We start from the raw sequence: 40,803 nt of genomic DNA, 5'->3' as shown, positions 1-40,803 counted from the left end.
CGTTCCAGAAGCCTATGTGCAAGCTGTTTTTGCAGAACTAAATCGCCGTCCCCGAAAATGTTTAGGATACAAAACGCCATACGAAGTACATTACTCTAAAAAGTTGCACTTAGCTTGACAATTCGCCATGCAAAATGTACCTGGAATGTACCTTATGATAAATTTATAGATATAGTATTAGGTTTCTGAAACAGGTGTGATGTCCATCCCTTTCGGGAAGTACTCCTGCAGCATTTCTTTGTATTTTCATTGCTGCCCCGGCGTACATAATCTGATACATTAGGATTGCGATATTCCAAGCGCAAACAGCCAGCAATTTCTGTCGGAAACCCATACTGGGGGAAGAAGGAAAGCCTTTACGGCCTCGTATCATGCTGTATCTTCTAACCGCTTCTACGGCCTGCAGGAGATACGGCGGCGCGTAGAGCGGTTACCAGCAGTTACATGCCCTGTACCGTATTTCTGCGTAATTTCCGGAGTAATGGGCGAAGGAGGCCGGCCAAGTTTGGCAGCAATTTGAGCCCTAGAATAGGATTTTGCCCGAAAAAAGAGTATCTTTTCCCGTTCATATAGTACAAGATGAGGATAGCAGCACACAGGGTTCCTCCGATATACAAGTTGTTTGGTAACCGCTAGTATACCAAAAACCGTTGTGTCATTTTTTCTTGTAAGCATTGCACCTAGATGATAACTTCATCATTCGGTTTATCCGGATATGGCGCAGTCATATCAAAGCGCTGCATGTGACTGGGAGAATTTGCAACCTACATATCTTTACATTGGATCCTGTCAAATACAAGCTGCTGTCGATGCATTACTTTCATATCAGAATTAAAATATTAATAGGGCTGCCGCACTGTTAACGTGCGGCAGCCCTCATGTTGCTGCGATTTATATTGATTTTAAATACAATGCATACGCTGCTGCGCGGGATTTAACAGGAATAGCGCATTAACGCAGTTCATTCATTACTGCACGGGCAAACCTCTTTTTTGATGAAAATCCGGTTCATATTATCAGAACTCTTGCTCCGCAGGGCGGTTCAGAGGCATCTTGAGCCACCACCACTTGAAGATGCGGTTGACAAGGATACAAGCCGCAAAAATCACAATATAGAGGATAATAAATTGCCAGTGCTGGCCGCAGAGAAGCATACTGGGGGCCATGGACCAAGCAAACATTTCAAAGGGAGTGGTCAGCGGCCCGGCCAAGGCAGTATCGTTTAGGGTCTTGGACTTGTTTTCCGGGTCCACGATGCGCAGTAGGATAAAGCCGATGGCAAACACACCAGTGGAATAGCCCCACACGAAGAGAGAGCGCTCAAACCAGCTGCCTTTATTCATGGCAGCGCCAAAGTACATCAGGGTGAGCACCACCAGCACCATGCCGAACAGCAGCAGCAACAGCAGCGGTATAGCGTACGCCACAATAACAGAGATCTTGATAGAGGCGATACCGAAAAACACCAAATAGTCAGTGGCAGTGCCGGAGATGCGGCTGATCACCGTATTATCCATATAATGCCCCACTCCAGTTTTTTGGAAGCACAGGAACATGGCCATGCCAATGAGGAAAGCCAGCAGGTAGCTGGGCAGGTCCAATCCTATGGCGTCCTTGATCCACCCGTTGGCCAAAAATCCTGCGCCGGAAGCTATCAAAAGCAGGGCCAAATGCCAGGCCAAGGGATCCAGCACCACGGAGGCGACCGTCTCCTTACCCATGGAGCCCCGATTCTTCTCATCCTTGATCAGGCCGGTCTTCAAATCTCCGGAGATGTACTGGAAGCTCTCAATATACTTGGTCCAGCCTCGCTTGGTTCCAATCTTGATAAAGAACAGCCCGCCGAAGATGCCGGACAGGATGCCCACCGTGGCGCAGGTCATCCCAATGTCGGTGGCATCAGTAAAGCCCAGCTCCGCCATAGCAGAGCCCACCGCAGCGGCGGTACCGTGACCGCCGGAGAATCCGGAGGCCAGCAAAAACCCAAAGCCGTAGTTAATCTCCGGGAACAGCTCGGAAATCACCAGCACCCCAAACAAAGGCGCAAAGGCGAACTGGATGGCCTGAGCCAGCACTTTGTAGGAGAAATAGGAGCCAACCCGCTCCACCTCGGACTTAAATTTGGTCTTGGAGAAGGAGAAGCCCCCCATGCCCACGGCCGCAAAAATCAGGATGATCAGCACGCCGGGATAACTGCCAATGGAGTTGGAGAAGGGCAGCACGTTCAACCCCTGATTCCCCAGGACCAAAGCGATAAAACCGGCAATCATGCTGGCCGGCACAAAAAATTTCTGAACCAGAGGCACCTTGGCCCGGATTAACTGTCCAATCACAATAAACAGCGAGGCAAAGGCAAAGTCCAGTAAAAAGTCGTTGACGCTCATAAAATTCCTCCCATGAAATAAAATAAAGGGAAAGTCCCGCCGGGGTGGTTCTCCTCAGCAGGACTTTCCCAAACTCGCCAAGCTCTCCACACAGAGGGCTGCGAGTATGCTTAGAGCTGAATGAAGTTTTCCGAACGGGTATTCGTAGTGCGGGGAGCGGGATCCAGATCCCGATCCGCTATCCCCAGAATATCTTCAGGGCGAATCCAGGGCCGGTTTTGGATAGCGCTGGTTTCCTCATGGGTGAGGTATCCCTGATAGGTAGTCAAGCTGCGCCGAAGGAATCCGTCCCGGGCGCAGGCCTCTGCTACCCCGTTGTTCAAAATGGAACGGAAGTGGGGAAGCACTGAGGCAGCATAGGCAATGGAGGTCGACTGGGCAATGGCGCCGGGGATGTTGCTGACGCAATAGTGAACCACGCCCTCCTCGATATAGCGGGGATCGTCGTGAGTGGTTTCGTGGAACGTCTCAATAGCGCCTACGTCGTTGCTGATATCTACGATGACGGAGCCCTTCTCCATGGAGCGGACCATTTCCCGGTCGATCATGTACTCCGTGGCGTTCTTGGGCCAGCGCACGCAGTTATATACTACGTCGATTTCCGGCAGAAGCTTTTTCAGGTTGTACCGGTTGGAAATCTGGGTATTGATTTCCTCGTTGAACTGCTGGGAAATATCCCGCAAAGTGCCGATATTTATGTCCATCACGGTCACCCAGGCCCCCAAGGCGTGGAGGACAGATACACAAGCCCGGCCCACGGTACCGCCGCCCAGTACCAGAGCTTTGACGCCAGGCGCGCCGCCCAGGCCATTGACAAATTTTCCCTTGCCCCCGTGGATAGACAACAGGGAATCAAGACCCATCAAGGCCCCCATTTTGCCAGCTGCCTCACAGTTAGGGGAGCCATACCGATGGCTGTCCTCAGCGCTGAAAGAGATGCACTTGCTGTCCAGAAGAGCCTGCACCTCTTGGGGATGAGCGGCAGGATGAATGCAGGTCAGGATGATCTGATTCTCCCGCAGCAGGGGAAACTCACAGGGCTCCAGTTCCTTGACCTTGGTAACAAAGTCACATGTCCCATAGATTTCCTCCATGGTGTCCACCAGTTTAGCGCCCTCTTTCTCATACTGCTCGTCCGAAAAGCCCGCGCCGATACCGGCGCCGCGCTGGACGTAGACCTCGTGGCCGTCGCCCACAATGGCGTCGACTTCCGCAGGTGTAACAATGGTGCGGTATTCGCCGGTTTTGATATCCTTTAACAGTCCGAATTTCATCTTAAAATCCCTCCGTTTTGTATGGCATGGATCAAACTCCAGCCGTTGATTTTGCAATTTTATAAATAAATTTATCTCGATTTCTTCAAAAATCGAGATGGTTTCAAGGTCTGTATGCACAAAAACGCCAATAAAAAAAGACCAATAATTGTATTATAATACAGTTTTCAGACATGTCAAGCAGAACTCTCTCGGCTAATAGTGTAAAGTAGTTGTAGGTATTTTTTGAAAGGACATTTTCAATAGTTCCTTTAACTAGTTGATATGGCTGCTATCGTTGCGTTATAAACGCCATGCAGCCATATGCCGGTACGGGTATTGCCGTTACATTATACGTCATTTACTCTTATATAATAAATTTTCCCACAATTAGTTTGCGCTGTCATATGTACTAAAATTCACGAATATCTTGACAAGAAGCATCTATTCGCTATAATAATATATAGAGTGTGACTGACAAAGCCGCACGAAGGGGTACACCACCGCGGGTGTAATTCTCTTCGTGCGGCTTATTTTTTATGAAAGGAGAACGCCGATGGTACGAATTAATGGAAAAGAAGTCCAGGCTGCGGGCATGAATTTGCAGGCCTATTTGGACCAGGAAGAGCTGCGGCCGGAACGCATCGCCGTCGAGCTGAACGGCGCTATCGTAAAGCGCGGAACCTATCGCACCGTCACCTTATGCGACGGCGACACGATGGAAATCGTCCAGTTCGTCGGAGGAGGCTGATAGGCATTCCCCGCACAGAAGTACCATTATCTCATACAGCAGCAAATACAAAGGAGTTGTTTCTCATGGAACAAAAAGACACGTTGATTCTCGGCGGTCATGAATTTACATCCCGCTTCATTCTCGGTTCGGGCAAGTATTCCGTCAACCTGATTCAGGCTGCCGTCGAACAGGCCGGCGCGCAGATCGTCACGATGGCCCTGCGCCGCGTCGAAGCCGGGCAGAAAGATAATATCCTCGACTTCATTCCCAAGGGCGTAACCCTTCTTCCCAACACGTCGGGCGCCCGCAACGCCGACGAAGCCGTCCGCATCGCCCGTCTGTCCCGCGAAATCGGCTGCGGCGACTTTATCAAAATCGAAATCATGCGCGATTCTAAATACTTGCTTCCCGACAATGTAGAAACGGTAAAGGCGACGGAAATCCTGGCCAAGGAAGGCTTCGTCGTATTGCCCTACATGTACCCCGACCTGTACACGGCCCGCGACCTCGTATCGGCCGGCGCAGCCGCCGTCATGCCCTTAGCGTCGCCGATCGGCTCCAACAAGGGCCTGTCCACGAAGGATTTCATCCAAATCCTCATCGACGAAATCGACTTGCCCATCATCGTAGACGCCGGCATCGGCCGCCCGTCCCAGGCCTGCGAAGCCATGGAAATGGGCGCCGCCGCTATCATGGCCAACACGGGCCTGGCGACGGCAGGAGACCTGCCCCTCATGGCCAGCGCCTTCCGCAAGGCGATTGAAGCAGGCCGTCAGGCCTATCTGGCCGGCATGGGCCGCGTCAGCGAAACGGCATCGGCGTCAGACCCGCTGACAGGATTCTTGGGCGACTAAGGAGGTACGACGATGACAGAACAACGCATTGACCACATGACCTATCTTCCGGGCATGGAAGTCCTTGATTCGAACATGCTCGACGAAGTGACGAAATACCACGACGCCTTCCATGACGAAGACTATACGTCCCAAGACGTCGAACGGGCCCTGAATAAGCAGCACCTGGAACCGCGGGACTTCATGGCCCTCTTGTCGACGGCTGCCGCTCCGTATTTGGAACAAATGGCCCAGAAGGCCCACATCGTGACGCGCCGCCATTTCGGTTCCAACATTTCCATCCTCACGCCGATTTATTTTGCCAACTACTGCGACAACTACTGCATCTACTGCGGCTTCAACTCCCACAATAAAATCAAGCGGGCCCGCCTGAACGACGAAGAGCTCCACCGCGAATGCCAGAACATCGCCAACGCCGGCATCGAAGAAGTCCTCATGCTGACCGGCGAAAGCCCGAAGATGTCGGACATTCAGTACATCGGAAACGCCGTCAAGATCGCCCGCCAGTATTTCCGGGTCATCGGCATGGAAATCTACCCGGTCAACTCCGACGATTACAAATACCTCCACGAATGCGGCGCCGACTACGTTACGGTATTCCAGGAAACGTACAACTCGACGAAATACGAAACGCTGCACCTGGCTGGAAATAAGCGCATCTTCCCCTACCGCTTCTATTCTCAGGAACGGGCAATTTTAGGCGGCATGCGCGGCGTCGGCTTCGCTGCCCTTCTCGGCCTCGACGACTATCAGAAAGACGCCGTCGCCACGGGCATGCACGCCTACCTCATGCAGCGCAAATATCCTCACGCTGAAATTTCCTTGTCCTGTCCGCGGCTGTGCCCGATTATCAACAACGATAAAATCAATCCGAAAGACGTAGACGAACGGAAGCTCACGCAGATCATCTGCGCCTACCGCCTGTTTCTCCCCTATGCGGGCATCGTCGTATCGAGCCGAGAAAGCGCCCGGTACCGCAACGCCATCATGAAAATCGCCGCTACGAAGGTATCGGCCAGCGTCTGCGTCGGCATCGGCGGCCACTTGGAAGACGACGGCTCCGAAATGGGCGACGAACAGTTTGAAATCACCGACAGCCGCTCTTTCGACGAAATGTACGCCGCCATCAAGCACATGGGCCTGCAGCCTGTGACCAGCGACTACATCTATGTATAAGCTATCTCCTTTTTATAACCTAACTATAGAAACGGCAAAAACAGCTTGCAGACTAATCCACTGCCAAGCTGTTTTTGTTATCTCCCCCTGCTGTCTTTGCTATGATTATTTATCATTATTTCTATATCTTCGCGGCATTTATTTTGTTAGATAAATCTCCAGAAAATACTTATTTTTGTAAAAATTTATACAGTGTATGCCCTTACATCATTTATTTTTAGAATGACCTATATTCCTACCGTATAAACATTGACGGAGCTATGAGATTAATATATAGTAATAGTATATATACATTATAATTTTATGTCATTATACTATACAACGATCGGGTGATATTATTGTGTTAAAAGTAGTTGCAATAACAAATCGCGAACTTGCCACGACGAATTATTGGGACCAGCTTGAACAAATCGCCGCGTCCGACGTCGATACCATTGTTCTTCGCGAAAAAACGCTGTCAGAAGATGAATACGTCGAATACGCAAAAAAAGCGCTGCGCCTGTGCAACATGCACGACAAGACGTGCATTCTCCACCACTTCGGCAAAGCGGCCATCCGCCTGCACGTTCCCCGTTTCCAGTGTTCGCTGGAGTATTTGGAAACCCATTCGTCCCTTCTCTATTATATGACGACCCTGGGCGTTTCCGTCCATACGCCGGAGGAAGCAGCGCGCGCCGAAAAGCTGGGCGCAACGTACATCATGGCCAGCCACGTATTTCCGACAGACTGCAAAAAAACGATGCCGCCAATCGGCACGCAGACCGTCCAGGCCATCTGCGACGCCGTGTCGATTCCCGTCTACGCCTTAGGGGGCATCAATCTTCAAACGGTCAAAGAGCTCGGCACTACGCCCGTTGCCGGCGTCGCCCTCATGTCAGGGCTCATGGTCTGCCATGACGTGCCGGCCTATGTCCGCGAACTCAAGCAGCAGCATTAAGGAAGAAGGGATACTGTATGAATCAGGCTTACGTCATCATCGACATGCAGAACGACTTCATCGACGGCGCCCTGGGGACCAAGGAAGCCCAGGCCGTCGTACCGCGCATCGAAGCTAAAATCGTCGCCAGCAAAAAGGACACGTCCGTCAGCACCGACTTGATCTTCACGCAGGATACGCACGGAGAAAATTACTTAGACACGCAGGAAGGGCAGAAACTTCCGGTCCCGCACTGTATCAAGGATACAAAGGGCGGGAATATATGCCGTCAGCTCCTGCCGTATACCTTATTTGCCACCATCTTGGAAAAGCCTACCTTCGGCAGCACCGATTTGATTGCTGAAACGGCGGAGTACGACCGCATCGTCCTCATGGGCGTATGTACGGATATCTGCGTCATTTCCAACGCCATGCTGCTGAAAGCCTTCTATCCGGAAAAAGAAATTTGCGTCGACGCCTCATGCTGCGCCGGCGTCACGCCGGAAAGCCACGCGCGGGCCCTGGAAGCCATGAAAATGTGCCAAATCGATATCCTTTAAGGCCATTTTCACCTTGTAAATTCCGCAAGAAATGATATACTAACTATGAAGAATGAATGAAACAAGGAGCATTGTAGATGCACCGAACGAACCCCCTCACAGCGGCCATTGCGAGGGGGTTCTAACGCTATGTATACCGGCGCTTCGGCAAGGCTGGTTGCTCACATCTTCCTATTCAGCTGACACCCCTTCCTCGTTGCGGTTTGGGTAAGCAAAGCGCTTAATCATACGCAAAAAACCTTTGCCTTAGGACTTCCTTGCAAATTTCGCATGGAGGATTCATCAGTCATACAGCCAGTCCCTTTCAAGAGCCTTAATCTTAAACATAGCCTAAACACCCCATAAAAAAGATGTCGCCGAAGAAACCGATCTTTCTTCAAGCGACATCTTTTTCATTATATTATGTTTTGTCAGCTGCCGGCGGTATGACAGCATATCCCGCAGCCCCTTCTACTTCAAGCCAAGAGCTTATCCAGATGGAGCGGAGTGCTATGCGTATAGAAGAAAAGCCTTCCTTGATCCTGAGACGACTGTGATACCATATGGTTATGCCGTCGCATTCTTCACGCAGAAAACCGCCTTGAATTGGTTTACCTAAACCAATTTCCGGAACATAACTGCCCCAGATGCGATCACCTTTTCAAGTCCCGCCCAAGGACGGCTCAAACGTCAAGGATATGATAACGTGTCCGCCATGCTTTTGAATATACCCTTTCGCCGCCAGCGTTACGGTAAACATAGCCTTAGGCTCGGCCGGCCGCGTCGGCTGCCATAATTGCAGCGTATACTTCGTCAGCCGTAATATCGGCACGGACGTTTTTCGTAAACTGCGTCGGAACTGTCGCTGCGGCGGCAACCTGGCGAAGTTCTTCTTCTTTTACGTCCGTAATGCCCATATCGGCTAAGCACGACGGCAAGCCAACGGACTTGATATACTGCAGAACCGTATCCCATTCTTCCTGCGGAGCCTGTTCCAGCTGCAGCTGTACCAACAAACCGAAGGCTACCTTTTCGCCGTGAGACATGCCGTGGGCCTGCGGCACATAGGCAAATCCGTCGTTGACGGCATGCGCCGCAGCCAGGCCGCCGTCTTCAAAACCGACGCCGCTCAAATATACGCAGGCTTCGACGACGGCTTCCAGTTCCGGCGTGACGACGTGCTGTTCTACAGCTTCCAAGGCTTTCAGAGAATCCTTGAGGAGCGTCTTATAGCACAATTCGGACAAAGCCATCGCCGTCATAGAGCACTTGCCGCGGGACATGGTCTTTGCGCCGCTGCGGTAGCAGGCACGGGCTTCAAAATACGTCGACAAGGCGTCGCCCATGCCGGAAACGAGGTAATGCTTCGGAGCCTGGGCAATAATTCCCGTATCGACGAGAACGACGTCGGGATTGCGGTGCATCATGAGAGCCTTAATGACCACGCCTTCGTCATTATAAATAACGGCTACGCTGCTGCATGGCGCGTCATTAGACGCAATCGTCGGAATAATGACAGACGGCAATCCGCCTAAATTCGTAGCGACGGCCTTCGACGTATCGAGAGCCGTGCCGCCGCCGACGCCGACGATGACGTCGCAGCCACTTTCTTTGGCTACAGTCATTGCATCTTCAATGGCCTGCTTCGTGCACTTGCCGCCAAATTCACAGAATACGACCTTTTTATCGGCGCTTTCCAGTGAGGCCGCAATGCGGTCGCCAATGCGCTTCTTATTGTTGGGAGACAGCAACACCAAAAACGTCGTCCCTAATTTTTTTACATACTTGCCTAACTTATCCAATTCGCCTTCGCCCTGGATATAGTATCCGGGAGCTTTCAATCCAATAGCCATGTATATTCCGCCTTTCTTATCCGTTATACTCTCATGATGCAAAATCTCCCTGTCAGGTAAACGTGCCGGCGCACGCCGCCTGCAGGGAGATCTTGCCTTGCAACTGCATACCGCCGGAGGCAAGGAGTCAGGCCTCAGGGCGGATATGCCTTATACATCATTCATAAGCAGTGAAGTGATACCAAAATTAGTCTTCAATATGCGCGATAGCTTTAGCCAGCTGTTTCTTCATGCGCAGGTTGCCCTGACGGGAAATCATGATGCGCTGCGCCTGCGGCGAGCCTGCGCCGTGCATGGATTCCGTGCGGTAGCCGACGGCAGCCGTGCCAAGGCTGAGGTTTTCGATGAGACGCAGTACTTTCAAGCGGTTTTCCGTCGATACGGAGCTTACGCCGCGGAGATATTTTTCAACGTACGGCCCGATCTTCGGATCGCGAAGGTCTTTTTCAGACGGAGCCGTTACCATGAGGCCGCCGGCAATATCTTCGGCAAGGCGGACGATTTCATAGGGAAAACGGGTGACGTTCTGCTTGCATACGTTCGCCAGCAGGAGGTCGATGAGATAGTTGCCCGAAGCGGTCTTCGTACCCAATGCGGAGCAGGCGATACCGCAGGCATACAGCGTTTCGTTGAGGTGCTGCATTTCGATGAGCTTATCTTTAATGTGCGATGCCTTCGGGCAGCCGTTGTAATCGGCAGCCAACGCAGCGGCGCCGATGAGGACGTCGCCTACACCAACCTTGCAGCCGCCGTAAGACTGACGGTGGTAGCCGGCGAAGCGTTCGACGAGAACGCCGGCAAATTCATATTCGCCGTTGAGGTAGATGTTTTCGTTCGGAATGAATACGTTGTCGAAGATAACGAGAGCTTCCGTGCCGCCGAATTCGGGGTTGCCCGTATCCATTTCGGCGCCTTCGAGCTTACGTGTATCGCAGGACTGACGGCCGACGATCATGAAAATGCCTTCGGCGTCGGTCGGGCAGGAGAAGGAAATAGCGTAGTCCTTGTCGTCTTCGCCCATAGCAATCGTCGGCATGACGATAACTTCATGGGAGTTGATGAAGCCCGTCTGATGAGCTTTTGCGCCGCGGACGACGACGCCGTCGGGGCGGCGTTCTACGACGTGGAGGTACAAATCAGGATCTTCCTGTGCGTGGGGAGCCAGGCCGCGGTCGCCCTTCGGGTCGGTCATGGCGCCGTCAACTGTAAGGTCCTGCGTCTGCACCCGTTTCATGAAGGTCATGAAGTTGTCATGATAGTGAGTGCCGTATTTCTGGTCGATATCATACGTCGTGGAGAATACGGCGTTGAAAGCGTCCATGCCTACGCAGCGCTGGAAGCAGGAAGCCGTTTTCTGGCCGAGGAGACGCTGCATTTTTACTTTGTTCATCAAGTCAGTCGTGCTCTGATGAATGTGCGTAAAGCGGTTTACCCGTTCGCCTGTATACGGAGAAATAACGGTCATCAAATCCTGGTATTCCGGCATCTGAGCCAAGTCATAAGTCATGCGGACGGAATTCAGAGACGGACGGAGAATCGGGTCGTCTACAGGACATTCTACTTTTTTGCCAAACATGTATACCTGCAAGTTCAGTTTTCTCATGCTTTCAATATACTGTTCGCCAGTCATTAACGTCATAAATAAATCATCCTTTCCGGGAAAATACATCGAGAGATAGTAAAGACTGCACGGACACACAAAGGTCTCGTTTCATTGCAGTGTCTTGCTTATATAATTAGCAACAATCGTGCCAAGTTGACACAATTAGGCTGAAATTCAGAAAAATTTTTCTGCAAACAGGAAATGAATCCATGATTGTGGGGAAAAATAAAAATCTTCATGCCTCTTTTTGCTTCATTTTTGGTTCTTGCCATAGGCAAATATTGTCTTTTGTGCTAAAATTGCAACAAGAGAAACCGCATTGTTGTTTCAATAATGGTTCAATAATTCTGAATACGTCATTTTTGGCACAATAATAGATATCAAAACCAATTTTGTTTCAAAACAAGAGATACGGCAGGAGAAATTGCCGGCAGTTTGACAAAAAACGGTGCATCACGCCGCTTCATCGCCTTGTATTTTTCATTTTCACTTGGATTTTTTGCCATTTTCAGCCCTGATAATCCTGCGCGCAGGCCGGCAAGCAGCTGTCCCCACAGCATTTGGCATAGTTATTGCTTATGTATTACCATATAATAGTTAAGGAAAAGGAGTGACCCCCATGTCTACAGCTACTCGCGCCGAAATCGAAGGCGTATTGGACACCTACGTCCGCCCGTCGTTGGCTTCACATCAAGGAAACGTCGTCGTCGTCGATTATACCGACAATGTACTTCGCATCCGCCTGACGGGAAAATGCAGCGGCTGCCCCTCTGCCCAATTAACAACAGAAGAGCTAATCTCTGCAACGGTCAAAGAACACATCCCTGAAATCGAAGATGTCATCTTAGTCAGCGGCGTCAGCGACGAATTAATTGCCCAGGCCAAGGCCATCTTACAGAACGGGCACTTGTAGGAGTTCCGCATGAAGATAGGGATAAAATACTGCGGCGGCTGCAACAGCCGGTATGACCGCACCAAAGAAGTGGAAAAGCTGAAGAAACAATTTCCCCAGCATGAATTTACCTACCAGGTAGATACGGCCATCTGCGATATCTGCCTTCTCGTCTGCGGCTGCATGACGGCCTGCGTGTCGCCAGAGGGACTGGCGGCGAAACGCTTCGAGCAGCTTTGCACGCCGGCCCAGTTTACCCAGCTGGCGGCGGCGCTGAAAGCAGAGTCCGACGACCAACGGCCGGAGAAAAAACACCTTTGCGCCGGTCATACGGCGTCGGCGCAAAAGACGATAACCGAAGCCGATATACAAGGCTTTGCCGCCCTTACGGGAAATTACGGAAAACTCCACGCCGACGCGGCCTTTGCCGCCCAATGCGGATTTAAACGGCCCGTCGTCCCGCCTTCGCTCGTCGAAAGCCTGCTGTCAGCCCTCATGGAAACGCAGCTTCCCGGCGACGGCGCCATCCTCATGGAAAGCAGCGTACGCTTTCCAGAGCCGGCGTACGTCGGCGACACGGTGACGTCGACGGCAGCAGTGCTGGAAATAAGGCCGCACGACCGCGGCTACGCGGCGACATTGCGCGGCGTCTGTACGAATCAAAACGGAACCATTCTCGCCGAAGGCACGTACCGCTATCTGCTGCCGGAGGCCTTGTTTTCCTGTACTCTTTAACTAACGACAGAAAAGGTGATACTATGACAAACTTAGAAAAATACGACAAACTCTTCATGACCAACTTCAAATTGACGAAAGACCAGCTCTCCGGTTTAAAATACCGTTCCATCAAATTATGGGACTCTATGGGCCACATGACGCTCATGGAAGACATGGAAGATACCTTTGACATTTCCATTGATACGCCGGACGTATTGGCTTTCAGCTCTTATGAAAAAGGCATGGACATCCTCCGCAAATATGGAGTCGACATTTAAACTCCCTGAGCCGGCATGCCTGGTCGATCCATTGACGGAAAGCAACTGCTATATCTTCACGTCCGGCAGCAGCGCGTTGCTCATAGACCCGAACAATGCCGACCTAATCAACACGTATGCAGCGGAACACCATCTCGTCCCGGAATACGTTTTGCTCACTCACGAGCACTGCGACCACATCGCCGGCCTCAACGACCTGCGCAGCCGCTGGCATCTCTCCGTCGTCGCCAGCAAAAAATGCAGCGACGGCATCCAAAATACGAAGATGAACATGACACGCATCATGGAATCGTATCTGTACTTTAAAAGCGGCGGCAAGCTGCATGTTTCCTATCCGAAATTTACCTGTCAGGCAGCGGATATCGTCTTCAACGACCCAGTATACGATTTCGTCTGGAAGGGGCACACCTTCCGCTGCATCGCCGCTCCGGGCCATACGCCGGGCAGCATCTGCATCGTCGCCGACGACGCTCTCTTGTTTTCCGGCGATTACTTCATTCCCGGCGAAGAAATCATTACGCGCCTGCCCGGCGGCGACGACGAGGCTTACCAAACCGTCGGCAAAGACGTACTGCGCTCCCTGCCGGCTCCCATTTGGACCTATCCCGGCCACGGCCTTCCTTTCATGCTCACCCAGGAGGTGAAAAAACAGTATGGACTATAGCCAATGGCTATCGTACGCGCCCTACGCCTGGACGCAGGAAGAAAAAGAAAAGCAGTATCTGCCCTATTTTCAAGAGCTGACAGAGCATCATCGCCGTCATTGCCGGCCCTATGGCCAAGCCCTCGACGTATTCGGGTACGGCAGTCAGTTTTCGGCGCTGGAGCAAATTCCCATGCTGCCGATCCGCTTATTCAAATACTTGAAATTGCAGAGTATTCCTGACGAAGACATCTTCAAGATCATCACGTCGTCGGGAACGACGGGCCAGGCCCGCTCCCGCATCGTCCTGAACGCGGCGACGGCGCAAAACCAGCAGCTCACCTTATACGCCATCGTCAAGGATTTTCTCGGTGCAGGCCGCGTGCCTATGCTCATCGTCGATTCGCCGTCCGTCTTTACTGACCGGGCGGCGTTCAACGCCCGCGGAGCCGCGATCCTGGGTTTTTCCATCTTCGCTAAGAAAAAATATTACGCCCTGACAGACGACTTGACCTTAAATAAAGAGGCCTTGCAGGCCTTCGCCTCCCGCACGGGACCAGTCCTCATTTTCGGCTTTACCTTCATGATTTGGAAATATTTGTGCCAGGCCATTGCCGCCGCGGGGCTTTCCTTCGACTTTTCCAATGCCGTCGTCATCCACGGCGGCGGCTGGAAAAAAATGGAAGCCCAGGCCGTGTCGGCCGAGGCTTATAAACGGCGGCTGTACGACCAGTTCCGCATTTCCCGCGTCCATAACTACTACGGCATGGCCGAGCAGACGGGCTGCGTATACATGGAATGCGAAGCCGGCCATCTCCACGCCAGTATTTTTTCCGACGTCATCGTCAGAGACCCGGAGGATTTTTCGCCCTGTCCCATAGGAAAATCGGGAATCCTCCAAGTCCTCTCTCCCATGGCCGTATCCTATCCCGGCCATTCGCTTTTGACGGAGGACATGGGCGCTATCTTAGGCGTTGACGATTGTCCCTGCGGCCGCAAGGGAAAGTATTTCCGCATTGATGGCCGCATTCCGCAGGCTGAAATCAGGGGGTGCAGCGATACTCATGAATAATCAATACACGCTTTTAGCCGGCTCTATACCGGAAAAACCATTCCCGATGAAGCCCTTCGCCCCTGTCGTACTGGATTTTCTTGCCGTACTGTCGCACGAGCTGCGTCATCATCCCATAGCCCGGACCGAACCCGCCTGGAGTGCACTTGGCTTCTGGCTGCGGCCCAATCACCTTAAGCAGCTGAGCCTGCATCTTTCCCAGCAGGAAGCCCGCCTTGGACGGGGCCTCATCTTTCACATCGCGCCGGCAAACATGCCGACAATCTTCGCCTACAGCCTGTGCATTTCCCTGCTGGCTGGAAACGGCAACATCGTCCGCGTCTCGCCGCGCCTGGCTCCGGCTGTCGCCCCTATATGCAATGTAATTCACAGGATTTGGCAGGACGACAAATTCGCCGCCTTGCGCAGGCAGAACGCCATCGTCACCTACGGCCGCGACGACGAGCTGACGGGCCGCTTTTCCCAACAATGCGACGGCCGTATCGTCTGGGGCGGCGACAAGTCTATCGCCGAAATACGGACCTTTCCCCTGCCGCCGCAAGGCGTAGAGTTGGTCTTTGCCGACCGATATTCCTTCGCCGTCTTCGACTGCTCCAGTATTCAGAACGGTTCGGACGACGAGCTGCGCGCCTGGGCGCACCACTTCTACAACGACACGTACGAAGCCGACCAGAATGCCTGCTCCAGCCCGCGCTTCGTCTTCTGGCTCGACGAAAGGGGCTCGGCCTTTGAAGCGGCGCAGCGGCGCTGGTGGGACGCCGTCGCTGCCGAAGCTAAAGCCTATGACCTGCAGCCCATCAAGACCAGCGGCAAATACACCGACGCCTGGGAATTCGCCATGACCCAGCCGCACCTCCAGTCGGCGGCCTTCCGGACCAACAGACTGTACGTATACACCCTGTCGTCCCTGCCGCCGGACATTACGGCCTTATCAGGCTCCTTCGGCCAGTTCTTCCAATTCCCAATCCGAACCCTCGACGAAGTCCTGCCCTTTGCCGTCAAGAAGGTCCAGACCGTCTCCACCCTGGGCATCGATCCGGCAGTGCTGAAACAGGCCCTCGTCGAAGCCGGCGCCATGGGCGTCGACCGCGTCGTACCGGTCGGCCAGGCCTTGGATATGAGCGTCCTGTGGGACGGGTACAACATGCTCGAAGCCCTGTCCCGCGTCATAGAGTGAGGAGGCTTTCCTATGTATTTCTTTGACAAACATCCCAACTTCAAGGCGCATACGCTCTTTGAAGACGATTGCGGACAGGCGGCGACATATGAAACCTGGTATGCCCACGCCGACGAGCTGGGAGGCATCATGCCGTCCCGGTCCCTGGCGGCCATCGTATGCCGCAATACCATCGGTTCGGCCTTGTCTTACTTGTGCTGCCTGCAACGCCGCGTCGTCCCCCTGCTCCTAGACGAAGCCATGGACGACGAGCTGAAACAGGGACTCCTGGCCGCGTACCGCCCGGAATTCATCTTTTGCCCCTGCGGAACGGAAGGCGGCAAGCCCCTCTATTCGCTGTATGACTACGACGTATACCGCTATAATGATACGTCGCCGGCCCTATACGAAGGCCTGGGCCTGCTGCTGACGACGTCAGGCAGTACGGGAAGCCCGAAGCTCGTCCGTCTGAGCTACGACAACATCCAATCCAACGCCGCCTCTATCGCCCAGTATCTGGAACTAACCGCCGCCGACAGGCCCGTATCGAGCCTGCCCATGCACTATACCTTTGGGCTGTCCGTCATCAACAGCCACGTCCTCTGCGGCGCGGCGGAATGCCTGACGACGGCGACGGTTTTCGACGCAGCCTTTTGGCAGTTCTGCAAGGAAAAAAGAGTGACGTCCATCGCCGGCGTTCCCTTTACGTACGAATGCCTGCGCCGCCTGAAATTCACGGCCATGGAGCTTCCCGACTTGACGCTGATGATTCAGGCCGGCGGAAAATTGTCGAAAAAGCTGCAGAAGGAATTTGGCCAATACGCTGCCGGCACGGGAAAGCGCTTCGTCGTCATGTACGGCCAGACCGAGGCGACGGCCCGCATGTCCTACCTGCCGCCGGCCGACTGCCTCCGCAAGATCGGCAGCATCGGCGTCGCCATCCCCGGCGGCTCCTTCCGCATCTTGGACGACGACCACGCCGAGCTGACCGAACCCAACGCAATCGGCGAGCTGTGCTACGACGGCCCCAACGTATCCCTGGGCTACGCCCATGGCGCCGACGACCTCCAATTAGGAGACGAACGGCACGGCCGCCTGCTTACGGGCGACTTGGCCTACTGCGACGAAGACGGCTTCTACTATATTGCCGGCCGCAAAAAACGGTTTGTCAAAATCATGGGCAAGCGGGTCAACATGGACGAAGTCGAGCAGCTGTTCAAAAACGCCTTCGCCGACAGGGATTTCGCCTGTACCGGCGGCGACGACGACCTGCTCGTCTTTACGACGGCTCCGGAAACGGACTGCTCCGACTTGGAGGATTTCCTCTTCGCCAAGGCGGGCCTTCATCCCAGCTGCTTTACCATCCGCTCTGTCGCCGCGATTCCCAAAAACTCGTCGGGCAAGACGCAGTATACGGACTTGCCCGGCCTAAAGGACTGAGGATATGCCAATGGACGCACGTATGACCCTTACGCAAGAACAAATTCAAAAACTGTCGGCTATGCAGATCCAATCGCTGCAAATCCTGTCCATGTCCTCGGAAGACCTGCGCAGCCTGCTGCAGAAGGAGTCGGAAGAAAATCCCTTTCTCGATTACCATCCGTCGTCGTCCCGCGGCGGCGCAGCAGAATTTCTCCAGTTCGTCGCCGCGCCGGACAAGGACAGGATCAAAAATTTCCTCATAGAGCAGCTCAATCCTAGCCAGTTTACCAAGCCCCAGTGGGCTCTGCTGAATTATCTGGCCCAGTGCGTCGACGACCAAGGCTATTTGACGGTGACGGAACAAGATGTATCGCGCTTTCCCCTACCGGACGGACTGTTTTCCCAGGCCGTCGCCATCCTGCAGGGCCTGCATCCGCCGGGAATCGGCGCATCGTCGCTGCAGGAGTGCCTGAAATTGCAGCTGCGGCGAAAGGGTGAGCTGACGCCCTTAGCGGAAACCCTCGTCGACTCGTTCTTAGAAGATATCGGGAAAAACCATATCGCCGCCGTCTGCCGGGCCCTGGGCCTTCCGAAACAGCAGGTCCTGCCGACTATCCGGCGCATCCGCGCCCTCGACCCGGCCCCGCTGAAGGGCCTCTTTGACAGTGCAGACGCCTACGTCGTTCCCGACGTCATCATCCGGCCAACCGAAGGGGAATATGAAATTATCCTGAACGACACGTGGTTCGCCTCCTATTCCATGAGCGATTACTATATCGCCATGATGCATCAGGCCGACGACCCGGATATCAAAACCTATTTCCAGCAGAAGCACGCCCGCTGCTCCCTGCTGCTCCACAATATAGAACGCCGGCGCCAGACCCTCGCCGCGCTGACCGGCGCGATTTGGGAATGGCAGCGCGAATACCTGGAGACTCACCATGCCCTGCGGCCTATGACGCTCAAGGACATGGCGGAGAAAACGGGACTCCATATATCGACGATCAGCCGTGCCATCAAGGACAAATACGTGCAGACGCCGTACCGGACCCTTCCCTTCAAGGCCTTATTCCAATGCCCCCTGCGGAAAGACGGCCAGTCCCTTTCCAAAGACGCCGTCAAGAAAGCCCTTTGCCAGCTGATCCGCGAAGAAGATAAGGAACGCCCGTACAGCGACGCCCAGCTGGTAGAAATGCTGTCGGCGCAATTCCATACAGCAATTTCCCGGCGAGTTGTTCAAAAATACCGCAGCCTGCTTCATATCCCCAATTCTTACGCGCGAAAGATCCAGCCATGACCGCCCTACACTAAACAGCATGCTGGAAGAGAGGAGTCCTATGGGAACGAAAGAAATTTTTTCCACTGTCGCCGAAGCGGCAGAACACCTGAACGCGATTATCGAATACTCCTTCGACGGTATTTTCATTACCGATAAAAACTGCAACGTCCTGCGCATCAACCATTCGTACGAAGAAATTACCGGCCTGACAAAAGACGAAATCTTAGGAAAGAATATGGCCGATTTGGTGCAGCAGAAGCTCATCTCCGAGTCGGGCTCTCTCATCGTGTCCCGCACGAAGCGGCCCGTCACCTTGCAGCAGCGGTTCAAATCGGGGAAGGAAGCCCTGGTCACCAGCTCGCCTATTTTCGACAAAAACGGCGAACTCCTTATGATCGTCACCAACGTCCGCGACCTGACGGAAATCTACAACCTCAAGGAATCGATACAGGAAAAGACCGACGCCATCGAGCGCCTTCGCCTCGAGCTGGAACACATTCAGACGCCCCTTACGGAGCGGGAGCTCATCGTCCGCGATGAAACGGCCCTGGCAGCCATGGTATTGGCCAACCGCGTCGCCCCCATGGACACGACGGTCATCTTGTTCGGCGAAACGGGCGTCGGCAAGGAAGTCATGGCCCGATATATCTACCAGCACAGCAGCCGGGCCAAAAACAGCTTCATCCAGGTAAATTGCGGCGCCATCCCGCCCAGCCTCATCGAAAGCGAGCTCTTCGGCTACGAAAGCGGCGCCTTTACCGGAGCCAGCCGGGGCGGCAAAATCGGCCTGTTCGAATTAGCCGACAAGGGAACACTCTTTCTCGATGAAATCGGCGAGCTGCCGAAAGACATGCAGGTCAAGCTGCTGCGAGCCCTTCAGGAGCAGGAAATCATGCGCGTCGGCGGCACCAAGCCGATAAAAATCGACGTGCGCATCATCGCGGCGACGAACCGCAATTTGGAAGACATGGTGAAGAACGACCAATTCCGCGAGGATTTATACTATCGCCTCACAGTCTTTCCCATTTCCATCCCGCCCCTGCGGTTCCGCAAAAAGGATATTACCCCCCTGGCCCTGTCGTTTTTGGGCAAGCTCAATCAAAAATACAATTTTAAGAAGAGGTTTTCCAACATTTCCATTCAGCTCCTGAACGAATACCCCTGGCCCGGCAATATCCGCGAGCTGAAAAACATCGTCGAACGGGCCGTCATCATCAGCTCCGGCGACGAAATCAAGCCGGAAGACCTCCACCTGCTCCGGCCGACGAATCCTGTCGTCCCAGCCGAGCAGGAAGCCGAAGAAGCTGCGCCGGAGACGGCAGCCGAAGTACCGGACGCACTCCCTTCCGACTTAAACGAAACGCTGGAAAAGCTGGAATACCATTACCTGACGATGGCCTACGAACAGGAGGGCAACGTCCGCGCCGCCGCCAAGGCCTTGGGCATCACGCCGTCGACCTTTGTCCGCAAGCGCAAGCGCTATGAAGAAACCTATGGAAATAAGGCTTGAGGTATTGTTGACATATGTCATCTATACTTTTATAATAATACTGAATCACTGAAAAGGGAGGTAATTCCATGCCGAGACCGCCGCGGTGCCGCCGCGTCTGTTCTCTGCCCAAGGCCGGCGAGTTCGCCCCGTCCGGCTGCGCAGCCGACGCTGAGGTCATCATCATGCGCATTGATGAATACGAAGTCATCCGCCTGATCGATTTGCTCGGGCTGACGCAGGAGCAGTGCGCCGCCCAGATGGACGTGTCCCGCACGACCGTCACGGGGATTTACGACGGCGCCCGCCGAAAAATTGCTGATGCTCTCGTCCATGGAAAGCGCCTTCTCATCGAAGGCGGCCACATACAACTCTGTGAACATACCGGCTCCTGCTGCCACACGCGCTGTCAGGCCGGAAAATGTAATCCCAAAAAGGAGAATGATAGTAATGAGTGAAAATTGCAATCACGACTGCTCCAGCTGCAGCAGCGAATGCTCCAGCCGCACGCAGCCGCAGAGCCTTCAGGCTCAGCCCCATGAAGGAACGCACGTAAAACACGTCATCGCCGTCGTCAGCGGCAAAGGCGGCGTAGGTAAATCCCTCGTCACGTCCCTCATGGCCGTACAAATGCAGCGCCGCGGCTTTAAGACGGCAATCCTCGACGCCGACATCACCGGCCCGTCCATCCCGAAGGCCTTCGGCCTGACAGAACGGGCTACAGGCGACGCCAACGGCATTTTCCCTGTAGAAACAAAATCGGGCATTAAAGTCATGTCCATGAACGTACTCCTGGAAGACACGACGGCTCCCGTCGTATGGCGCGGACCGGTCATTTCCGGCGCCGTAAAACAGTTCTGGACCGACGTCGTCTGGGGCGATATCGACTACATGTTCGTCGACATGCCGCCGGGAACGGGCGACGTCCCCCTGACGGTATTCCAGTCCCTGCCGGTCGACGGCATCCTCATCGTCACGTCGCCGCAGGAGCTCGTCTCCATGATCGTCGAAAAGGCCCTGAAGATGTCGGAAATCATGCACATCCCCGTCCTCGGCCTCATCGAAAACATGAGCTATTTCGAATGTCCCGACTGTCATTCCCGTCATGAAATCTACGGCCCGAGCCATGTAGAAGAATCGGCGGCCAAATACGAAATCCCCCATACGGCTAAGCTGCCTATCGACCCGGAATTCGCCATGCACTGCGACAAGGGCGATATCGAAAGCTACGTATCGGACAGCTTGACCGATACGGCCACATACCTCGAAGGCGTATTAAACAAATAATCACCTCTCTACAATACAAAAAGCTGGCCCGAAGAACTCCTGTGTCTTCGGGCCAGCCTTTTTGTATTTACGACTCGTCGTCGTCTGTTTCGATGATCTCCGTGATCGTAGCCTTCGTATCAATTTTCTTTCCCAGGGACGAATCGTACAGCTTAACCAATACGGCGCTGACTATCAATCCGGCTGCCGCGCCAATCAAGGCCGACAAAACCGTCTCGCCGAAGGAGTAGCCGCCGATGCCGCCTAATATAACCAGGAACAAGGGGACGATAAAACAGATAAAAGCCCCCATGACAAGGTGCTCGTCCTGCACTTCATACCGCACGTCCTGTCCTTCCTGAGCGCCGAGGCTGTTTCTCGCCGTCACGTAGACGTGCTCGGCGCCAAAGCAGGCGCTGCAGGCAACGTATAAATGATCGCGGTTGACGCGGACTTTCGCCAGGCCGCCGTCGAGGATTTCCGTAATGGTGCCTTCGCCAATTCGCATATGACTCCCTCCTCATCTATCTAAAAAATAATGATTATCTATTGAGTATCTTTAGTATAGCACACTTCGCACGCTTAATCAATACTTTTTTAGTTCACTTTTATCGCAGTATGTTAACTTTTATTCTATAAAAGAAGTTGACTTACGTCTTTGTTTAGGCTATACTTTCCCTATATTTGTAAACATATATACCTTAATTAAAAAGATAACAAACAAGGAGTGATGTCCATGCCGCCGTACTCTCGCCCTGCGTCTCCGCCCGGCACGATCCGCGACGTATCCTATATCGCCCTGTTCGCCGCTTTGACCGCCATCGGCGCGTTTATCCGCATCCCCATCCCAGTCTGCCCCTTTACGCTGCAGCTCCTGTTCACGACCTTAGCCGGCCTTGTCCTGGGCCCGGCGAAAGGAGCTGCCGCCGTAACGCTGTACGTCGTTCTGGGCCTAGCCGGCCTGCCCGTATTTACTGCCGGCGGCGGGCCGTCCTATGTCTTTCAGCCTACCTTCGGCTACCTGTTGGGATTTATTGCCGGAGCCTGGATAGCCGGCCGTCTCGCCGGCCCGCATTATCCCTGGACGCGCCGCCGCGTCTTTGCCGCCGTGTATGTCAATCTGGCCGTCGTATACGGCTTCGGCGTTTCCTACACCTATCTCATCAGCAGCTGCTACCTGGGAAACGACACGGCCTTGTGGTCTTTATTTTTATACGCCTTTGCCGTCGAAGGCTGCGGCGGCATCATCTGCCCGATTCGAATCGACGACGCCCATCGCTGGTACTTGACCGATCTGATCCGCTGGCTCGGCCTCCCGTCGGTCATCGTATCGCCGGCCGGCCTCGGCGCGATCAACGCCGCAGCCCTGACGGCCTTCTACATGAAAGCCCAGGGGCTGCCGGTCAAAGGCTTTATCGTCAACAATTACGGGGACACGCTCATGGAACGGGACAACGTCGTGCAAATCCAGGCGCTGACGAATCTCCCGGTATTGGCCTGCGTTTCCCCCAACCAGTCCCATATCGGCCTATCGCCGGAGCACGTCGCCTCCCTGTACGCATAAAAAAATACCTGCCGATTTCTGTGGGAAAAATCAGCAGGTACATGGCCTAAGCCATAGCAGCGTCGAGGGCTGCCTTCACATGGCTCTTAATTTCATCATACGACTGGCCCGGCTGGGCTTCATAGAGCTTTTCTGTGCCGATGAACATGGACGGCACGTAATAGTAGGAGTGTCCCTGAACTACGTCGGGAGATTCCGATTCTTCATACCAATGGACGGGCACCTCGCCGTAGGCCGGATTTTCGCTGACTAATTCTGCCAGCGCCTCCTTCGCGTTGCGGCAGTAGGGGCAGCCGTTTAAATAAAATGCCGTAATTTCTTTCATCTTCAACCCTTCTTTCGCTGTCGTATATGGTCTTGCCTTGGTTTAATTAGTGATGGTGTCCGCAGCCGTGATGTTCATGCTGGCCGCAGCCGTGTTCGCCGCAGGCATGATCGCCGTGGCCGTGTGCATGGTCATGATGGTCGCAGTGCACGTCAGGATTAAAGGAGAGCGTTCCCGCCAGCAGAGCTGCTACGGCTTCGTCTGCCGAACCCTGTACGCCGCCGTACAAGGCGATGCCGGCCTGAGCCAGAGCCATTTGCGCTCCGCCGCCGATGCCGCCGCAGATCAGCGTATGGACACCCTGAGCCTGCAAAAATCCGGCCAGCGCGCCGTGGCCGCTGCCCATCGTATCGACGACTTCTGCGCTGACGACTGCGCCGTTTTCTACTTCGTAAATCTTGAATTGTTCCGTATGGCCGAAATGCTGAAAAATCTGGCCCTGTTCATAAGTAACTGCAATTTTCATACTTGTCCATCCCTTTCTATGACCGGCTGACGCCAGCCTGTACGACGTTTTATTTTTGACATATGTCAATTATAAATCACTATATTCTATTTGTCAACACAGGACCGCTCCATATATCCCAAATAAAAACGGCCCGCCGTAGGAAATCGCCTTAAATACAGGCGATTCTCCTAACAGCGGAGCCGTTTTTTATCACGTCGTCTTCAGCGACGGGCCGTCCGTCGGCGATATGGTCACGCTTACAGCCGCCTTAGGTGCAGGCGGCGCTTGGGACTGCATGTTGTAAATCAAGTCCCCCGTCAGCGTGCCGGACAAATGAAACAGCCTGTCGGCAAAGGCGGCATTTACGTATACGACGTTATTTCTCACGACGCCCGGAGCCGAGCCGTAGGGGCTGGTCAGCAGCCGGCGGCTGTTGTCCCAGTGCAGATCCAGGCGCAGCACCGTGGCGACGGCGACAGCCGGAAGATAGGTGATGCCGTGAGCTTTCAGGGCCCGCAGGGGCAGCTTCTTCCGGTTTACATACAGGTCGTACGCTTTGGCAATATACGTCGGCTGCCCGTCTGACGCGGCGATTTTGGCGGCGATGGATTCGGCCGTCACAAAGTTTTCCACGCCGTAGCCGGCCAAGGCCCGCCGCACGTCCTGAACGGTCAGCGGCTGCCAGCCGTAGCCGTCGGGATAGATGTAGTACGAAACAGTATGATCCGCCGCGCTGTCGATGACGATGCGGTCATAATAGACCGTGACCGGCGTACCGATGGATACGAGAGGATACAGCTCTTCCACGTCTTCCTCATACATGCGGACGCAGCCGTTGGACACGTAATAGCCTACGGAGGAAGGATTATTGGTCCCATGAATGCCGTAGGTACCGTGAAAGCCGATCCAGCGATAGCCCAGGGGATTGTCGGGGCCCGCCGGAATCTGTACGGTCGTATCGCTGGGGTCGATCCACGTCGGGTCGACTTCCTTCGTCTGCACGCTGTAAAAGCCGGGCGGCGTCGGCGTAGACGGCGTGCCGACGCCTACGTGGTACATGCGTACCTTTTTGCCGTTTTCATACAAAATGAGCATGCGGCTGGCTGCGTTGATGCCGATTTTTCGGCCTTGCTCCGTCTGTTTCCGGGGCTTCGGCGTCGTTTCCGCGGGGGCCTTTTTTATTTCTACCGTCACGTTTGGCGGCATTTTCGATTGTACCGTCACTACCGGAGCCGGAGCCGCTTGTCCGGCCTGGTCTTTTCGGTCTTCGCCGGTTTTCGTTCCGGCGTTGCGATCCTGCTTTTTGTCTTTGGAAGAACGGGCAGGCGCAGATGTATCGGCAGAAGCAGGCTCACCCGCTTCCGCGCGGCTGCGAGGCGGCGCACTGTCCGCGTCAGACCGGCGGCTCTCGTCCTCTGCCGTCTGAATCTGCGCTGCCTGCACCGACAGGACCGGCGCAGGCGGTTCTGCAGCCAAGGCAATTCCGGCTGCTGCGGCCCATGTACAGGCCAGGGTCAGTAAATGTCTCTTCATGTACGCTCCCTCTGCAAATACTATTATATTACGCCTGATCGGCCTGGGTCTTATCTTCTTCCGGCTTAAACCCGTTGAACAAAATGTTCAGCACGACGGCCGTCAGGCTGCCCAGGGTAATGCCGCTCTGGCAGATAACCTTCACGACGTCGGGGAAATGCTGGAAGAAATTCGGGACCGTCAGGGGAATCATGCTCATGCCGATGCTGACGGCGACGAGCATGAGGTTGTAGTTTCCATCAAATTTGACCTTGGCCAAAGCCCGGACGCCGCTGGCAATGACCATGCCGAACATGGCGATGCCTGCGCCGCCGAGGACGGCGTTGGGAATGCAGGCTACGACGGCAGCCATCTTCGGGAACAGCCCCAGCAGGATGAGGATGACGCCCGAAGCGGCGACGACGAAGCGGCTCTTGACGCGCGTGACGGCGATGAGGCCGACGTTCTGGGCGAAGGCCGTATAGGGGAAGCTGTTGAAGATGCCGCCGATCAGCGTCGACAAGCCGTCGGCGCGGAGACAGCGGGCCAGCCGGCCTCTGCCGACGGGGCGCTTGACGATTTCGCCGATAGCGATGCAGTCGCCCGTCGTTTCTACCATGACGACGAGCATGACGATGATCATGGAAATGATCGAGCCGACGTTAAAGGTCGGAAGGCCGAAGGAAAAGGGCGTGATGATGCCGATCCAATCGGCCCGCCCGACTTCGTCAAAGTTAGCCACGCCTAATATCATGGACAAGATGGTGCCGCAGATGAGCCCGATGAGGACAGATACGTTGCTGACAAAGCCCTTGCCGCAGCGGTAAATGGCCACGACGATAGCCAGGGTAAAGGCCGCCAGAAACAGGTTCATAGGGCTGGCAAAGTCAGGCGAAGACGGGTTGCCGCCGCCGACCCAGCGCACGGCCACGGGCAGGAGGGTAATCCCGATCATCATGATAATCGTACCCGTGACGACGGGCGGAAACAGCTTGATCAGGCGGCTGAAATAGGGCGCGACGAGGAAGGTGAACAACCCGGCGGCGATAATCGCCCCGTATATGGCCGTTATACCGTGCTCCTGCCCGATCATGATCATCGGCGTAACCGAAGCGAAGGTAACGCCCTGTATCATGGGGATGCGGGAGCCGACCTTCCAAAAGCCGACGGTCTGGAGAATCGTCGCAATGCCGCAAGTAAACAAGTCGGCGTTAATCAAATGAATGAGCTGCTCCGGCGTCAGATGCAGGGCCTGGGCCACGATGATCGGCACGGCGACGGCTCCGGAATACATGGCCAGGACATGCTGCAGCCCATAGGCAAACAATTTCGGCATCGGCAGCATCCGGTCTACAGGATGAGACGCCTGTCTGGTCAATAAGAAATTCATGTCTTCTTTTCACCTCAACACAGTAGTTAAATACAAAAGCAGACTGCGGCGAAAGCCTTCGTCACAGCCTGCCATAACGCATGAAAATTATAATCCTTCGGCCCGGTCCAGGAAGCTGCGGAGAATATCGCACGAATCGTGGAACTTCTTCTGTTCCTCTTCCGTCAGGGCGACTTCGACGACGCCTTCCATGCCGTCCTTGCCGATGACGCAGGGCACGCCGGCCGCTACGTTTTCTTCGCCGTATTCGCCGAACAAGGCCGTCGAGCAGGGCCATACGAGCTTCTGGTCATGGAAAATAGCCGAAATGATCATGCACGCCGCGTTGGCGATGCCGAATTCGGTGCAGCCTTTGCCGTCGATTTCAATGTCGCCGGCCCGCTTGACTTCCGTCTGCAAGTCGTCCAGGCTGAGCGCCGCCAGATCCGGCTTTTCCGCCATGAGGGCCGCGAAGGGCTTGCCGCCGACGTATACCTGGGACCAGACGATGAAGCTGGAGTTGCCGTGTTCGCCCATGCACATGCCCTGAATGGAGCGGCGGGCGTAGCCCGTCCGATGAGACAGGACGCGAAGCAGGCGGTACGTTTCGAGGCTCGTGCCGGTGCAGAAGCAGCGATTGCGTTCCCAGCCCATTTGACGGCGGATGTATTCGCAGATGATGTCGGCAGGGTTGGATATGCTGAGCATGATGCCCTTGAAGTCTACCTGCTTCAGATGGGAAATGACTTCCTGAGCCATGCGGATCGAATCGTCGAACATGTCGAGGCGCGTTTCGCCGGGCTTGCGGCTGCGGCCAAAGGCCATGACCAGGATGTCGGCGTCATTGAGTTCTTCATAGCCGCCGGCGCGGATCTGGGCATCGTTGCCGCACAAGGCGCCGCTGACGCCGTCGTCCAGGTCCATCGCCTGTCCCTGGGCCTTTTCCTTCAAAATATCAATCAAGACGATGTCGTCGGCTTCGCCGGACTGAATCAGGGCCAATGCGACGTGAGAGCCTACGTGGCCGGCTCCGACGATGACCACCTTGCGTGTGTTTACCATAAAACATATCCTCCTTCAGGCATGCGTATGTAAAATTTGCTTTACTCGTCTGTATAGATTATAGCATATACAAGGGTAAAAAAAACGTTTATCGTCCCGATTTTTTCCCATTTCCCCCAATAATTTTACAAATTCTTTACATTTCTTTTACATAATGACAAACGATATATTATATACTGGAACCAATCATTACTTAGGAGGAGTCACATAGATGTTCAGTATCAGCAACAAGCATGAAGAGTTTTTTGATTATTTGATTGAAAACGCCGAAAACTTCCACCGCGGCACCCTCATCGCCAAGGACGTCATGACCAACACGGCCAATATTTCCATGTACATGAAGGATATCGCCCAGCTGGAGCACACGTCGGATAAAATCAATGAAGACGTCATCATGAAGTTATGCCGCGTATTTATTACGCCCATCGACCGCGAAGACTTTTACAAGCTCACATGCCAGCTCGAAGACTGCATCGACCAGCTTCACGGCTCCCTTATGCGCATCAGCCTGTACCACATCAAAACGATGACGCCGGCCGCCGTCGACATCGTCGACCAGCTGGAGCTCATGGGCAAAGAGCTGAAAGACATTTTCTCGCTCTTGAAAAATATCGACAAAAACGAAGCGGAGCTCATGGAACGAGCCAACCGCCTGAGCAAAATCGAAACGGAAGTCGACAACATTTACCGCCGCGAAATTTCCCGCATCTTCAACGGCGAAATGGACCTGCTCGACATCATCCGCTGGAAAGACGTGCTGGGCACGCTGGAAGACACGTCGGACGAAGTGGAAGAGCTCGGCAATATCATAAAAGAGGTGACGATGAAGTATGCTTGATACCCCGTTAATTATCCTGGTCGTCGTCCTGGCCCTGGCCTTCGACTTTATCAACGGCTTCCACGATACGGCCAACGCCATCGCCACCTGCGTCTCGACGCGGGCCATCCGGCCGGGCATCGCCATCATGGGGTCGGCCTTCTTAAACTTCGTCGGCGCTATGATTTCTACGGGCGTCGCCAAGACCATCGGCGGCGACATCGTCACGTCGCCGGCCATGATCAACGAGCTGGTCATCGTCGCCGGCCTCGTCGGCGCTATCGTCTGGAACCTGCTGACCTGGTGGTTCGGCATGCCCTCCAGCTCGTCCCACGCCCTCATCGGCGGCATGATCGGCGCCGTCGCCTTTTCCGTCGGCACGGCGGCCCTCAACGACTGGGGCATCATCAAGATTTTCCTGTCCCTCATCCTGTCGCCCGTTACGGCCATCGTCGTCGGCTATATCATCATGAACATCCTGTTCGTCGTCTGCCGCAACTTCAAGCCGGCTAAGATCAACATGACGGCCAACAGGCTGCAGGTCGTCTCAGCGGCCCTCATGGCCTTCTCCCACGGCTCCAACGACGCCCAGAAGTCCATGGGCATCATCACCCTGGCCCTCTTGTCGGGCGGCGTCATCGACACGCTGGAAGTCCCGACGATGGTCAAGTTCCTCTGCGCCCTGGCCATGGCTCTCGGCACCAGCGTCGGCGGCTGGAAAATCATCCGCACCGTCGGCGGCAAGATCTTCAAGATGCACCCCATCCACGGCTTTGCAGCCGACCTGAACTCGGCCGTCGTCATCTTCTCGGCGACGATGCTCCACCTGCCCGTCTCGACGACGCACGTCGTCTCCGGCTCCATCATGGGCGTCGGCGCGGCCCAGCGGGCCAAAGCCGTCCACTGGAACGTAGCCCGTCAGATGGTCACGGCCTGGGTTATGACCATTCCCTGCACGGCCATCATGGGGGCCATTTCCTACTACATCATTTCGCACATCATGGTAGTCGTACTGCCCGGCTTATAACCGACCGCCGGCGGCAGCGCCTGTCAATCTGACGCCAGCCGCCGCGACTCATATCGCTTCCCCAACCACGGGCCCCGCCGCATATTCTGCAGGCGGGGCCCGTGGTTTCCTCTTTTCTCCCAATTTTATCTATGATACTATTAAGCGTAGAAGATAAAAGGAGGCCTGATTATGAACACATTACGACCGAAACTGACCCTTCTGGACGAGCACCCGACGCCGCTGCAGTACCTTTCGGGCTTGTCTCAGGAGCTCTTCCGGGAACTCTACATAAAGCGCGACGACGTGACGCCCTTCGGCGGAGGCGGCGGCATGCTGCGTAAATTGGAATACCTGCTGTTCGACGCCGTCAATTCCCAGTCCGACACCGTCGTCACCGTCGGCGACATCCGCTCCGACCACTGCCGTCTCACGGCGGCCGCCGCGGCGAAATACGGCCTGCGCAGCATCGTCATTTCCGTCGGCCATTACGACGGCGAGCTGAGCGGCAACCTGCTCCTCAGCAGCCTGTTCGGCGCCCGGACCGTCGTCAAGAAGGACGACGGCCGCCCCGAAGCGGTCCAGCTGGAAGAAACGGCAAAGGCCGTCATGGAACAGGAAATCGCCCAGGGCCATCGCCTGTACTTCATCCCCATGGGCGGCAGCGACGCGACGGGCATGCTGGGCTATTACGACTGCGCCGCCGAGCTGGACAAGCAGGCTCAGGAACAGTACCTGCAGGGAGCGACGGTCTACGTCCCCGTGACGACCCTTGGCACGTACGTCGGCTTATACTGCGGCCTGAAAGCCATCGGCTCGTCCTTAAAGCCCGTCGGCATCGCCGTCAAGCCCCTCGACGAAGACCGCTTGGGCGACTACTTCCGGCAGGTAAAGGAAACGTACGGCTTCGAGTTCGACGACAGCGACATGCACATCGAGACGGCTTATATCCGCAAGGGATACGGCGAAGCGGACCGCCATGTCCGCGACGCCGTCCGCCTCATGGCCAGCCACGAGGGGATTCTCCTCGACCCGACGAGCTCCGGCAAAGCCTTCGCCGCCGTCCTCGACATGATCAAGGAAAAGAAAATCAAATTAGGGCGGCAGGTCATCTTCCTCCACGACGGCAGCATGGCCGGCTTATATGAAAAAGCCCATCGACTGAAATTAGAAAAAGAACTGCAAGACGCAATCCAAATCATCCCATAAGGCCGAAACGATGACAGGCTCCCCTTCAGACAGCGTATCCGTCTGAAAGGGAGCCTGTATGCGTTACCGTATGAGGTTAAAAAATTCGTTTCGCCGCAGGGGATCGTCAAAGACGCCGCCGGCGTACAAGGTCCGCGTCTGGGAGCCCGGCTTCTTGATGCCCCGGGCCGTCATGCAGGAATGCTCGCCCTGAATGCAGACGATGATGTCGTCGGTCTTGACGATGCGCCGCAGCACGTCGTATATATCGGCGCCGATGCGCTCCTGCAGCTGAAGACGCCGGCAGACGGCGTCGGCGATGCGGGCCAGCTTCGATAAGCCGATGACGCAGCCCTTGGGGATATAGCCGATAGCGATTTTCATATCGTACATGAGGGCAATGTGATGCTCGCAAAAGCTGAACACGTCGATGTCCTTGACGACGACCATATTGCCGTCATCACATGGAAACACCTTATCGAATTCCCTAGCGATTTCTTCGTTGGAAACGCCGGCGTAGGCCAGCCGTTCTTCCATCATCTTGGCAAAACGCTCCGGCGTCTCCTTCGTCCCGTCGCGGCCGTCCTGCCCGACGGCTTCCAAAATCAGCGCCGCCGCCTGCTTTAATTTTTCTTTGTCCATTATACGCCTCTGGCCTCCGGATCGTAGATGATTTTATGGAGCTGCACCTGCACGCACACGTCGTCCAGTCCCTTCTCCTTAACGAAATCGACGAGGGCCGCCGCCTCGATTTCGCCCCACACAGGCGATACGTACAGCAGGGGCCGCGCCGCCGGCAGCAAATGGGAAATCGTATAAGCCATATCGTCTAAATCGTCCTTCGTCGCGACGACAAACTTGACGACGTCGGCAGGCGTCAGCCGTTCCTGCAGGTTTTCCGGCTTCATGGCCTCGCGCATGCCCGACGAGGGGGATTTCCAGTCCATCGTATAAAACAAGCCCTCAGGCCGGCGGGAAGGCAACAGTACGGCGCCGTTCGTCTCGATATTGACCTCGCAGCCGCCGCAGCAAAGCCGTTCCGTCAGCTCCTGCAGGGGCTGCAGCATGGGCTCGCCTCCCGTCAGAGTCGCGCGGCTCCAGGGATTATCCAATACAATCTGCGCCAATTCGTCCGCTGTATATTCCGCCGCCACGTCGTCTGCCGACAAGGCATAGGCCGTATCGCAGTACGAACAGCGGAGGTTGCAGCCGGCGAAGCGGATAAAGGTGCTCAGGTAGCCTGTTCGCTTTCCTTCTCCCTCGATGCTGTCGAAGATTTCTACGACGGGAAACTTATACTTCATACGTCGCCACATTCCCTTCCGATTCCTGCACGCTCACTTTGACGCAAAAGGGAATGGAATCGCAGATCCACTTGGCGATGTTTTCCGCCGTCGGATTGCCGGGAATCACATCGTTCAGATAGGCATGATCCAGCTTCCCTTTCACGATATTGGATATGTCCTTAAAATCGACGACCATGCCGTTTTCATTCAGCTCTTCCCGCCGGCACGTCACGTAGATAATCCAGTTGTGGCCGTGCAGGTTTTCACACTGGCTTTCGTAATTCAGGCTCAGGCGGTGGGCCGCCGCGATTTCCAGCCGTTTCGTTACTGTATACATAGAAACTCCTCACAATTTCGCATCAAACAAGTCATCAAAACCGCAAAAAAATAACCGGTATCAGCCCGGTACGCCGATTCAGTTTCAAACAAGCCTGCACCTGCCTCGGCATGTTTCCATTATACTGAATTTGCGAAAACACGTCAAATATCTGCCCCCTTGTATCGGCAGCAAAAAACCTCTTCGGCAAAGGCAAGGCTCGTCTTCACCGGAGAGGTATGTCAATTTGCAGCTATAGAATTGTTTTTCTTATTTCGCCGCCAAATGCTTCTGAATCGCTTCGTCCATCCGCTTCAGGCCTTCGGCGATAATCGAACGGGGCATGGCCAGGTTCAGGCGGATAAAGCCCTTAGCGTTGCCGACGAACAGGCTGTCGCCGCCTTCGAGGAGTACACCCGCTTCGTTAGCAAAGAAATCGGGGATATTTTCTACGTCGCCGAGGTAGGGGCTCATGTCCATCCAGGCCAGGTACGTCGCGTCGGGAATTTCAAAGGAAATCTTCGGCAGGTGCTCCGCTGCGTAGTCCTTGACAAACTGGAAGTTGCCGTCCAGATATGCCCGGAGCTGGTCGAGCCAGTCGCCGCAAGAGAGGTAAGCCGCCTTGTGGGCTTCGAGGGACAAGGGATTGATGAATCCCACAGTCTTGTCGCGGGCCGCAAAATGGCGCCGCAGCTCGGCGTCGCGGATGATGATGTCCGAGAACATGAGGCCGGCCATGTTGAAGGTCTTGCTTGCCGACATGCATGTCACGAGCTTGGGATAATCCGCCATGATTTTGCCCATCGGCGTGTGGGTCTTGCCGCAGCGCAGGAGATCGCAGTGAATTTCGTCGCTGATAATCCAGAGGTTATACTTTTCTACGATGGCCGCGACGCGCCGGAGCTCCTCTTCCGTCCAGATGCGGCCCGTCGGGTTGTGAGGATTGCACCAGATGACCAGCTTCATGTGCGGGTCGGCGGCCTTCGCCTCGAAGTCGTCGAAGTCGATGGAAAATTTGCCCGCATCGTATACAAAGGGCGAGCATACGTAGGTCCGATCGGCGTATTCGGCGGCGTGCTGGAAAAAGCCGTACGCCGGCGATACCATGAGGATTTTTTCCGTGTCCTTGACGAGGTCTTCGACGAGCTCGTACAGGGCCGGAATGATGCCCGGCGAAAAGACGAGTTCTTCCTTGGGGAAGGTCCAGCCGTACATCTTTTGGCACCAGCCGGCAAAGACGTCGTAGTAAGAGTCGTCGCACAGCAGGGTATAACCGAAAATGCGGCGGTCGATGCGGTCTTTCATGGCTTGGCAGATTTCCGGCGGCGTGGCGAATTCCATGTCGGCTACCCACATGCAGACGAATTCGTCGTCGGCGAAGGGAAATTTCTTCTCCGGTCCGGCGTGGAAAATATAGCCGCGGAAGCCGTCCGTATTGAGGGCGTTCGTATGGCGGCGGTCGATGATTTCATCAAAATCGTAGGTCATGGCAGTCATCTCCTTTTCATTCATGATTTCGCTTTATCTACAGCATAACAAAGAATGAAAAGCTCGTCAAAAAGCTTTTGCGAAGAGCTCTGTTCTGCTATACTGATATACAAATTCTGCACGTTTCAGGAGCTCTTATGAAAACAATTTTTACTTCACTCTTCATTCGCCCCTACGACGAAGGGGATTTACAGTCCGTCGTATCGTTGTTTTACGATACGATTCACAGCGTAAACCTCAAGGATTACACACCGGAGCAGGCCGACGCCTGGGCCCCGAAAAAGCCGGACCTCTCCCGATGGCAGGGCCTCTTAAAAGGGGAAGACACGTGGGTCGCCGTGCAGGACGGCCGTATCGTCGGATTCGCCAACCGGGACGGCGAGTACTTCGACTGCCTCTACGTCCACAAGGACTACCAGCGCCGCGGCGTCGCCAAAGCCCTGGCGGAACGCATCGAAGGGCGCGCCGCCGCCGAAGGCCATGCGAAGATCCGCACCAACGCCTCCCTGACGGCCCGGCCGTTTTTTGAGCAGCGAGGCTACGCCGTCGTCCGCCGGCAGTGCGTTCATCGGGCAGGACAAGTCCTGGTCAATTTCGCCATGGAGCGTTCTATACAAAAATAACGCAAGCCCTTTGCCCCGCAAAACAGGGGAAAGAACCTGCGTTATGAATATATTTTCGTCAGTCCACGGACAGCTGGACGTAACGCTGGCTGACGTGGAATTTTTCGCCCTGAGGCAAGTCGTAGGCCGGCGACAGGACGCCGTCGTCTGCCGGAATGACCGGCACTGCAGCGAGCTTATACGCTTCGGCGTAGGCCGCCATCGCCGCGTCGGCACCCAGGCCGGACTTATCAAATTTGATATCGCTGCCTTTATACAGGCGGACGGCCATGACGATGCCGCCCTGGAAGAATACGTCCATGCGGTGCAGGCCGTACGACCAGTGCTCCATGCCCTGATCGGCCGTGATTTCATTAGGATAGCCGTACTTTGCCGTCACGTCGTCCCTTGTCATGCCCAGGTATATGCCGCCGACCGATTCGCTGTATTCGGGATGAATAGAGCGGCGCAGGGCCGTCTTGCCGTCGACGATGAGATACTGGTGGGATTTATGGCCCAGCAAATCCAGCGTCAGGGTTCTCGTCCCCTGGCTTTCGGAAATCGTGAAATGGCCCGTGCGGGGATATCCATACGTACAGTTTCCTGATGCCGCGACGGGGCAGCCGTTGATCGTGCTGCCGCTGATCGTCATAGCCAATTCACCCTTCAAGTCGTACCATTCGCCGGCAGCCGGTTCGAGCCACGACGCAGCCGACTCATCCTGCGCCGGCTGAACCGATACGACGGCGACAGCCGCTGCCGGCAGCGGTTCCTCAGCCAGACACGGCGCCGTCAGGCCTAAGGCGCAGACTGCGCAGGCGATACATGTAGTTGCTTTCAATTCAGGTCAACTCCTTTTGTTACCTCTTGCAACATCACATTATACGCCTGCCCTTCCCGGAATACAACGAAAATCGCAGAAAAACGGCGGCCCTTTCCAATGACCCGACAAAAATATTACATATATTTCGCCAAGGGATTACAAGAACGGCAAGCCGCCGAAGGCATATTGCTGTATAATAAAAAGAAAGACAAAGACAGGAGGTCATATTCGTGAATATTACCGTCTACTGCGGCGCCAGCGCCGGCAGCGAACCGATTTATGAACAAAAGGCGTCGGAATTGGGCCAATGGCTGGCCGCCCATGGCATTACGCTGGTCTACGGCGGCGGCCGGACCGGCCTGATGGGAAAGCTGGCGAACGCCGTCTTAGCCAACGGCGGCAAGGCTATCGGCGTCATCCCGGAGTTTCTCAAGACAGCCGAAGAGGTCCACACGGGCCTGAACCAGCTCATTACGGTAGACACGATGAGCCAGCGCAAGGACACCATGCTCCAGATGGGGGATGCCTTCATCGCCCTGCCTGGCGGGGCCGGCACGCTGGAGGAAATCGCCGAAGCCATCTCGGCAGCCCGCCTGGGACGCCACGCCAAGCCCTGCATACTGTACAACATCCATGGCTGCTACGACCACTTAGAGAAATTATTCGACCACATGGTAAGAGCCGGCTTTCTCAATCAAGCCGGCCGCGAAAAGGCGAATTTCGTTACGTCCATTGAAGGCATCGAAAAAATCCTCCGCCGCTAAAGGACGAGCATAGCTCCCGACAGGATCAGCAGGGCGTAGGACAGCTTCATGAACAAGGCCTGGTTGATGCGCCGGTGAATCGCCGTGCCGACGTAAATGGCCGCTGCCAGGGGCACGACGCTGACCGCCGTCAGAAAGACGACATCGCCGGCATATACGCCGCTGAAAAAATCCTTTCCCATGAGCAGGCCGTTGAGGATGACCCACACGGCAGCCAGGGTGCTGCGGAACACCTCCTTGTCCCGGAACGTCGCCGCCGCGTACACGACGAGGAGGGCCCCGCCGGACACGAACATGCCGTGGACGACGCCGGCGCCCAATAGGACGGCCCAAGCCTCTTTCCGCGAGAAGGAAGGGGCTTTTTTCGCGTACAGATTCCGCGCCCCGACGGCCATGACGAAGGCTCCGTACACGGGAATCAGATAGGTCAATGGGCAGACGGCGTACGCATACATTCCGACGCCCATGCCAAGCAGCATCGCCGCGATGATTTTCAGCAGCTCCCGGACGTCGACGTACCGCAGGGACTGCACGGCGATAATGCTGCACGACAGCACGGCCATGATATTTAAGATAGCCTTGGCCTTATCCGGCCCGATGAGCAGAATCGACGCCGGCATCGCCAGGAGCGTCCCGGCAAAGCCCGTAATCCCCTGAATGACGTTGGCTCCAAACAGGACGAGCAAAAACAGCATTTCTTCCAGCATCGACACGAGCGGCGCCTCCTTCTCTCTTTCGCAGGTATGATTCCAATTATACCACATTTCGCCCTTGCATCTGCCGCAAAACAGGCGCAAAAAAACTGTCCTGCAAGACGATCTTACAGGACAGTTCATGTCATGGTGTATTATTCTGCCGTGTACGGAAGCAGAGCGATAGCTCTTGCCCGTTTGATTGCAACAGTCAGTTTGCGCTGATGTTTTGCGCAAACGCCGGAAATGCGGCGCGGCAGGATTTTGCCACGTTCTGTTGTGAAACGGCGAAGTTTTGCAATATCTTTGTAGTCGATCTGTTCAGCATGATCTACGCAGAAGCTGCAAACTTTTCTTCTCGGTTTTCTCGAGCGTTCTCTTCTCATCTATGTATCCTCCTTCAAAAATTAAGAAGGGCTTTGTTTGACTTTAGAATGGGATTTCTTCGTCAACAGCATCGGAACCCATGCTGCCGAAACCTGCGCCAGGAGCGGCCGGTCTGGACTGTACGGGAGCGGCCTGATGAACAGGCATCTGCTGGTGATCGCTTCCCAAGGCCTGGGCAACGAGATCGCAAACGACTTCGGTGCGGTACCGTTTCTGACCGTCCGGCGTTTCATAGGAACGCACGGAAATACGGCCCTGAACGAACACGCGGCTGCCTTTTGCTAAGTTGTTGCCGCAGCTTTCCGCCAAATTACCCCAAGCAACACAAGGAATAAAATCAGTTAATTCTCTCTGTTCCGTGCTGCCCATCGGCACGTACGTGCGAGTGCAGGCGACGGTAAACATGGCTACGGCTCTGCCCGTCTTCGTAAAACGGATTTCCGGGTCACGGGCCAAATTGCCTAATAACTGTACTGAATTCATACCTTCGCGCCTCCGGTTATTCGTCGATCTTGACGATCAAGTGTTTCAGGACTTCGTCGCGGATTTTCAAAACGCGGTCGATTTCTTTGATCGTAGCAGGATCTGCTTCAAAGTTGATCAACACATAGTAGCCGTCGGCCTGTTTCTTGACCGGGTAAGCTAAATGGCGTTTGCCCCAGCGATCTACCTTTTCGATATTGCAGCTGTTTTTCGTAAGCAAATTGGACACGAATTCAACGATCGGATCTACTTCTGCTTCTTCAAGCGGCTTTGCAATAAATATGACTTCGTACTTGTTCACGAAATCACCTCCTCTTTTGGACATATGACCCTTCCCGCAGAAGGGTTAGGAGCTTGACACGATTCAAGCTTTTTAATTATATCACCAAAAAACGGCGATTTCAACTCTTTTTTTAGATTTCTTTTCCCATTTCGTAGGCCTGCTGCAGCGACGGATGGCCTTCGATATCGCCGCCGTCGTTGACGCCGCCGGCAAAGACCGTACCGGCCAGCCGTGCCTTTTCAAAGCAGTCGATCCAGCCCTGTATGCCGCGGATAGGCCCGTCCATCGTCGTCGCCTCGTCTTCAGCCGCCGAAGCCAGCAGATAAATGTCCCGGAACCGGTAGTCCGACGGGAACAGGCAGTTGGCCCGATCCAGCAGGGTCTTGAGCTGTCCTGCCAAGCCGTAATAGTATACAGGCGTAGCAAAGGCGATAACGTCGGCCTCTTTCATCGCTTCGGCAATGGGCGCGGCGTCGTCGGCAATGACGCAGTCCTGCCGTTCCTGACAGGCCAGGCAGCCCCGGCAGAAGGCGATGTTCTTTCCTTTCAGGCTGACGCAGGTCACGTCGCAGCCGCCGTCCTTCGCCCCGCGGGCAAAGGCCTCGGCCAGGGCGTCGGAATTGCTGTGAGCCCGCAGGCTCGAAGTAATTATCAGTACGCGTTTCATCGTATATTCTCCCTTTCTATAGTGCGCCTGCTGCGGCGCTCTCGGTTTCATGTCTTCCATTATAAAAAGAAAAGCCCCGACAGGCAAATACTTTGGACACATGTCTCGCCCTACCTTTTAAGCATGGCAAAAACTTGTTATAATACAGTAATTAGTCAAGACGCCATCGCCGCGTCTTCAGCCACATTAATACAGAGGTGTTTTCATGAACCTGTCCCGTACGCCGCGGCTTAAAATGCTCGCCGCAGACCTTGCCCTTCTCCTCGTCGCCGTCATCTGGGGCGGCGGCTTTATCGCATCGAAAGAAGCCTTGTCCTCCCTGTCGGCCTTCGGCGTCATGAGTTCCCGCTTCCTCCTGTCCGCCGCCGTCATGTTCCTGCTCTTCCATAAGCAGATACTCCGCGGCACGGGGCGCGAAATACGATACGGCGTCATTATCGGCGCCATTCAGTTCATCGCCTTCATCTTCCAGCTCAACGGCCTGGCCCTGACGACAGTAGAGCGCCATTCCTTCCTCGTCACGTCCTACGCCATTTTCGTCCCCTTTCTGTCCGCCGCCCTGGCCCACAATCCCCTGCGCCGCCGCGACGTCGGCTGCGCCCTGCTGGCCGTAACCGGCCTGGCTCTGCTGTGCCTGAAGCCGGGAAATCTGACGCCTACCTTGGGCGACGTCCTGTCCCTCATGGCGGCCATCTGCTTTTCCATTCAAATCGTATATGTCGGCAACTTCGTCAAGGGGGCTGACATGTTTTCCATGACCTTCTTTCAGCTATTGACGCCGGGGCTGCTGGCCCTGCCCTTTTCCGGCCTGCCCGACGCACTGATCTGCGCCGACGAAAACGCCCTGATCGGCATCGCTTACCTCGTCCTGCTCAATACGGTCTTCGCCTTCTCGGCCCAAAACATCGCCCAGCAGCACACGAGCGATGCCCACGCCTCCCTCATCATTTCCATGGAAGCCGTCTTCGGCTTTCTCCTGGCCGTCTGGTTCTACAACCACGGCGTCAGCCTCCAGGAATGCCTGGGCAGCGTCCTCATGGTCGCCGCCATCGTACTGTCCAATACGAAGAAATGACAAAACGCCCTGTATCAGTCATACTGCTGACACGGGGCGTTTTCTCGTTATAAAGCCGGGGCGTTGTGCGTATAGTCTAAAATGTAAACGGCATCGCCGGCTTCTTCATTTCGAATCGGGAACATTCATCATTTTTCTGGCTGAACGAGCTGCCAATAGCCCTTCCTATGGGACCCAACCCGTATAATCCGGCCTTTTGCCTGCAAATTGCGGATATGATATTTAATTTTTCCCGGCTTCCATGACAGTATCCCAGCCATTTCCTTCTGCGTACAACTTGGATTTTGCTGCAATATTTGCCAAATAGCCGCTTCATTGTCTGTTAGTATAGGGTTGCTTTCAGTCTTTTGGTCAGTCTTTTGGTCAGTCTTTTGGTCAGTCTTTTGGTCAGTCTTTTGGTCAGTCTTTTGGTCAGTCTTTTGGTCAGTCTTCGCCTTGGTACACCTATATAAATTAACTCGCATATCTCCGTCTAAGTCTATAATTTCCAATTCTGGAAGCCCATACTCTTGGCACTCATGCATAATTCTAGGAATACCACTTCCCCATTGCTCAATGATATTCATGTAAGCAAAAGCGCTTGCTAAAGCTCTATTTCTAATCTTCGAAAAGCCTTCTTTCATTTTTGCCACGGTCACGCCGCGCATCAAACCACCAGGAGATGTAATCTCCAGTCGATTGGCAAATAAGGCAATTTGTATGGGAGCTGGTTCTAAATAACTTCGATGTACTACTGCATTCGCAATTAATTCTCTTAGACTATCTGGCGGCAATTCATACACATCTTCTCGATAGATGCCGTGAAATCGGGCACCCATATTTATTTTTTCCAGCACATATTGCAGCGCCTTTTCTATTTGCTCCTGTACTGTCCCGGTTATTTCCCTGCGATCTACAAATATAGCTCTGTTTTCCGTTTTAAAGACGGCGCATTGGATAAGCGGCGGCAAACCGTTCGTATTCGTCAGCATGGAATATGCATTCGTCGGCAGCACCATATGCTGCCGTTCCGCTAATACGCCCCAAGACAACAGCGTATTCTTTGTAACTCTTTTTACAGCCTGTCTTTGTTCTGCCGTTTTAGCATTTTTTAACGCAATCTCATACAACTGCCGGCATAA

Annotated in this window: 45 protein-coding genes and 1 pseudogene (1 of these 46 only partly in view); 24 read left to right on the top strand and 22 right to left on the bottom strand. The window is 54.7% G+C overall.

Translation table 11 applies throughout. The features are described from left to right. Nucleotides 1–118: pseudogene (locus tag CJ260_RS13090) on the top strand (IS30 family transposase); the annotation flags it as partial. 898 nt (nucleotides 119–1,016) lie between these two features. Here CJ260_RS13090 and CJ260_RS02990 read toward each other — a convergent pair. Further along, nucleotides 1,017–2,384, bottom strand: coding sequence for a sodium/glutamate symporter (locus tag CJ260_RS02990; RefSeq protein ID WP_095629117.1), 1,368 nt, complete (start codon nucleotides 2,382–2,384; stop codon nucleotides 1,017–1,019). A gap of 110 nt (nucleotides 2,385–2,494) precedes the next feature. Continuing rightward, entirely contained in the window at nucleotides 2,495–3,658 is a 1,164-nt protein-coding gene (locus tag CJ260_RS02985) for an alanine dehydrogenase (protein WP_095629116.1), read from the bottom strand. Between the two features lie 535 nt (nucleotides 3,659–4,193). Here CJ260_RS02985 and thiS point away from each other — a divergent pair. From thiS to CJ260_RS02960, 5 genes are all read left to right on the top strand, one after another. Next, on the top strand, nucleotides 4,194–4,388 hold the full coding sequence (gene thiS / locus CJ260_RS02980; protein WP_087477249.1) for a sulfur carrier protein ThiS: 195 nt from the start codon (nucleotides 4,194–4,196) through the stop codon (nucleotides 4,386–4,388). Nucleotides 4,389–4,453: 65 nt separating this feature from the next. Beyond that, nucleotides 4,454–5,224 (top strand): thiazole synthase, encoded by a 771-nt coding sequence (locus tag CJ260_RS02975; RefSeq protein WP_087477248.1) that lies wholly within the window; start codon nucleotides 4,454–4,456, stop codon nucleotides 5,222–5,224. Nucleotides 5,225–5,236: 12 nt separating this feature from the next. Then, a complete protein-coding gene (gene thiH / locus CJ260_RS02970; RefSeq protein WP_087477247.1) occupies nucleotides 5,237–6,400 on the top strand; it encodes a 2-iminoacetate synthase ThiH in 1,164 nt (387 codons plus the stop codon). Between the two features lie 340 nt (nucleotides 6,401–6,740). Next, nucleotides 6,741–7,337, top strand: a complete 597-nt coding sequence (locus CJ260_RS02965) for a thiamine phosphate synthase (protein WP_087477246.1) — start codon at nucleotides 6,741–6,743, stop codon at nucleotides 7,335–7,337. 17 nt (nucleotides 7,338–7,354) lie between these two features. Further along, nucleotides 7,355–7,876 carry a cysteine hydrolase family protein gene (locus CJ260_RS02960; RefSeq protein WP_095629115.1) on the top strand — a complete coding sequence of 174 codons (522 nt, stop codon included), beginning with the start codon at nucleotides 7,355–7,357 and terminating at the stop codon, nucleotides 7,874–7,876. A gap of 743 nt (nucleotides 7,877–8,619) precedes the next feature. Here CJ260_RS02960 and CJ260_RS02950 read toward each other — a convergent pair. From CJ260_RS02950 to CJ260_RS12670, 3 genes are all read right to left on the bottom strand, one after another. Beyond that, nucleotides 8,620–9,708, bottom strand: coding sequence for a glycerol dehydrogenase (locus tag CJ260_RS02950; protein ID WP_095629114.1), 1,089 nt, complete (start codon nucleotides 9,706–9,708; stop codon nucleotides 8,620–8,622). Between the two features lie 187 nt (nucleotides 9,709–9,895). Further along, on the bottom strand, nucleotides 9,896–11,347 hold the full coding sequence (locus CJ260_RS02945) for a 4-hydroxyphenylacetate 3-hydroxylase family protein (RefSeq protein ID WP_087477243.1): 1,452 nt from the start codon (nucleotides 11,345–11,347) through the stop codon (nucleotides 9,896–9,898). A 344-nt stretch (nucleotides 11,348–11,691) separates the two neighbouring features. Next, the gene (locus tag CJ260_RS12670) at nucleotides 11,692–11,871 is read right to left on the bottom strand and encodes a hypothetical protein (protein ID WP_143747670.1); all 180 of its coding nucleotides are present in this window, start codon (nucleotides 11,869–11,871) and stop codon (nucleotides 11,692–11,694) included. Between the two features lie 59 nt (nucleotides 11,872–11,930). Between CJ260_RS12670 and CJ260_RS02940 the strand changes: the two genes are divergently transcribed. The 11 genes from CJ260_RS02940 (at nucleotide 11,931) to CJ260_RS02890 (ending at nucleotide 21,546) form a co-directional block, all read left to right on the top strand. After that, the gene (locus CJ260_RS02940) at nucleotides 11,931–12,224 is read left to right on the top strand and encodes a NifU family protein (protein WP_095629113.1); all 294 of its coding nucleotides are present in this window, start codon (nucleotides 11,931–11,933) and stop codon (nucleotides 12,222–12,224) included. Nucleotides 12,225–12,233: 9 nt separating this feature from the next. Beyond that, nucleotides 12,234–12,938: a MaoC family dehydratase gene (locus CJ260_RS02935; protein WP_095629112.1), complete on the top strand. Its 705-nt coding sequence runs from the start codon at nucleotides 12,234–12,236 to the stop codon at nucleotides 12,936–12,938. Nucleotides 12,939–12,961: 23 nt separating this feature from the next. Beyond that, complete coding sequence (locus CJ260_RS02930) at nucleotides 12,962–13,198, top strand: acyl carrier protein (protein ID WP_095629111.1); 237 nt, start codon at nucleotides 12,962–12,964, stop codon at nucleotides 13,196–13,198. Continuing rightward, nucleotides 13,182–13,862, top strand: a complete 681-nt coding sequence (locus CJ260_RS02925; protein ID WP_095629110.1) for an MBL fold metallo-hydrolase — start codon at nucleotides 13,182–13,184, stop codon at nucleotides 13,860–13,862. Before CJ260_RS02930 ends, CJ260_RS02925 begins: the two co-directional genes overlap by 17 nt. Next, the gene (locus CJ260_RS02920; RefSeq protein WP_095629109.1) at nucleotides 13,852–14,913 is read left to right on the top strand and encodes an AMP-binding protein; all 1,062 of its coding nucleotides are present in this window, start codon (nucleotides 13,852–13,854) and stop codon (nucleotides 14,911–14,913) included. The genes CJ260_RS02925 and CJ260_RS02920 overlap by 11 nt, the downstream gene beginning before the upstream one ends. Next, nucleotides 14,906–16,090 (top strand): acyl-CoA reductase, encoded by a 1,185-nt coding sequence (locus tag CJ260_RS02915; protein WP_095629108.1) that lies wholly within the window; start codon nucleotides 14,906–14,908, stop codon nucleotides 16,088–16,090. Before CJ260_RS02920 ends, CJ260_RS02915 begins: the two co-directional genes overlap by 8 nt. Nucleotides 16,091–16,102: 12 nt before the next feature. Continuing rightward, nucleotides 16,103–17,509, top strand: coding sequence for an AMP-binding protein (locus CJ260_RS02910; RefSeq protein ID WP_095629107.1), 1,407 nt, complete (start codon nucleotides 16,103–16,105; stop codon nucleotides 17,507–17,509). A gap of 22 nt (nucleotides 17,510–17,531) precedes the next feature. Next, nucleotides 17,532–18,788, top strand: a complete 1,257-nt coding sequence (gene rpoN, locus CJ260_RS02905; RefSeq protein ID WP_233127875.1) for an RNA polymerase factor sigma-54 — start codon at nucleotides 17,532–17,534, stop codon at nucleotides 18,786–18,788. 40 nt (nucleotides 18,789–18,828) lie between these two features. After that, on the top strand, nucleotides 18,829–20,280 hold the full coding sequence (locus CJ260_RS02900) for a sigma-54-dependent Fis family transcriptional regulator (protein ID WP_095629105.1): 1,452 nt from the start codon (nucleotides 18,829–18,831) through the stop codon (nucleotides 20,278–20,280). Nucleotides 20,281–20,348: 68 nt separating this feature from the next. Continuing rightward, the gene (locus CJ260_RS02895; protein WP_095629104.1) at nucleotides 20,349–20,717 is read left to right on the top strand and encodes a DUF134 domain-containing protein; all 369 of its coding nucleotides are present in this window, start codon (nucleotides 20,349–20,351) and stop codon (nucleotides 20,715–20,717) included. After that, nucleotides 20,710–21,546 carry an Mrp/NBP35 family ATP-binding protein gene (locus CJ260_RS02890; protein WP_087477232.1) on the top strand — a complete coding sequence of 279 codons (837 nt, stop codon included), beginning with the start codon at nucleotides 20,710–20,712 and terminating at the stop codon, nucleotides 21,544–21,546. The genes CJ260_RS02895 and CJ260_RS02890 overlap by 8 nt, the downstream gene beginning before the upstream one ends. Before the next feature lie 67 nt (nucleotides 21,547–21,613). Here CJ260_RS02890 and CJ260_RS02885 read toward each other — a convergent pair whose 3' ends face one another. Further along, nucleotides 21,614–22,033: a SoxR reducing system RseC family protein gene (locus CJ260_RS02885; RefSeq protein ID WP_087477231.1), complete on the bottom strand. Its 420-nt coding sequence runs from the start codon at nucleotides 22,031–22,033 to the stop codon at nucleotides 21,614–21,616. A 228-nt stretch (nucleotides 22,034–22,261) separates the two neighbouring features. Here CJ260_RS02885 and CJ260_RS02880 point away from each other — a divergent pair, with 228 nt between their 5' ends. Further along, on the top strand, nucleotides 22,262–23,089 hold the full coding sequence (locus CJ260_RS02880) for a biotin transporter BioY (RefSeq protein ID WP_095629103.1): 828 nt from the start codon (nucleotides 22,262–22,264) through the stop codon (nucleotides 23,087–23,089). 46 nt (nucleotides 23,090–23,135) lie between these two features. On the opposite strand, the gene CJ260_RS02875 is transcribed toward CJ260_RS02880, so the two are convergent. The 5 genes from CJ260_RS02875 to CJ260_RS02855 all read right to left on the bottom strand — a co-directional run bounded on the left by CJ260_RS02875 (nucleotide 23,136) and on the right by CJ260_RS02855 (nucleotide 27,805). After that, nucleotides 23,136–23,414: a glutaredoxin gene (locus CJ260_RS02875; RefSeq protein ID WP_095629102.1), complete on the bottom strand. Its 279-nt coding sequence runs from the start codon at nucleotides 23,412–23,414 to the stop codon at nucleotides 23,136–23,138. Between the two features lie 46 nt (nucleotides 23,415–23,460). Then, on the bottom strand, nucleotides 23,461–23,880 hold the full coding sequence (locus tag CJ260_RS02870) for a NifB/NifX family molybdenum-iron cluster-binding protein (RefSeq protein ID WP_087477227.1): 420 nt from the start codon (nucleotides 23,878–23,880) through the stop codon (nucleotides 23,461–23,463). Nucleotides 23,881–24,072: 192 nt separating this feature from the next. Then, complete coding sequence (locus CJ260_RS02865) at nucleotides 24,073–25,395, bottom strand: L,D-transpeptidase (protein ID WP_233127874.1); 1,323 nt, start codon at nucleotides 25,393–25,395, stop codon at nucleotides 24,073–24,075. Between the two features lie 28 nt (nucleotides 25,396–25,423). Next, on the bottom strand, nucleotides 25,424–26,764 hold the full coding sequence (locus CJ260_RS02860) for a nucleobase:cation symporter-2 family protein (protein ID WP_095629101.1): 1,341 nt from the start codon (nucleotides 26,762–26,764) through the stop codon (nucleotides 25,424–25,426). Nucleotides 26,765–26,851: 87 nt separating this feature from the next. Beyond that, nucleotides 26,852–27,805, bottom strand: coding sequence for an L-lactate dehydrogenase (locus CJ260_RS02855; RefSeq protein WP_095629100.1), 954 nt, complete (start codon nucleotides 27,803–27,805; stop codon nucleotides 26,852–26,854). A 211-nt stretch (nucleotides 27,806–28,016) separates the two neighbouring features. Between CJ260_RS02855 and CJ260_RS02850 the strand changes: the two genes are divergently transcribed. From CJ260_RS02850 to CJ260_RS02840, 3 genes are all read left to right on the top strand, one after another. Next, nucleotides 28,017–28,643, top strand: coding sequence for a DUF47 domain-containing protein (locus CJ260_RS02850; RefSeq protein WP_095629099.1), 627 nt, complete (start codon nucleotides 28,017–28,019; stop codon nucleotides 28,641–28,643). Continuing rightward, a complete protein-coding gene (locus tag CJ260_RS02845) occupies nucleotides 28,636–29,649 on the top strand; it encodes an inorganic phosphate transporter (RefSeq protein ID WP_087477222.1) in 1,014 nt (337 codons plus the stop codon). Before CJ260_RS02850 ends, CJ260_RS02845 begins: the two co-directional genes overlap by 8 nt. A gap of 171 nt (nucleotides 29,650–29,820) precedes the next feature. Beyond that, nucleotides 29,821–30,837 (top strand): 1-aminocyclopropane-1-carboxylate deaminase/D-cysteine desulfhydrase, encoded by a 1,017-nt coding sequence (locus CJ260_RS02840; protein ID WP_095629098.1) that lies wholly within the window; start codon nucleotides 29,821–29,823, stop codon nucleotides 30,835–30,837. A 63-nt stretch (nucleotides 30,838–30,900) separates the two neighbouring features. Here CJ260_RS02840 and folE read toward each other — a convergent pair whose 3' ends face one another. The 4 genes from folE to CJ260_RS02820 all read right to left on the bottom strand — a co-directional run bounded on the left by folE (nucleotide 30,901) and on the right by CJ260_RS02820 (nucleotide 33,930). After that, on the bottom strand, nucleotides 30,901–31,458 hold the full coding sequence (folE, locus tag CJ260_RS02835) for a GTP cyclohydrolase I (RefSeq protein ID WP_095629097.1): 558 nt from the start codon (nucleotides 31,456–31,458) through the stop codon (nucleotides 30,901–30,903). Next, nucleotides 31,458–32,120, bottom strand: a complete 663-nt coding sequence (locus tag CJ260_RS02830) for a radical SAM protein (RefSeq protein WP_198947373.1) — start codon at nucleotides 32,118–32,120, stop codon at nucleotides 31,458–31,460. Before CJ260_RS02830 ends, folE begins: the two co-directional genes overlap by 1 nt. Beyond that, entirely contained in the window at nucleotides 32,110–32,439 is a 330-nt protein-coding gene (gene queD / locus CJ260_RS02825; RefSeq protein ID WP_095629095.1) for a 6-carboxytetrahydropterin synthase QueD, read from the bottom strand. The genes CJ260_RS02830 and queD overlap by 11 nt, the downstream gene beginning before the upstream one ends. 249 nt (nucleotides 32,440–32,688) lie before the next feature. Then, complete coding sequence (locus CJ260_RS02820) at nucleotides 32,689–33,930, bottom strand: MalY/PatB family protein (protein WP_233127873.1); 1,242 nt, start codon at nucleotides 33,928–33,930, stop codon at nucleotides 32,689–32,691. A gap of 113 nt (nucleotides 33,931–34,043) precedes the next feature. Between CJ260_RS02820 and CJ260_RS02815 the strand changes: the two genes are divergently transcribed. Beyond that, the gene (locus tag CJ260_RS02815; RefSeq protein WP_095629093.1) at nucleotides 34,044–34,529 is read left to right on the top strand and encodes a GNAT family N-acetyltransferase; all 486 of its coding nucleotides are present in this window, start codon (nucleotides 34,044–34,046) and stop codon (nucleotides 34,527–34,529) included. Between the two features lie 58 nt (nucleotides 34,530–34,587). On the opposite strand, the gene CJ260_RS02810 is transcribed toward CJ260_RS02815, so the two are convergent. Beyond that, on the bottom strand, nucleotides 34,588–35,349 hold the full coding sequence (locus CJ260_RS02810; protein WP_095629092.1) for a hypothetical protein: 762 nt from the start codon (nucleotides 35,347–35,349) through the stop codon (nucleotides 34,588–34,590). Nucleotides 35,350–35,561: 212 nt separating this feature from the next. Between CJ260_RS02810 and CJ260_RS02805 the strand changes: the two genes are divergently transcribed. Continuing rightward, nucleotides 35,562–36,095 carry a TIGR00730 family Rossman fold protein gene (locus CJ260_RS02805; RefSeq protein ID WP_095629091.1) on the top strand — a complete coding sequence of 178 codons (534 nt, stop codon included), beginning with the start codon at nucleotides 35,562–35,564 and terminating at the stop codon, nucleotides 36,093–36,095. On the opposite strand, the gene CJ260_RS02800 is transcribed toward CJ260_RS02805, so the two are convergent. The 5 genes from CJ260_RS02800 to CJ260_RS02780 form a co-directional block, all read right to left on the bottom strand. Further along, on the bottom strand, nucleotides 36,092–36,802 hold the full coding sequence (locus CJ260_RS02800; protein WP_233127877.1) for a sulfite exporter TauE/SafE family protein: 711 nt from the start codon (nucleotides 36,800–36,802) through the stop codon (nucleotides 36,092–36,094). The genes CJ260_RS02805 and CJ260_RS02800 overlap by 4 nt on opposite strands. A gap of 140 nt (nucleotides 36,803–36,942) precedes the next feature. Then, nucleotides 36,943–37,173, bottom strand: a complete 231-nt coding sequence (gene rpsR / locus CJ260_RS02795) for a 30S ribosomal protein S18 (RefSeq protein ID WP_087477212.1) — start codon at nucleotides 37,171–37,173, stop codon at nucleotides 36,943–36,945. A gap of 43 nt (nucleotides 37,174–37,216) precedes the next feature. Next, a complete protein-coding gene (locus tag CJ260_RS02790; protein WP_095629089.1) occupies nucleotides 37,217–37,657 on the bottom strand; it encodes a single-stranded DNA-binding protein in 441 nt (146 codons plus the stop codon). A 16-nt stretch (nucleotides 37,658–37,673) separates the two neighbouring features. Further along, nucleotides 37,674–37,958 (bottom strand): 30S ribosomal protein S6, encoded by a 285-nt coding sequence (gene rpsF, locus CJ260_RS02785; protein WP_087477210.1) that lies wholly within the window; start codon nucleotides 37,956–37,958, stop codon nucleotides 37,674–37,676. Between the two features lie 112 nt (nucleotides 37,959–38,070). Then, nucleotides 38,071–38,607 (bottom strand): flavodoxin family protein, encoded by a 537-nt coding sequence (locus tag CJ260_RS02780; protein ID WP_095629088.1) that lies wholly within the window; start codon nucleotides 38,605–38,607, stop codon nucleotides 38,071–38,073. Between the two features lie 205 nt (nucleotides 38,608–38,812). Between CJ260_RS02780 and CJ260_RS02775 the strand changes: the two genes are divergently transcribed. Beyond that, the gene (locus CJ260_RS02775) at nucleotides 38,813–39,682 is read left to right on the top strand and encodes a DMT family transporter (RefSeq protein ID WP_095629087.1); all 870 of its coding nucleotides are present in this window, start codon (nucleotides 38,813–38,815) and stop codon (nucleotides 39,680–39,682) included. A 128-nt stretch (nucleotides 39,683–39,810) separates the two neighbouring features. Here CJ260_RS02775 and CJ260_RS02770 read toward each other — a convergent pair whose 3' ends face one another. Beyond that, nucleotides 39,811–40,803: the 3' portion of an ATP-binding protein gene (locus tag CJ260_RS02770; RefSeq protein WP_198947378.1), read on the bottom strand. 480 nt of this gene lie beyond the right edge of the window; the window shows 993 of its 1,473 coding nt (coding positions 481–1,473); its start codon lies off the right edge, out of view; its stop codon occupies nucleotides 39,811–39,813.

It is taken from the genome of Megasphaera sp. ASD88, assembly GCF_002287425.1.
Taxonomy (GTDB): Bacteria; Bacillota; Negativicutes; order Veillonellales; family Megasphaeraceae; genus Megasphaera; species Megasphaera stantonii.
The sequence above is the reverse complement of the archived record's forward strand: the minus strand, read 5'-3'. Positions and strand labels throughout refer to the sequence as shown.

Bases quoted from the DNA above. Each gene is read 5' to 3' on its own strand.
- CJ260_RS02990 (WP_095629117.1), bottom strand. From the start codon at position 2,384: ATGAGCGTCAACGACTTTTTACTGGACTTTGCCTTTGCCTCGCTGTTT.
- CJ260_RS02985 (WP_095629116.1), bottom strand. From the start codon at position 3,658: ATGAAATTCGGACTGTTAAAGGATATCAAAACCGGCGAATACCGCACC.
- thiS (WP_087477249.1), top strand. From the start codon at position 4,194: ATGGTACGAATTAATGGAAAAGAAGTCCAGGCTGCGGGCATGAATTTG.
- CJ260_RS02975 (WP_087477248.1), top strand. From the start codon at position 4,454: ATGGAACAAAAAGACACGTTGATTCTCGGCGGTCATGAATTTACATCC.
- thiH (WP_087477247.1), top strand. From the start codon at position 5,237: ATGACAGAACAACGCATTGACCACATGACCTATCTTCCGGGCATGGAA.
- CJ260_RS02960 (WP_095629115.1), top strand. From the start codon at position 7,355: ATGAATCAGGCTTACGTCATCATCGACATGCAGAACGACTTCATCGAC.
- CJ260_RS02950 (WP_095629114.1), bottom strand. From the start codon at position 9,708: ATGGCTATTGGATTGAAAGCTCCCGGATACTATATCCAGGGCGAAGGC.
- CJ260_RS02945 (WP_087477243.1), bottom strand. From the start codon at position 11,347: ATGACGTTAATGACTGGCGAACAGTATATTGAAAGCATGAGAAAACTG.
- CJ260_RS12670 (WP_143747670.1), bottom strand. From the start codon at position 11,871: ATGCTGTGGGGACAGCTGCTTGCCGGCCTGCGCGCAGGATTATCAGGG.
- CJ260_RS02940 (WP_095629113.1), top strand. From the start codon at position 11,931: ATGTCTACAGCTACTCGCGCCGAAATCGAAGGCGTATTGGACACCTAC.
- CJ260_RS02935 (WP_095629112.1), top strand. From the start codon at position 12,234: ATGAAGATAGGGATAAAATACTGCGGCGGCTGCAACAGCCGGTATGAC.
- CJ260_RS02930 (WP_095629111.1), top strand. From the start codon at position 12,962: ATGACAAACTTAGAAAAATACGACAAACTCTTCATGACCAACTTCAAA.
- CJ260_RS02925 (WP_095629110.1), top strand. From the start codon at position 13,182: ATGGAGTCGACATTTAAACTCCCTGAGCCGGCATGCCTGGTCGATCCA.
- CJ260_RS02920 (WP_095629109.1), top strand. From the start codon at position 13,852: ATGGACTATAGCCAATGGCTATCGTACGCGCCCTACGCCTGGACGCAG.
- CJ260_RS02915 (WP_095629108.1), top strand. From the start codon at position 14,906: ATGAATAATCAATACACGCTTTTAGCCGGCTCTATACCGGAAAAACCA.
- CJ260_RS02910 (WP_095629107.1), top strand. From the start codon at position 16,103: ATGTATTTCTTTGACAAACATCCCAACTTCAAGGCGCATACGCTCTTT.
- rpoN (WP_233127875.1), top strand. From the start codon at position 17,532: ATGACCCTTACGCAAGAACAAATTCAAAAACTGTCGGCTATGCAGATC.
- CJ260_RS02900 (WP_095629105.1), top strand. From the start codon at position 18,829: ATGGGAACGAAAGAAATTTTTTCCACTGTCGCCGAAGCGGCAGAACAC.
- CJ260_RS02895 (WP_095629104.1), top strand. From the start codon at position 20,349: ATGCCGAGACCGCCGCGGTGCCGCCGCGTCTGTTCTCTGCCCAAGGCC.
- CJ260_RS02890 (WP_087477232.1), top strand. From the start codon at position 20,710: ATGAGTGAAAATTGCAATCACGACTGCTCCAGCTGCAGCAGCGAATGC.
- CJ260_RS02885 (WP_087477231.1), bottom strand. From the start codon at position 22,033: ATGCGAATTGGCGAAGGCACCATTACGGAAATCCTCGACGGCGGCCTG.
- CJ260_RS02880 (WP_095629103.1), top strand. From the start codon at position 22,262: ATGCCGCCGTACTCTCGCCCTGCGTCTCCGCCCGGCACGATCCGCGAC.
- CJ260_RS02875 (WP_095629102.1), bottom strand. From the start codon at position 23,414: ATGAAAGAAATTACGGCATTTTATTTAAACGGCTGCCCCTACTGCCGC.
- CJ260_RS02870 (WP_087477227.1), bottom strand. From the start codon at position 23,880: ATGAAAATTGCAGTTACTTATGAACAGGGCCAGATTTTTCAGCATTTC.
- CJ260_RS02865 (WP_233127874.1), bottom strand. From the start codon at position 25,395: ATGAAGAGACATTTACTGACCCTGGCCTGTACATGGGCCGCAGCAGCC.
- CJ260_RS02860 (WP_095629101.1), bottom strand. From the start codon at position 26,764: ATGAATTTCTTATTGACCAGACAGGCGTCTCATCCTGTAGACCGGATG.
- CJ260_RS02855 (WP_095629100.1), bottom strand. From the start codon at position 27,805: ATGGTAAACACACGCAAGGTGGTCATCGTCGGAGCCGGCCACGTAGGC.
- CJ260_RS02850 (WP_095629099.1), top strand. From the start codon at position 28,017: ATGTTCAGTATCAGCAACAAGCATGAAGAGTTTTTTGATTATTTGATT.
- CJ260_RS02845 (WP_087477222.1), top strand. From the start codon at position 28,636: ATGCTTGATACCCCGTTAATTATCCTGGTCGTCGTCCTGGCCCTGGCC.
- CJ260_RS02840 (WP_095629098.1), top strand. From the start codon at position 29,821: ATGAACACATTACGACCGAAACTGACCCTTCTGGACGAGCACCCGACG.
- folE (WP_095629097.1), bottom strand. From the start codon at position 31,458: ATGGACAAAGAAAAATTAAAGCAGGCGGCGGCGCTGATTTTGGAAGCC.
- CJ260_RS02830 (WP_198947373.1), bottom strand. From the start codon at position 32,120: ATGAAGTATAAGTTTCCCGTCGTAGAAATCTTCGACAGCATCGAGGGA.
- queD (WP_095629095.1), bottom strand. From the start codon at position 32,439: ATGTATACAGTAACGAAACGGCTGGAAATCGCGGCGGCCCACCGCCTG.
- CJ260_RS02820 (WP_233127873.1), bottom strand. From the start codon at position 33,930: ATGAATGAAAAGGAGATGACTGCCATGACCTACGATTTTGATGAAATC.
- CJ260_RS02815 (WP_095629093.1), top strand. From the start codon at position 34,044: ATGAAAACAATTTTTACTTCACTCTTCATTCGCCCCTACGACGAAGGG.
- CJ260_RS02800 (WP_233127877.1), bottom strand. From the start codon at position 36,802: ATGCTGGAAGAAATGCTGTTTTTGCTCGTCCTGTTTGGAGCCAACGTC.
- rpsR (WP_087477212.1), bottom strand. From the start codon at position 37,173: ATGAGAAGAGAACGCTCGAGAAAACCGAGAAGAAAAGTTTGCAGCTTC.
- CJ260_RS02790 (WP_095629089.1), bottom strand. From the start codon at position 37,657: ATGAATTCAGTACAGTTATTAGGCAATTTGGCCCGTGACCCGGAAATC.
- CJ260_RS02780 (WP_095629088.1), bottom strand. From the start codon at position 38,607: ATGAAACGCGTACTGATAATTACTTCGAGCCTGCGGGCTCACAGCAAT.
- CJ260_RS02775 (WP_095629087.1), top strand. From the start codon at position 38,813: ATGAACCTGTCCCGTACGCCGCGGCTTAAAATGCTCGCCGCAGACCTT.